Raw genomic sequence first — 57,671 nt, forward strand, 5'->3', positions numbered from 1 at the left:
ATAAAAAATAACTTAATGTGTTTTTTAGTTATCAAAGAAAAAAAGGACTGAGCGTCCTAAATGGTTCAAAAACCACTTAGTCGTTACAGCCCCTTTTTCTTTGTGACAATTGTCATATAAAGAGGTGAGATTTGACATAGTGATTTTATGACATTCGACAACTGGAATGAAAACGCTTTAATGATAGAATATGAGTGTCTTATAAAGGAGGGAGAAAAGTGAAATATGTTGTCTTAGTCAGTCATGGATTATTTGCTGAGGGATTATTTGATGCTTTAAAGATGTTGGCTGGAAAAAGAGATGATGTTATTGCTGTTGGGTTACATGATGGACAAAGTGCAGATGAATTTGCCCAAGTATTTAACCAGGCAATAAGTCAAGTAACAAGTGATGATGAGATTATTTTGTTGGGGGATTTAATTGGTGGTTCACCTTTAACGACGGCAATGAATGTGATTGCTGAACATCAAATGAGTCAAAAGACATTAGTCATTGGTGGTATGAATTTACCTTTAGCATTAACAACAGTGCTTATGAAAGATGCTTTTGATCAAGAGTATCTAAAGGAACAGATTTTAAATGAAGCACATGGTGCTTTAAAGGAATTTAAAGTTGTTAGTGATGATGAGGAAGATATTTAAAAGGAGGAGATAATAATGGCAGTAACTTTTATTCGTATTGATGATCGTATGATTCATGGACAAACTTGTACACGTTGGGCTAGAGAATATCCTTGTGATGGATTGATTGCTGTAAATGATAAAGCCGCAACAAATGATGTTTTAAAAGCTGCTTATAAAGCAGCAAGTGGTAAAAAAACATTTGTCTGGACATTGGATGATTTTAAGAAAAAATCAGCTAAAGTACTTGCAAGTGATACACGTTATTTCTTAATTGCTAAAAATCCTATAGACATGTGTAAGATTTTAGTTGAACAAGGATTTCAATGTGATATTGATACAGTGATTGTAGGACCTTGTAATGATCGAGAAGGGGCAATTAAATTAGGTAATAATCAATCGATTACTCAAGATGAAGCTGATGCTTTTGAGAAAATGGCAAAAGCTGGTTATAAGATTAAGTTCGCATTACTTCCTGATGTTTCTATTGGAACTTGGGATGATTTTAAAGGTAAATTTGGATACTAATAAGAGGGGAGAAAAAGTATGGAAATTAGTTGGTTACAAGCAGCATTGCTTGGATTATTTGCTTGTTTATCAAGTATGCCTGGACTTGGTGGAACTTCAGTTGGGAACTACACTTTAGGGAGACCATTAGTCGGAGGTTTAGTATGTGGAATTATTTTAGGTGATATTGCAACTGGCATTTTAGTTGGGGTAGCTATGCAAGTTGTTTATATTGCTTTAGTTACACCAGGGGGAACAGTTTCTGCTGATGTTCGTGCAGTCAGCTATATTGGGATTCCATTAGCAATGATTGCAATTAAGAGTTATGGTTTAGATGCAGCTTCAGCTGATGGGGCAGCTATGGCAACTTCATTTGGAACAATGGTTGGAACTTTAGGAACAGTTTTATTCTATGGAACAGCAACAATCAACTTGGCATGGCAACATGTTGGATGGAAAGCCGTAGAAAAAGGTGATTTTAAGAAGCTATATGTTGTTGATATGGTTTTACCTTGGATTTCTCACATTATTTGTTCATTTATTCCTACATTGATTATGTGTAAAATGGGTGCTCCTATGGTTGATATGATTAAAACATATTTACCAATGGATGGTGTTGCAATGATGACATTATTTACTGTAGGGTCTTTATTACCTTGTGTTGGGATTGCGATTTTATTAAAACAAATTGTTACAAAAGCAATTGATTTTATTCCATTTTTCTTTGGATTTACTTTAGCTGCTGCATTAGGAATCAATTTAGTGTCAGCAACAGTTATTGCTGGTATGTTTGCTTTAATTAACTATCGTATTAAAATGTTGACTGTACAAAAAAGTGCAACAGTTGATGTAGATGATGACGAGGAGGATATTTAAAATGGATAAAAAATTAAGTAAAAAGACTCTAACGAAATCATTTCATAATTGGTATTATGGAAACTTGACTTGTTTTTCACAGGAACATATGCAAACATTCGGTTATTTATGTTCAATGTTGCCAATTGTAGAGGAGTTATATCAAGATAAAGAAAGTCAATCAAAATCAATGAAAACTTATACAGCTTTCTTTAATACTGAACCACAAGTTGGATCAGTGATTGTTGGGATGACAGCAGGTTTAGAAGAAGCTAGAGCAAATGGTGCTCAAGATGTTGATGATGAAACAATTAATGGTTTACGTGCAGGGTTAATGGGACCTCTTGCAGGGATTGGAGATTCATTAGTTGTAGGAACTATTATTCCTATTTTACTTGGGGTGGCAATGGGAATGTCAACAGGTGGTTCACCACTTGGAGCAATATTCTACATTGTTGTTTGGAACTTGTTTGCTTATTTTGGAATGAAGTTCTTATATTTTAAAGGGTACGAATTAGGTGGAAAAGCTGTTGATTTCTTAGTTGGATCACAAGGTGAAGCTTTAAGAGAATCAATTACTATGTTAGGTGGTATTGTTATTGGGGCAGTTGCAGCCACATGGGTCAATGTCACAACATCATTTACTTTGATTGCTGAAGGGGCTAAAGAACCTTATTTGGAATTACAAAAAACATTAAACAGTGTTTATCCAGGATTTTTAACTGCTGCTTTTGTTATGTTATGTTGGTATTTACTAGCAAAAAAGAAAATGTCACCAATTAAAGTTATGTTATTATTAGTTGTTATTGCATTTGTTGGTGTCTTATTAGGATTCTTTAATCCAGGTTTAAAATATTAAAAAGGAGACTTATCATGGAAACTCAAATCAAACAATCATATATTAAAGAAATTCAATATCAAACACAAATGATGAATCATTTACAAAGATGGTTAAGAAATTCTATTATTTTTTCCTCAATATCCTTAGTTCTTGTTTTATTTGGACCATCTTTACATTTTGCATTAAGAATTATAGGTATCATAAGTATGATTATAAGTATTCTTGCTTGTTTTGTGATTGGACTTGGTTTGAAGAATGGTAAGGATAATATCCAAAAAATAATTGATTATATAAAATGATAAAAAATGCTTTATTTCAATTACTGGAATAAAGCGTTTTATTTATGGAGGGTAGAATATGTATCGTATTGTCTTTAGTGATATTGATGGAACATTATTAAATGAACAACATCAAATGACACCTTTAACACGTCAAGCAATTTTAGATTTACAACCAGATATTCCTTTTGTTATTGTATCAGCACGTAGTCCATCAGGAATATATCCAATTTTAAAAGAGTATCAATTTTATTGTCCAATTATTGCCTATAGTGGAGCTTTGATTTTAGATGATAAGCGAAATATCATTTATGAAAAAGCAATGAAATTAAATGATGTGAAAGCAATTATTGATTATATAGAGAAACAAAATTATGATTTAAGTTGGAACTTATATGCATATGATCAATGGTTTGTTAAAGATAAGAATGATCCTAGAATTATTCAAGAAGAACAAATTGTAAAAGCATCTTCTTTAGAAATAGATTTATTTACATGTGATATATCTTGCGTGCATAAAATCTTATGTATTTGTCATCCTCAATCATTAGAAATTATTGAAAGAGATTTAAAAGCTCAATTTCCTCATTGTACAATTATGAAATCATCTGACCATTTACTTGAAATAATGAGTGAAGGAATATCTAAAGGGAATGCAGTGGAAAGAATGTGTCAATTGTGGTCAATTGATTTAAAGGATGCTATAGCTTTTGGTGATCAATATAATGATTTGGATATGTTACAGAGAGTTGGTTATGGTTATGCAATGGGAAATGCACCTGATGAAATTAAAAAGGCAGTTGAAAGAGTGACTGATGATTGTAATCATGATGGAATTTATAAAATTTTAAAGCAACTAAAAATCAAATGATTTTCATTTGTAGATAGGTAAGCGTATAATAGGTGTAGGAGGTTTTTTAAAATGAAAAGATTATTAAATTGTACATCTAGTGAAATGGTTAATATGACCAAAGAAGAATTAAAACAATCTATTTTAGCATGTGAAGGAAGAACTGTTATGACAGAAACAGTTGTATCAATTCCACCTTTACTTGGAGATTTAACAAATGCTGAACTTGCAGTATCATTTGGTAGTGATATGGTTTTGTTAAATGTATTTGATTGTAACAATCCGCAAATTATGGGGTTACCTGAAACTGATGAACCTATTAAACTCTTAAAGAAATTAATTGGTAGACCAGTAGGATGTAATCTTGAACCAATCGATGTAGATGCAAAGATGATGGAAAGTCGTCAAGAAATAAGTAGTGGACGTCATGCAACAAAAGAAACATTTATCAAAGCAAAAGAACTTGGATTTGATTTTATTTGTTTAACAGGAAATCCTGGAACCGGAGTCAGCAATGCTTCTATTGAAAAAGCAATTCAATTAGCAAAAGAATATTTTGGTGGAATGATTATTGCTGGTAAGATGCATTCTTCTGGAATTGATGAAGAATTAGTAGATTTAGTCAGTATTGAAAGATTTATTGATGCTGGAGCAGATATTATCTTAATGCCTGCAGTTTATACTGTTCCTGGTTTATCTGAAGAAGAAGTGAGAAATGCTTGTAAGTTAATTAAATCTAAAGGGGCTTTATCATTAAGTTCAATTGGAACTTCTCAAGAAGGTAGTGATGAAGCAACCATCAGAGAAATAGCATTAGTCAATAAACGTTGTGGTATTGATATTCAACATATCGGTGATGCTGGATGGTGTGGTATTGCTTTACCAGAAAATATTATGGCATTATCTATTGCAATTAGAGGAAAACGTTGGACATATCATAAAATGGCTTCATCTATTAATCGATAATAGTTATTGTAGTTGGTAAGTGGCTACAAGTAAAAATAACTATCTCTAACTTTGTTAAATGAGATAGTTATTTTTATTTGGCTTATGACTAGTGAAATGTTAGAAGTAAGTAAAAAGAAACAGTTTTATCTGTTTCTTTTAAGGAATTGAATCAGTTATTTTTCTTCATATTTTAAGGCTTTTTGACCTTGAGCACCTGAGGAAATCCTAATAACATTTTCAACATCGTAAACAAATATTTTTCCATCCCCAGGATGTCCAGTATAAAGAACTTTTTTTGCAACATTGACAACCTTTTCAACAGGTATATCAGAGACAACAATTTCAATTTTTAATTTTGGTAATAATTGCATATTCACTTTGGCTCCACGATAATATGATGTTTGACCTCTTTGAATACCACATCCAGAGACATGGGTTGCAGTCATACCAGTAATACCAATGCCATCCATTGCACGTTTTAAGACCTCTAATTTTTCTGGTCTTGTAATAATAACAACTTTACTCAATAGTGAAGATGTTTTTTCATTTAATATAGGGGAATTTAATGGAATATCATGTGATGTTTCTAATTCATTTGATGGAAGCATATTATGACGTGGATCAAATGAAACATCCATAGCAAATCCTGCATAAGCACTTTCTAATCCATGTTCTAATTTATCCAAACCAACAATTTCTTCTTCCTCACTAACACGTAAACCAATAGTATATTTAATAATCAAAAAGACAATTGTCATTGTCACAGCTGTCCATAAGGCAACTGCACCAATACCAGTGAGTTGAGTGATGAGAAAATCAAATCCACCACCATAGAATAATCCAAGAGCTTTAGGCATTGTATCTGTTCCACAAGCAAATAACCCAACACAAATAGTTCCTAACAATCCACATCCACCATGAACAGCGACAGCACCAACGGGATCATCAATTTTTAATTTATAATCAAGTAACCATACAACAAATACAACAACCAATCCTGCTAAAATACCAATAATAGCAGCACCAAAGATATTAACAGCATCACAACCTGCTGTAATTGCAACCAAACCAGCTAATGAACCATTAAGCGTCATAGCAACATCTGGTTTTCCATATTTTATCCATGTAACTAACATAACAGTACAAGTCGCAAGTGCTGGAGCGACAGTCGTTGTAGAAAAAATGGTAGCTAATTGTAATCCATTTTTTGCTGCTGCTCCATTGAAACCATACCATCCAAACCAAAGAATGAAACAACCTAAAGCACCAATTGTTATATTGTGTCCAGGAATCCCATTTGGACTTCCATCTTTATTAAACTTTCCAATACGGGGACCTAATATTTTAGCACCAATTAAGGCAGTAATTCCACCAACCATATGAATGGCACATGATCCAGCAAAATCATGGAATCCCTTTTGTGCTAGCCAGCCACCACCCCAAATCCAATGGGCTTCAATAGGATAAACAATCAAACTAATGATAATACTGTAAATACAATAAGATACAAATTTTGTTCTTTCAGCCATTGCACCTGAAACAATTGTTGCAGCTGTTGCACAAAAGACTAAATTAAAAACAAAAGATGACCAATCTGTACCAGTAAAATTAAATAAAGGATTTTCACCCCAACCAAATAAACCTCCAACGTCAGTCCCACATAAAAATGTATAACCAACAATTAAAAATGCGACAGTCCCCAAACAAAAATCCATCAAGTTTTTCATGATGATGTTTCCCGCATTTTTAGCTCTGGTAAAACCTGCCTCTACCATTGCAAAACCAGCTTGCATAAAGAATACTAAGGCAGCACCCATCAAATACCAAATTCCAAAAACTTCATTCAAAATCTCTTGCATATTTTCTCCCTCCTAAAAACTTTATTCCTATATAAGAAAAAGGCGGATTTTAAAGTTTTCACTTTAAAAACACGCCTTTGTGCTTATATAAGTTATACATTTACAAAAAAAGCTTCTGATACAATCTGTATCAAAAGCGTCTTTGCTTATGTATGGGCATAATATAACAAAAACTTTTTAAAAAGTCAACAAAAAATTCTAAATAAAATAAACTTTTTTATTTTATTTGTAAAAAAGACAAATGGTTAATAAATAATTATTATACTAAAAAAATATTGACATCATTTGTTAAATCGCTTATGATAAAAAACATAGATATATGGGGCGCATAAAGATGAAATCAATTTCATTTCTTTATAGCGCCTTTTTATATATTTGAGGAGGGGAAAAATATGAATTATACGATTGAAGATATGAAGTTGTTTTTAAAAGAACATGATGTACAATTTATTCGTTTGGTTTTTTGTGACATTTTTGGAAATCAAAAAAATATATCTGTTAGACCATATCAAATAGAAGATATTATTGAAAATGGTTTAGTATTTCAAGGAGGATTGTCAAAAAATCAAAAGATATTATTAAAACCTGATTTGACATCACTTGATATTTTGCCTTGGCGACCACAAAGTGGTAGTGTTATACGTTTCTTTTGTCAGATTTGTGATGAGAAAGGAAATGTCTTAGAGAGTGATTTAAGAACATTACTACAAAATCAACAAGATAAAATAAAACAAAATGGTTTTGATATTAAACTACAATTAGGAACATCGTTTTATTTGTTAAAAAAAGATCAGTCACTTATTGTTCCACATGATGAAGCAGGCTATTTGGATGTTGCACCAATGGATCAAGGAGAAGATATTCGTCGTCAAATATGTTTGAATTTAGATGATATGGCAATTCAAACATCGTTATCATATCATGATTATGGACCTGGACAAAATAGTGTTGATTTAACATATCAAGATGTTTTAACAGCTTGTGATCAATTTATTACATTGAAGTGGGCTATTCAAACAAGTGCTGATTTGTATGATTTAATAGCTTCTTTTGGGGAATTTGAAGAATGGCACGAAAATGCTTTGCATATGTGCTTTTACATTCATGATGAAAAAACATGTCAAAGTTTTTATGAAGGAATCTGTAAATATAGCCAAGATATATGTAAGTTTTTAAATTTATCCAAAGAACCTTTAGATTGTGTGTTATCAAATCATTGTATTGAATTCATATCAATACGACCAACATGTCAACCTTATCTTGTGACTTATCTTTTCTTAATGGCGGGACTTTATGGTATAAAAAAAGTACAAACAAAGACTTTTATCCAAGATATTCTGTCACTAACTTTATTGGAAAGCTTAGCCAAGAAGGAGTAAGAATATGTTATCATGTCTTGTATGTACTTCAAAAAATGATCGATTTCAAGCCATAAAATCATTGATTTTCAATGTTTCTAAAAGTGAAGTGATGTGGGCTCAATATCAAGAAGATATTGCTAAAAACTTAGCCAATTCAGTAGTCGATGTTTTCATTATTGATTTACCCTATATAGGCGATCATCATGAAATGCGTTTTGTGATGTCTTTACATCAACGATATCCTGATATTTGTATGATAATACTAGTAGCACATCAATATATAGATAAAATTCAAGAACAGATTGAGGGATTAGGTATTTTGATAGTTGCCAAACCATTGCAAAGAGATATATTTAAACAATTCTTGACTTTTGTGTCTAACTACCAATGTCATATGAAAAATTATCAAATGCAACAAAAAAAGCTCCTGAAACAAATATCGGAGATGAAACAATTTTATTTAGCAAAATGTTTATTAATGGAAAATGAATATATGTCAGAGAGTATGGCTCATCATTATATTGAAAAAGAAGCAATGAATCAAAGAGTATCAAAAATAACAATAGTCAAAAATATTATCAATAAATATGGAAGGGATTGATTATCAATCCCTTTCAACTTCATTTTCATAAAGTGATGTTACATAATGACCATTAAAACATGCCATACATAAATCACATGTATGTTCTTTTTTAAAATGAATTGATTTTTTTATTCCTTCTTCAGAAATAAAATACAAAGAGTCAGCACCAATATATTGGCACAATTCATGAACATCCATTTTATGAGAGATAAGCTCGCTTTGTGTGGATGTATCTACACCATAGAAACAAGGATATTTAATTGCTGGTGAGGCAATTCTTACATGAACCTCTTTGGCACCAGCATCTTTAAGAAGTTTTACAATACGTTTAGAAGTTGTCCCTCTAACAATGGAATCATCAATCATAATAACACGCTTATTATTAACAATAGATGATACTGCTGAAAGTTTCATACGAACACCTTGACTACGTAATTCTTGAGTTGGTTGAATAAATGTACGGCCAACATATTTATTTTTAATTAATCCCATCTCATAAGGAATCCCAGCTGCTTCAGAATATCCGATGGCTGCAGAAATAGAAGAATCTGGCACTCCAATAACAATATCAGCATCTACATGAGATTCCTGATACAATTGTTTACCAGCAAGTTTTCGTGTCGTATGAACATTAATGCCATCAAGATCACTATCAGGACGAGAAAAGTAAATGTATTCCATTGCACATATTTTATCTTGAATAGGCTCATCAGTGTAAAGCATTGATAATAACTTTCCATCTTTGACTCTCACGATTTCTCCAGGTTCAATATCTCTTAAAAATTTTGCCCCAACTATATCTAATGCACATGTTTCAGAAGCAAAAACATAACCTCCATTAGGTAATTGTCCAATTGATAGAGGTCTTAAACCATATTTATCTCTCACTGCATAAAGACGATCTTCTAACATAATCAATAAAGCAAAAGCACCATCTAATCTTTGTAAAGCTTGACAAATTCTTTCAATCATTCGTCCATTTTGACGTTTAATCAAATGTCCAATCACTTCTGTATCAGAGGATGATGAAAAAATACTTCCTTGAATTTCTAATTCATATTTTAAAAGATTTGCATTGACAATATTTCCATTATGACAAATCCCTAAGTCACCTTGCATAGTTCTAAAGAGAAATGGCTGTACATTGGCAATTCCCCCACCACCAGCCGTTGAATAACGGACATGACCAATTGCCATATCCCCACTTAATGCTTGAATTTGAGAAGCGTTAAAAACTTCAGTAACAAGTCCTTCTCCCTTATGAACAGTTAATTTATGTTGATTGGAAACCAAAATTCCAGCTGCTTCTTGACCTCGATGTTGTAGGCTATGTAATCCATAATAACAAATTTGTGCAGCGTCTTTATGATTTGCAATACCAAAAACTCCACATTCTTCATGTAATTCTTTTAAATCATACATATGTTATTGTCCTCCTTATTTTTTGATTATACGTCTGGTCATCATAATAATCAATAAAAAATTATTGATATAATAATTTTTTAGCAAAAACTATTGACATTTTTCAAAAAACAGTGCATAATTCAAGGCAAGTAAGCGACAAGGGAGTCGAGACAGAAATGTTTTGACCCCTTTGTCGCTTATTTTAGTATAACAAGAAGGAGTGATTATATGAGTAAAAGTATTACAGAATTATTTGGTGAATTAGTTTTTGATGAAGATACAATGGAACAAAGATTACCAAAAGATACCTTTAGAGAATTACAAAAAACAATGAAAGAAGGGCGTTCTTTAAATATTAAAATTGCCAATGCAGTAGCGAATGCGATGAAAGATTGGGCACTTGAACATGGTGCAACTCATTATACGCATTGGTTTCAGCCAATGACTGGAGTCACTGCTGAAAAACATGATGGGTTCATTAATGTTAATGGTAAAGGAAAAGTAATTTTAGAATTTTCTGGAAAAGAATTAATTAAAGGCGAACCAGATGCTTCTTCTTTTCCAAATGGAGGCTTAAGAGCAACTTTTGAAGCACGTGGATATACAGCATGGGATCCAACATCATATGCTTTTATTAAAAATAATGTTTTATGCATTCCAACAGCTTTTTGTTCTTATTCAGGACATGCCTTAGATAAAAAAACACCATTATTAAGAAGTATGGAAGCAGTTAATAAACAAGCTTTAAGAATTTTAAAATTATTTGGAAATGAAACTGTAAAATCTGTAAAGACGACTGTTGGACCAGAGCAAGAATATTTCTTAGTTGATAAAAAATTCTATGAACAAAGAAAGGATTTAATTTATACTGGAAGAACGTTGTTTGGAGCACCTTCACCAAAAGGTCAAGAGATGGAAGATCATTATTTTGGTACTATTAAATCAAGGGTTCAAGAATTTATGAATGATTTAAATAATGAATTATGGAAATTAGGTATTTTAGCTAAAACTGAACATAATGAAGTTGCACCTGCCCAACATGAATTAGCACCTATTTTTACAACAACTAATATTGCAACTGATCATAATCAATTAACAATGGAATTAATTCAAAGAATTGCTAAGAAACATGATTTAGTAGCTTTATTACATGAAAAACCATTTGAAGGTATTAATGGAAGTGGAAAGCATAACAACTGGTCACTTTCAACAGATACAGGAATAAATCTATTAGAACCAGGTGAGACTCCACATGAAAATGCACAATTCCTATTATTTTTATGTGCAGTATTAAAAGCTGCTGATGAACATCAGGATTTATTAAGATTGTCAGTAGCAACAGCTGGAAATGATCACCGTTTGGGGGCCAATGAAGCTCCACCTGCTATTATTTCAGTGTTCTTAGGTGATGAGTTAACAGAAATCTTAGAAGCTATTGAAAATGATCAACCTTATGATGGTAAAGAAAAAGAAATTATGAAAGTTGGAGCACATGTTTTACCTAAATTTGCTAAGGATGCAACAGATCGTAATAGAACATCTCCTTTTGCTTTTACTGGAAATAAATTTGAATTCCGTATGTTGGGATCAAGTGCTTCTATTGCAGGATGTAATATTGTATTGAATACAGCCATTGCTGATGAATTAAAACAATTTGCAGATGTTTTAGAAAAAGCACCAGATTTTACTTCAGCATTACATGCTTTAATTCAAGGTACAATCAAAGAACATAAACAGATTATTTTCAATGGTAATGGATATGATGAGAGTTGGGTTGAAGAAGCCCAAAAGAGAGGATTATTGAATTTAAAGACAACACCTGATGCTTTACCTTATTTTATAAAAGAAAATAATATTGAATTGTTTAAAAGACATCATGTTTTGGATGAAGAAGAAGTGACTTCACGTTATGAAATTATGATGGAAGAATATGTCAAAGTATTAAACATTGAAGCATTAACAATGGTAGATATGGCAAAGAAAGAGATTCTACCAGCTGTGTCTCTTTATTCAAAAAGACTTGCAGAAACTTGTTTAATGAAAGAAAAATTAGTTTCTCAACAACAATGTTATGAAAAAGAGACATTAGAAAAAATGACACAATTATTAAATAAGGCATATCAAGCTTTAACTCATTTAGAAAGTATCTTAGAAACTTCAAAAACAATCAATGATTTTGAGCAATTAGCATTTTTCTACCGTGATAATCTTATTTTAGCAATGAATGATTTACGTGAACCATGTGATGAACTTGAAACAATGACTGCTCAAGATATATGGCCATTCCCTACATATGGGAAACTCTTGTTTGGAATTATCTAGAATATAAGGAGGGAATCAATGTGTGTTCTATCATGGGATATTGTGCCAAAGACGTACCGTTAGATTTATTTAATAAAGCTTTTAAAAAAACCTTATCACGAGGACCAGATGCAACAAGAGTGCTTGATATTGGGGAGGGAGTGTTAGGATTCCATAGATTATCAATTATGGGGATGAATAATCTAGGAATGCAACCATTTAAGTATCAAGAATGTTATGTTGTTTGTAATGGAGAAATTTATGGTTTTCGTAGATTAAAAAAACAATTAGAGGAAAAGGGATTTCAATTTATGGGGGATAGTGATTGTGAAATCCTCCTTCCTCTTTATTTAGAAATGGGAACAGATATGTTTTCTATTTTAGATGCTGAGTTTGCTTTAATTCTTTATGATGGAAGAACACATGAGTTTATTGCGGCTCGGGATCCTATTGGTATTCGACCATTGTTTTATGGTTATGATTGTCATCATCAAATTGTATTTGCTTCTGAGGCTAAAAACCTCGTTGACTTATGTGAGGAAGTTTTTCCGTTTCCTCCTGGTCATTATTATCAAAAAGGTGAATTTATTTGTTATAGAGATATAAGTCAAGTTGAATCTTATCATCAAGATGATTTAGAAACAACTTGTCAAAATATCCATGATTTATTGATAAAAGGAATTGAAAAAAGATTGGATGCAGATGCCCCAATTGGTTTTTTATTAAGTGGTGGATTAGATTCTTCCTTGGTTTGTGCTATAGCCAGTCGTTTTTGTAAGAAACCTATTTCAACATTTGCAATTGGAATGCAAGAAGATGCTATTGATTTAAAATATGCTAGAGAAGTCGCAGAATTTATTCATAGTCAACATACCGAAGTCATCATTACAAAAGATGATGTCATTGCCGCAATTGAGCCTGTTATTTTGACTTTAGAAACATATGATATTACGACGATTCGAGCATCTATAGGGATGTATTTGATTTGTCGTTATATTCATGAACATAGTGATGTTCGTGTTTTATTGACAGGTGAAGTTTCTGATGAATTGTTTGGTTATAAATATACTGATTTTGCGCCTAATGCTAAAGAATTTCAAAAAGAAGCACAAAAAAGAGTAAAAGAACTTTATATGTATGATGTTTTACGTGCTGATCGTTGTATAAGTGTTCATTCTATGGAAGCTAGAGTTCCTTTTGGAGATTTGGATTTTGTTGATTATGTGATGCATATTGATCCAACGTTAAAAATGAATACCTATGGAAAAGGAAAGTATTTATTGCGTCATGCTTTTGATAAAGGTTATTTGCCTCAATCTATTTTAATGCGTGAAAAGGCTGCTTTTTCAGATGCTGTTGGCCATTCTTTAAGTGATGAAATTAAAGCATATGCTGAAAAATTATATACAGATGAAGAATTTGAAAAGAAAAGAGAAAAATATTCTTTTGCGACTCCTTTTACAAAAGAGTCATTACTATATCGTGAAATATTTGAAAAATATTATCCAAATCAAGCACATATGGTTAAAGATTTTTGGATGCCAAATCCACATTGGAAAGGATGTCAAGTTAATGATCCATCAGCACGTATGCTTTCTAATTATGGGAAAAGTGGAGAATAGAAAGGATGAGAGAAATGCAAAATGGAAATCAATTAGATTATACACGAGAACATGATGCTTGTGGGATTGGTGCAGTTGTTCATATTGATGGGCATCAAGATTATAGTGTTGTTGATCAAGCATTAGCAATTGTTGAAAAACTTGAGCATCGTGCAGGTAAAGATGCCAGTGGCGAAGTTGGAGATGGGGTTGGGATTCTTTTACAAGTTTCACATCATTTCTTTTATAAAAAAGCAAAAGAGCTTGGCATTCAATTAAGCATAGCAGGTGATTATGGGGTTGGAATGTTTTTCTTCCCTCAGGATCCATTAAAACGTCATCATGCTATGAAATTATTTGAAAGAATTGCTAATAAAGAAGGGGGACAATTCTTAGGATGGCGTGAAGTTCCTTGTCAAAAAGAGATTTTAGGAAAGAAAGCAAACGAATGTATGCCATCTATTTACCAATGTTTTATTGAAAAACCAAAAACATGTCAACAAGGCTTGCCATTTGAAAGGTTATTGTATGTTATAAGACGTGAATTTGAAAAATCATGTCCTGAAACTTATATCTCATCATTATCTTCACAAACTATTGTTTATAAAGGGATGTTTTTAGTTGATCAATTACGTTTGTTCTATAATGATTTACAAGATCAAGATTATCATAGTGCTATTGCTTTAGTTCATTCACGTTTTTCAACCAATACAACTCCTAGTTGGCAAAGAGCTCATCCTAATCGTTTTATTGCTCATAATGGTGAAATCAATACAATCAAAGGGAATGTGGATCGTATGCTGGCTAGAGAAGAAACATTGCATTCAACATATTTTCAAAAAGATCTATCAAAAATTTTCCCTATTGTAGATACGCAAGGTTCAGATTCAGCAATGCTGGATAATACTCTAGAATTTTTGTATATGAATGGGATGGATATTGCAAAAGCCTTGTTAATGTTGATACCAGAACCTTGGAAAAATCAAGCAATGCCTCAAAATAAGAAAGATTTTTATCACTATTATGCAACAATGATGGAACCTTGGGATGGACCAGCTGCTATTCTTTTTTCTGATGGTATTAAAATGGGAGCATTACTTGATCGTAATGGTTTAAGACCAGCACGTTATTATCTCTTAGATGATCAAACTTTAATACTTTCTTCTGAAGTTGGTGTTTTGGATATAGATGAAACTCATATCATTAAAAAGGCAAGACTTGAACCAGGAAAAATATTACTTGTAGATACTCAAAAACAAGAGTTAATTGAGGATAATCAATGTAAAATGGACTTTGCCAATGAACATTCTTATGGAGAATGGTTAAATTATTATGTGATGCATCTTTCTGATTTACCTGCACCAGATAAAAAAATACGTATTCATAGCCAAAAACAAAGAGATGTGCTATATAAAACATTTGGTTATACATATGAAGATGTGAAAGATCAAATTTTACCAATGGCACAAAATAATGTTGAACCTATTGCATCTATGGGAACGGATATTCCTTTAGCATTAATGAGTCATACACATCCATCATTATTTCATTATTTTAAACAACAATTCGCCCAAGTCACAAATCCACCTATTGATTCATTAAGAGAAGAAGTGGTTGTTGATACAACTGTATATTTGGGTTCACATGGAAATCTTTTGGTTGATCAGCCACAGAATTGTAGAGTTATAGAGATAAATAACCCAATTTTAGATGGTCGTGATATTGAAAAATTAAAATCAATTGATAAACCTGGTTTTAAAAGTCATGTGATTTCTTTGTTGTTTTATAAAGGAACATCTTTAAAAGAAGCTATTGATCATTTATGTTTAGAGGTTGATAAGGCAATTTATCAAGGGGTTAATATTTTGATTTTATCTGATCGAGGAATTGATGAAAATCATTTAATTATTCCTTCTTTATTAGCTGTTTCAGCACTAGAGAGTCATTTGGTTAAAACCAAAAAGAGAACAGCTGTTTCTCTTGTTTTAGAGAGTGGAGAACCAAGAGATGTTCATCAATTTGCTTGTTTATTAGGTTTTGGAGCAAGTGCTATTTATCCTTATTTGGCTCATGAATGTATTATGGAAATGATTTCCTTAGATATGCTTGATAAAGAAGAAAACAGAGCAATTGAAAGTTATAACCATGCGATTTTAAAGGGGGTTGTAAAAATTGCTGCAAAGATGGGAATTTCAACTTTACAATCTTATCAATCAGCTCAAATTTTTGAAACCATTGGTTTGAGTAAAGAATTTATGAGTGAATATTTTCCACATACAACTTATCATATTGGAAAATTAGGAATTGAAGATATTGAAAAAGATGTCCGTTATCATCATGATCATGCATTTGATTTATTAGGATTAAAATTAGATACATCATTAGATAGTCTTGGATTTCATAAATTTAGACGAGGAGAGCAGAAAGAAAAACATTTATATACACCAGAAACAATCATTTTATTACAAAAAGCAACTCAAACAGGCAACTATGCATTATTTAAACAATATACAAAACAACTTATCAAAGAACAGACATTTTCTATTCGTCATCTGTTATCTTTTGATACAAGTCAGTGTACACCTATTTCTATAGATGAAGTGGAAAGTGTTGAAAGTATTGTTAAACGTTTTAAAACAGGGGCTATGTCTTATGGGTCTATTTCTAAAGAAGCACATGAATGTCTTGCTATTGCAATGAATAGATTAGGTGGAAAGTCAAATTCTGGTGAAGGTGGAGAAGATAGAGAACGTTTATATAGTGAGGCTAATAGTGCAATTAAACAAGTCGCAAGTGGGCGTTTTGGAGTGACAAGTGAATATTTGGTGAGTGCAAAAGAAATTCAAATTAAAATGGCTCAAGGTGCTAAACCTGGTGAAGGAGGTCATTTACCTGGTGGGAAAGTATATCCTTGGATTGCCAAGACACGTTATTCAACACCAGGAGTCACTTTGATTTCTCCACCACCACATCATGATATTTATTCAATTGAAGATTTAGCTCAATTAATATATGATCTTAAAAATGCTAATGATCAGGCTCGTATTAGCGTAAAACTTGTTTCTGAATCTGGAGTAGGAACAATAGCATCTGGTGTTGCGAAGGCTGGTGCCGATGTCATTTTGATTTCTGGTTATGATGGAGGAACAGGAGCAGCCCCTCAAAGCTCAATTCATCACGCTGGTTTGCCTTGGGAACTTGGTCTAATAGAAGCTCATCAGAATCTTATTGAAAATGGTTTACGTTCACAAGTTGTCTTGGAGACGGATGGAAAATTGATGAGTGGAAAAGATGTTGCTATTGCAGCTTTGTTAGGAGCTGAAGAATTTGGTTTTGCGACTGCACCACTTGTAAGTTTAGGCTGTATGATGATGCGAGTTTGTCATTTAGATACGTGTCCAGCAGGAATTGCAACACAAAATGAATGTTTAAGAAAACGTTTCAAAGGAAAGCCAGAGTATGTTATGAATTTTATGCGTTTTGTTGCGATGGAATTACGTGAAATTATGGCTGAATTAGGCTTTAAAACAGTGAATGAAATGGTTGGACAAAGACAATGTTTAAAAATCAATGAAAATTTACAAGACCATCAAATGATTGAGTTAGATAAACTCTTTTCTCCTTGTTCTTTAAATGTTTATCATCAATCAAATATTCATTCAATTCCACAAAATCAAACCCTTGATAAGAGTGTTTTATTGCCACATTTTTTACCTTACTTTAAGAAATATTTACCGCATCAAGAAACGATTTCTATTTCAAGTTTAAACCGTAGTGTAGGAACTTTATTAGGTAGTGAAATGACACGTATGTTTAAAGGACAAATTCAAGATGATATGTATCAAGTTCATTGTTATGGTGGAGCCGGGCAATCTTTTGGAGCATTTGTGCCTAAAGGACTGACTATGACTATAGAAGGTGATGCAAATGATTATTTTGGTAAAGGATTGTCAGGTGGGAAACTTGCGATTTTCCCTTGTAAACAGGCAAATTATACTGCCAAAGATAATGTCATTATAGGGAATGTTGCACTTTATGGTGCAACTTCTGGAGAAGCTTATATCTGTGGTCAAGCAGGTGAACGTTTTGCTGTACGTAATTCAGGGGTGATTGCTGTTGTTGAAGGTTGTGGAGATCATGGATTGGAATATATGACTGGTGGAAAAGTTTTAGTATTAGGAAAAACTGGAAAAAACTTTGCAGCTGGAATGAGTGGTGGAATTGCGTATGTTTTAGATGAAGATCATGATCTTTATTTACGCTTAAATGATGAACTTGTAATGATGAGTGAATTAAATGATATAAGTGATCAAGAAGATGTCAAAAATTTATTAAAAAAACATATAAAAGCAACATCATCAAAATTAGCAAGAGATATTTTAGATGATTTTGATAATAAAAAGAAACATTTTAAAAAGGTGATTCCAATTGACTATGCTCATATATTAGAACTTGTTGAGATGGAACAAAAACAAGGATATCAACAAGATGAAGCAGCTTTACGTGCATTTTTAAAGGTTCATAAAGGAGGATAAAAGAATGGGACAAAAAGATGGTTTTTTAAGATATCAAAGACAAGATAATGAAGTCATTGAACCAAAACAACGCATTAAGAATTTTCATGAATTTCATCATCCTTTAGATTCTCAACAAAGACGTATTCAAGGAGCACGTTGTATGAATTGTGGGGTTCCTTTTTGCCAGGCAGCAATTGAAATAGAAGGTAAAATAACCGGATGTCCTTTGCATAATTTAGTTCCTGAATGGAATGATGAGATATATCATGGACATGATGCTCATGCTCTTTCAAGATTATTAAAGACAAATCCTTTTCCCGAGTTGACAGGACGTGTGTGTCCTGCATTATGCGAAAAAGCATGTATCTGTGGATTGCATGACGAACCAGTAACGATTAAAGATAATGAACTATTCATTATTGAAAAAGCTTTTCAAGAGCAAATGATGAAACCTATCAAACCCACGGTTTTAACGGATAAGAAAGTTGCTGTAGTAGGAAGTGGTCCAGCAGGATTATGTGTAGCTTATAAATTGAATCAAAGGGGACATCAAGTAACTGTTTATGAAAAAGAAGATCGTGTAGGGGGATTACTGATGTATGGCATACCTTCGATGAAATTAGAAAAGTCAATTATCATGCGTCGAGTAAAGATGATGGAAGAAGAAGGAGTTGTTTTTAAAACAAATGTTGAAGTAGGCCGAGATATAACCAAAGAACAATTATTACAACAATATGATGCTGTTGTTCTATGCTGTGGAAGTCAAAAAGCACGAGATTTAAAAGTTAAAGGACGTCAAAGTCAAGGAATTTATTTTGCTGTTGACTTTTTAAAAGCTGTCACTAAAAATGAATTGGATCAAAAGCCATGTCCATCAGCTCAAGGGAAAAATGTTGTTATTGTTGGTGGTGGTGATACGGGTAATGATTGTGTTGCGACTTGTATTCGTCAAGGTTGTACTTCAGTAACACAAATTGAAATGATGAGTGCTCCACCAACTGTTAATCAAAAACCTTGGCCACAATGGCCTAATGTTTTAAAGGTAGACTATGGACAAGAAGAAAGCCTTGAAGTTTTTCATCAAGATCCTCGCGTTTACAATACCATTATTAAAGAGTGTTTGCACGATAATGGAAAATTAGTAGGAGTGAAAACATCTAAGGGAAGTTTTGTTAATGGAAAATGGCAAGAAAAACCAGCAAGTGAAAAGTATTTAAAAGCAGATTTGTTATTGATAGCTGTTGGATTTGAAGGTGTTTTAGATGGGATTCAAGAAGCATTTGATTTAGAACTTACATCACATCATACAGTTAAAACATTACCACATCATTATCAAATTAAAAATTCTCAATTCTTTACTGCTGGAGATATGCATAGAGGTCAATCGCTAGTTGTTTGGGCCATTCAGGAAGGTTTGGAATGTGCAAAAGAAGTTGATTATTATTTAATGGGATATAGTTATATGAATGAGTAGTGATAAAATTATATTGAAATAATAAAAAATTATTAATTTTATCTTGAAATAATGATAAAATTTGTTTATACTGATAAAAAAATAAAAGAAAGGATTGATGAATATGATAGTTGTGAATAAAACACATACAACAAGAATCTTATTTTCATATCTTTTCTATTCTCAAAAAACATATCATGATGATATGTTTTTTTCTAAATGAAAGGGGAAACTATGAAAGCTTATTTAATATTAGAAGATGGTCATATTTTTGAAGGAGAAAGTTTTGGTTCAACAAAGGAAGTTATTTGTGAATTTGTGTTTAATACTTCAATGACAGGCTATGTAGAAGTTTTAACAGATCCTTCTTATGCTGGACAGGGTGTTGTTATGACATATCCATTAATAGGAAATTATGGAGTTTGTTTAGATGATCAAGAATCTTCTCAACCACATGTTGAAGGCTTTGTTGTGAACGAATTGTCAAGAAAAGGAAGTCACTTTAGGAAACATATGGAATTAGAAGATTATCTTATTGAAAATGATATACCTGGTATTCAAGGAATTGATACGAGATATCTTACTAAATTGATAAGAGATAAAGGTTGTATGAATGGTATGATAACGACAACTTATTATGATGATAGAAATAAAGTTTTAGAAAAAATAAAAGATTATAGAGTTAAGGGTGTTGTAGAGGAAACAACTTGTCAAAAAGCTTATACTTTAGGGAATGGTAAAATAAGAGTTGCTTTATATGACTTTGGTGCTAAGAAAAATATTGTTATGGAATTGGTTAAAAGGGGATGTTGTGTGACAGTATATCCTGCTTGGACTTTGGCAGAGGATATATTAAAGGAAAACTATGATGGAGTTATGTTATCAAATGGTCCAGGTGACCCAAAAGAATGTCAAGCGATTATTCAACAGATAAGAATCTTAAAAGAGAGTCATATTCCTATATTTGCAATATGTTTAGGACATCAATTGATGGCTTTAGCTCATGGCTTTGAAACTGAAAAATTAAAATATGGACACCATGGAGCTAATCATCCTGTCAAAGATATGAATACAAAAAGAGTATATATATCTACTCAAAATCACAATTATGTTGTGAAAAACATAGATAAAAAGATTGCTAAAACATGGTTTTTAAATGTTAATGATAACACAATTGAAGGAATTGAATATTTAAAAGAGAATATCAAAACTGTACAGTTCCATCCGGAAGCATGTGCAGGACCTACAGACACTGGATATTTATTTGATGAATTTATAGAAATGATGGGAGGTAATCAAAATGCCTAAAAACAAAAATATTAAAAAAGTTTTAGTGATTGGTTCAGGTCCAATTATTATTGGACAGGCTGCCGAATTTGATTATGCTGGAACGCAAGCTTGTCGAGCTTTAAAGGAAGAAGGAGTTGAAGTCGTTTTAATCAACTCGAATCCTGCAACAATCATGACTGATAAAGATATTGCTGATAAAGTTTACATTGAGCCACTAACAGTTCCAGTTGTTAAACATTTAATTGAAGTGGAGAAACCAGATAGTTTACTGCCTACTTTAGGAGGTCAAAATGCCTTAAATATAGCAATGGCATTGACAGATGAAGGTTTTTTAGAAAAGCATCACGTTCAAACAATAGGAACATCTACAAAGTCAATAAAACTTGCTGAAGATCGCTTGGAATTTAAAAAAATATTGGAAAGTATTCATGAACCATGTGCTCCTTCCATTGTGGTTAATCATGTAGATGATGCTTTAGAATTTGCGCGAAATATTGGTTATCCAGTTGTAGTGAGACCGGCATATACATTAGGTGGAACAGGTGGAGGAATTGCGCATAATGAAACTGAACTTCATGATATTTGTTCAAATGGTTTAAGACTTTCACGTGTCAATCAATGTCTAATTGAAAAATGTATTGCGGGATGGAAGGAAATTGAATATGAAGTTATGCGTGATAGTGCTGGCAATTGTATTACGGTTTGTAATATGGAAAATGTTGACCCAGTAGGTGTTCATACAGGTGATAGTATTGTTGTTGCACCAAGTCAAACTTTAAGCGATAAAGAATATCAGATGTTAAGAAGTTCAGCATTCAATATTATTCAGGCATTAGATATCCAAGGTGGATGTAATGTACAGTATGCATTAAATCCAAATAGTTTTGAATATTGTGTTATTGAAGTAAATCCACGTGTATCTCGTTCTTCTGCTTTAGCTTCTAAAGCTACAGGTTATCCTATTGCTAAATTAGCTGCGAAAATTGCTTTAGGATATCATTTAGATGAAATTAAAAATGCCGTGACTGGAAAAACATTTGCATCTTATGAACCAACTTTAGATTACATTGTTTGTAAGATTCCTAAATGGCCTTTTGATAAGTTTGTTGGAGCTTCTCATGAATTAGGAACACAAATGAAAGCTACAGGAGAAGTCATGAGTATTTCCCAGTGCTTTGAGGGAGCTTTAATGAAAGCAATTCGTTCACTTGAACTAAAGATTCTTGATTTACATATTCCTGTATTGGAAAATATGTCAAAAGATGAATTAAAGAAAAGATTGGAAGTTATTGATGATCAAAGAATCTTTGTGATTTCTGAAAGTTTAAGGAAAGGAATCAGTGAGGAAGATATTCATCAATTGACAAAGATTGATATGTGGTTTATTGATAAAATTAAACATCTTATAGAAGTTGAACAACAGTTAAAATCAGAAGAATTAACAGTTGATTTATTAAAACAAGCAAAACGTTTAGAATTTCCTGATGAAGTGATTGCTAAATATAGTGGACAAAGTGAGGAAACAATCCAAAAAATGCGAAAAAGTCATCAAATTGTTGCTGTTTATAAAACTGTAGATACTTGTGCTGCAGAATTTGATGCTTCTACACCTTATTATTATTCTATCTATGGGGGTCATAATGAAGTTGATTTTCATTCTCAGCGAAAAAAGATTATGGTTTTAGGTTCAGGACCAATTCGTATTGGACAAGGAATTGAATTTGATTATTGTTCTGTTCATTGTGTTTGGGCCTTAAAAAAGGCTGGATATGAAACAATCATTGTGAATAATAATCCAGAAACTGTTTCTACAGATTTTGATATTGCTGATCGCCTTTATTTTGAACCATTGACTAAAGAAGATGTAGCAAGTATTGTGGAAAGAGAAAAGCCAGATGGAGCTATTGTTCAATTTGGTGGACAAACAGCGATTCAATTAACACAAGCTTTAATGAAAATGGGGGTTAAGATTTTAGGAACATCGGCAGATAATGTGGATGCGGCTGAAGATCGTGAAAGGTTTGATGATATTTTAGAAAAATGCCATATTGACAGACCAAAAGGTTCAACTGTCTTTACTGTAGAAGAAGCAATTGAGACTGCTCAAAAATTGGGCTATCCAGTTTTAATTAGACCTTCTTATGTTTTAGGAGGAGCTGGTATGGAAATTGCATTAAATGATGGAGATGTGAAAACATTTATGGATATTATAAATTGTCAATATCAAGAACATCCAATTTTAATAGATAAATATTTGGCCGGTAAAGAAGTAGAAGTTGATGCGATTTGTGATGAAAATGGTGTTTTGATTCCTGGAATTATGGAACATATTGAACGTGCTGGAGTTCATAGTGGAGATAGTATTTCTGTATATCCAACACAAAAAATTAAACCAGCAATCAAAGATGTAATCGTTGATTATACACAAAGATTAGCTAAAGCATTGCATGTAATCGGATTGATTAATATTCAATTTATTGTCTATGAAGAACATGTGTATGTTATTGAAGTAAATCCACGATCATCACGTACAGTTCCATATATTTCTAAGGTAACAGATATTCCGGTAGTAGATATTGCTACTAATGTTATTATGGGAAAATCAATTCAACAACAAGGTTATCATTATGGATTGGTACCAGAAAAGAATATAGTTGCAGTCAAAATGCCAGTTTTCTCTTTTGAAAAAATTAAAGGAGCAGAAATTAGTCTTGGACCTGAAATGAAATCAACAGGGGAAGTCTTAGGAATTGCAACTACTTTTGATGAAGCCATACATAAAGCCTTTATAGCAACTGGAATTCAATTACCAAAGAAAAAGAATATTATTTGTACAATTAAAGATAGTGCTAAAGAAGAATTCTTACCTATCGCAAAGCAATATGAGGCATTTGGATATACTTTGTATGCTACATTAGGAACATATGAATACTTAAAGGCACATAATATTGATGTTCATCTTATCAATAGAATTAATGAAAAGTCTAATACATTATTTGATTTGATGTTAAGTGACACTGTTGATCTGGTAATTGATATTCCTACTAGAAATAATAATTTAAAGGATGGCTTTTTAATACGTAGATTTGCTGTTGAAGCAGGAATTCCTATTTATACATCATTAGATACAGCTCAAGCATTAATTAATTGTTTAGAAAAAAGCCACCAAGAAAATTTATCTTTAATTGATGTGGCACAATTATAGTTTCATCTATGAATAGGTAAAAGATGTTTGCTTAAAGTATATTGACAATCGTTTTTTTATAACATATAATGTAACTGAAAAAAGGAACAGCCGATAAGCGGTTATGCCTTGGATTTGTTAAGTAGAAATAACTACCTTACTTTACCAGAGCAGGGGTAGTTATTTTTTTGCTTTCAATTCCTTATCTATGATGATAAGAAGCAATTTAACAATTAAACTTAATAGTGCTATGATAAATGTCAGCAATGCCAACATCATCATAACAGCTTCATAAGTATTCATGTTAATCACCTCCGTTTTTCATATTTCCAAATCATTGGATATCTATGTCAACGAAGGTTATGTACCTTCAATCTTACGACCTCACACTTTACCAGAGACAGAGGTCGTTATTTTTTTAGATTTATTTGCAGTGAAAAAGGATTGGTGGCATAATAATATCAATTGGAGGGATAATGATGGCAGTGATAGGTATTGATTTAGGAACAACAAATAGTTTAGCGGTTGTTTATAGAAATGGGAATGTGGAATTGATTCCTAATCAGTTTCATGAATATTTAACACCAAGTGTTGTGAGTTTGGATCATAATGAATTAGTTGTTGGTAAAATTGCAAAAGAACGTCTTGTGACTGATCCTGAACATACAACATATTTATTTAAACGTAAAATGGGGAAAAGTGAAAAGACTCAATTAGGTTCAAAAAGTTATTTGCCAGAAGAATTATCTGCTTGTGTAGTCAAACAATTAATTGAAGATGCACAAAATTATTTAGGTGAAAAGGTTGATGAAGTTGTTATTAGCGTACCAGCTTATTTTGATGCAACCCAAAGACGAGCAACGAAAGCAATTGGGGAAATATTGGGAGTAAAGGTTAATCGTTTGATTAATGAACCTTCTGCTGCAGCAATTGCTTGTCATCAAAGTGATGATTTTGAAACTTTTGTTGTTTTTGATTTTGGTGGAGGAACATTGGATGTTTCTGTTGTTGATTGTTTTGAAAATGTTGTTAGTATTAATGCGATTGCAGGAAATAATCAATTAGGTGGAAGTGACTTTGATAAAGCAATTGCTTATTATTTTTGTCAACAAAATGATATTGATTTTGTATCTTTATCAAAAGAAGAACAAAGAAGTTTATTATTATGTAGTGAACGAGCAAAACTATCACTTCGAGATTCATCGTCAACGACAATGAAATTAACATTATCCAAACATCAATATGTTTGTGAATTAGATAATGAGATTTTATTTTCAATTACAAAACATATCTTTACTGAAATTAAAAAAGTGATTGGTAAGGCTGTTAAAGATAGTGGTTTTAGTGCTGAAGAATTAGATAGTCTTATTTTAGTAGGTGGTTCTAGTTATATGCCAGTAGTGAGAGATTATTTAACTCAGCTACTTAATATACCAGTATCACAAAGTGAAGATATTGATTTATTGGTTGCTAGGGGACTTGGAAAATATATTGGTATTAAACAAAGGGAAGCAGATGTAAAAGATTTATTGGTGACTGATATTTGTCCATTTTCGCTAAGTACAGGTGTGCATAATCCAATTGATACAGCTAAGGATTTAGCAGAAGTTATTATTCCCCGTAATACCGTTCTACCAGCAAGTGAGAGCGTTACTTTGCAAACTGTCAAAAAGGGGCAGACACATGTCAATGTTACTGTTTATCAAGGGGGAAGAAATGTATGCCAAAGATAATTTGTTTTTAGGCAGTGTCGATATTCAAGTTCCTCGTAATTTTAAAGAACATGAACAATTTCAAGTCACTTATTCATATGATATTAATTCAATGTTATATGTAGAAATTGATATTTTATCAACTCAAGAACATTTTACGTATCAAATTGGACAAACTCAACGTTTAGAAAAAGTTACAAAGTATAATCATTTAAATGCTGTTAAAAATGTTTCTCTGCAATTAAATCAAAATCCAGAATATGATGCTTTAATGGAAAAAGCAAAACGTATTTTTACTGAATTAGATCCAGTTACAAAAGATTATTATCAAGCAACTTTACAACAATTTATTGTTCATTTTAAGCATTACCATAACAATATTAAAAAGAAACAAGAACTCTTAACAATTATGGAAGATTATATAGATAAATTTGAAAAAGATATGGATTATGAAAATTTAGATATTTTTTCATCCTTTGATGATGAAGGAGGACTTCCTTCATGAAAAGTATATGGGATATTTTAGGAATAGAACCAACTCATGATAAGAAAATCATAAAACAAGCCTATGCAAGTCAAAGTAAACTTTGTCATCCAGAAGATAACCCAGAAGCTTTTAAGATTTTACAACAAGCTTATAAATCAGCATTAGCTTATGCATCAAACGAGAATTATTCAAGGAGTTCTTTAAAAAGTACAATTGAAGTCAATACAAAAAAGACACATAAGGTTTATGTTGATAGTCAGGACGAGGAAGAAACAAAAGAGATTTATCCTTATTCTAAGGATGTTGATTTAGATGATTTAGAAATAGAATCTTGCTTATCAAAAACTCATAAGTTATTTAAAGATGAGAATATCTTAGAACAGTTTGATGATAATCAAGCATATCAGGATTATCTATTTGAAAGTTTTATCAAACAAATAGGAAAGCGATTAGATGAAGATAAATTACAATTACTTGTAGAAAATACGAATTTATTGATTCAATGTCATGATCGATATTTTTGTATAAAAGTAGATGATTATTTAAGTCAATGTCGTTTTCATTTGAAAAGATTCAGATATGCTTATTGGGTGAAAGTATTAGGTGATCTGCATTTTGAAAAAACAGCTGAGAAGTTAAGAAAAATTCAAATTAAAAAGAATCGTTTACCTATAAGTGCCTTTTTTCCTATTATTGTCGTTGTAGTTATGAGTATTCTTTTTGATAGTCCAACTCCAAAACAAAAAATACCTCAATATAAACCACATGTTAATATTGTTAAACAAGACACTGTTGATACAACAAATATTGATTATTATACAAATGTTCCTTATCTGAATGGAGTTAAATATACTAAGAATAAAGATGAATATATTCTTAAAAATAAAGAGGGAAAGATTATTGCTAGTGAAGTAAAGACAATACAATTTACGAATAGTCCAATAATTCTTTATCAAAAAAATAAATTTTATCTACTTGATACAAGAGATATGAAAACAATCCAAAGAACATATAAAGCAGCAATGGTAGTCAATGTTGTAAAAGATGGAGTAAGTCAAATAGAAAAGATGTATGTAGCAAGTTATGATGGTTATTATTGGAAGTTGTATGATTTAAAGGGGAATGCAGTTTATCAATTTGAAGAAAAAAGGGATCAAAAAGATATCCCTAAAACAATTTATCTGCATGATCAAAAGGCTACTTTTGAGCCTTAAGAGTATTTTTTTCATTAAATGAGTTGATATAAAAAAAGAGAATGAAGATAGTTTTATTTGATTAAAACATGTCTTGATTCTCTTTTATTTTGGAAATTACTTTCTAAAAAAATAGCAAATAAAATCAATTATGATAAAAAAATGAAAGTAATTTCTAAATCCCTTCCAAAGATTGCAGGAATTATGAAATAAAAGTATATTGGTGTTACAGGAGGGAAAAAAGATGGAAAAAATTCACAACAATTTAATTGTCTCATGTCAGGCATTAGAAGGTGAACCTTTGCATTCTTCATTCATTATGTCAAAGATGGCTTTAGCAGCTCAAATGGGTGGAGCAAAAGGAATAAGAGCCAATAGTGTGGAGGATATTCATGCGATTAAAAAAGAAGTCGATTTACCAATTATCGGGATTATCAAAAAAGACTATGTGGGAACTGATGTTTACATTACACCAACTATGAAAGAAGTCGACGCTTTGGTAGAAGAAGGGGTAGATATTATAGCAATGGATGCCACAATCCAATCACGTTTAAATGATTTAAGTCTTGATGATTTCTTTAAAGCTGTTAAAGAAAAATATCCTCATCAATTATTTATGGCAGATTGTTCAACCGTAGAAGAAGCGATTCATGCTGATGAATTGGGATTTGATTTTATTGGGACAACACTTGTGGGGTATACACCACAAAGTCAAAATTTGAAGATTGAAAACAATGATTTTGAGATCATTAAAGAAATCGTGAAACATGTTAAACATCCAGTTATTGGAGAAGGAAATATTGATACTCCTGAGAAAGTTAAAAGAGTTTTAGAGTTGGGTTGTTATAGTGTTGTCGTTGGTTCGATTATTACAAGACCCCAAATCATTACAAAAAGATTTGTTGATAAAATAAAAGATGAAAAGAGGGAAGAAAAATGATGGATAAAATATCTAATTTACTATTACCGATTGCTGAAAAACTTTCTAAAAATAAATATCTTTCAGCAATAAGAGATGGTTTTGTTTCAATTATGCCATTGGTTTTAACAGCATCATTATTTACATTAATTAATTGTGTTTTTGTTGGAAAAGGAAATTACTTAGATAAATGGTTTGGTATGCCATGTACTGGATTTGCACAAATTGGAGGTGTTATTGGTTCAGCTTCGATGTCAGTAATGGCTATCTTACTTGTATTTACAACTTCAAAAGCATTAGCTTCACAATATAAAATGGATACATCTATTACTGGAGCAGTAGCGGTTGTTAGTTTTCTATGTTTAACACCATTTGTTTCTGATGCAAAATTAGGAGAATATGTAACGACTTATTATTTAGGTGCGGCTGGTATGTTTACTGCATTTATATCAGTGATTGTTTCTGTAGAATTATTAAGATTTTTAATGAGTTTTAAAGCTTTGCTTATTAAAATGCCAGAAAGTGTTCCAACTGGAATTGCAAGATCATTTAATTCAATTATTCCAGTGGCTTTAACAGTTATTCTTTTTGCTTTATTAAGAATTGTAACTGATGCTATGGGAGCACCATTAAATGATTTAATCTTTACTTGGATTCAAACCCCATTTACAGCGATTGTTTCTTCACCAATTGGAATGATTATAATTTATATCTTGTATATGTTATTATGGGGATTTGGGATTCATTCAGCTTATATTTTTAATCCAATCCTTGAACCGATTTATCTTGTTAGTTTAACAGCTAATGCAACAGCTATTGCAGCGCATCAAAGTGCCACGGCAATTATCACAAAACCATTCCTTGATTCTGTTGCCTTTATGGGTGGAGCAGGAAATATGTTAGCTTTAGTTATTGCTATTTTCATTGTTTCAAAAAGACAAGATTATAAAGTCATAGCAAAATTAGGTTTTGCTCCAGCGTTATTTAATATTTCTGAACCTTTAATGTTTGGATTACCGGTTGTTATGAATCCGATTTTAATTATTCCAATGATTTTAACAACTCTGGCTGGACTTGGAATAGGTGCACTTGCCACTCAAATTGGGCTTATGGCACATACTTATGTTTTAATTCCATGGACAACACCACCAGTGATAAGTGCCTTTTTAGCAACCGGTGGAGATATTTTATCAGGTGTTGTTGGTTTAGTGATTTTGGTTATTTCGATACTTATTTATATCCCGTTTGTTAAAGTTATGGATAAAGAGGCGCAGGTACAAATTGAAGAATAATGTTATTGTCTTTGATTTAGATGGCACTTTATTAGATAGCAATAATCAAATGATTGGAGGTGCTAAGACATTGGCTTGTCTTAACACACTTCAACAAACGGGATGTACACTTGCTATTTGTACAGGACGTCTAGATCACGATATAGTAAAAATATGTCAAGAGTATGGTTTAGATATGAAACATCGAATTTCTCAAAATGGAGCTGTTTTGTATCAGGACAATCAACTCAAAGCTACCCTTCTTGATAAGCAGGAAGCTTTAGATATATACCATGAATTAAAAACAAAAGATATAAGAATAGAATTGAATACGATTTCTAATCGTTATTGGACAAGTGAAAGAGACCCACTATTTCCTAAAGAATTTTATGATTCACATATTATAAAAGAAGATTTTGAAGATATTCTTTTATATCAACCTGCAGTTTTATTTTTAATTGTTGCTCAAGAACAACAATTAAAACAAATTGAAGAAACAATAAATCAAAATTATCAATTCACAAAAGCAATCAGAACATCACAAACTTCTTTAGAAATTGTTCACAGTAGTGTTTCTAAAGGCGAAGCCTTAAAGATTTTATATCCAGATTGTCAGATTTATGCCATAGGGGATTCACCAAGTGACTTTGAAATGTTCCCCTTTTCAAAAATCGGGTATCTTGTTTCAAATCAAGAATGTCATTATCCTTGTCAAAGAAAAGAGACGATTTTAGAAGCTTTGCAAGATATCATAAGCCATATTAAATAGCTAGCGACTTTAAAAAGGAAACAATTTTGTTAATTAGATAGAGGAGAAAAAAGATGAAAACATTATTTATACCATTAGATGAAAGACCATGTAATTATATATTTCCACAGCTGCTTGTCACTCATAAAACAGATGTCCATATATGTATTCCCCCAATTGAGTTACTAGGCCATAAAAAAAGTCCAGCTGATACAAAGAAATTAAGTGAATTTCTTATAAGTCATGTAAAAGACTGTGATAATCTTGTTCTTTCAATAGATATGTTATTGTATGGTGGATTGATTCCTTCTCGTTTACATCATTTAAGTGAGAAAGAAGTGAATGAAAGATTAGATATTGTTCATCAAATCAAAAACATCAATCCCCATATAAAAATATATGCTTTTCATTGTATTATGCGTGCACCTAGTTATAATTCAAGTGAAGAAGAACCAGATTATTATGAAGATTTTGGATATGCTTTGTTTAGAAGAAAGTATTTATTAGATTATCAAAAAAGACATGGGCTTTCACAAGAAGAATTATTAGAATTAAAGAGTATCCATATTCCTCGTGATATTATTGATGATTATGAATGGCGTAGAGATTTTAATACACAAATGAATTTAAAGGTGATTGATTATTTAAAGAATGGAGATATTGACTTTTTAGTTATTCCACAAGATGATTCATCACCATATGGCTATACATCGCTATCTCAAAAGAAGGTTGTTGATGAAGTCAAAAAGTCTCATCTAGAACAACAAGTCATGATATACCCAGGTGCTGATGAAGTATCAATGTCATTATTTATAAGAGCTTATCATGAATATTATCATCTTGAACCAAAAGTTTATCCTTTTTATGCATCGGTTTTAGGTCCAACTATTGTTCCAAAATACGAAGATCGACCTATGTTTGAAAGTCTTAAATCACATATCCGTGTCTGTCGTGCTAAAATGGTTGATACTCCACAAGAAGCTGATCTTATTCTTGCGATTAACTCACCAGGAAAAATTATGCAAGAATCATTTGTTGATGAAGTTGAAAAGGATATTTCATATACAAGTTATCGTAATTTATTAGATTTTGCTTATAAAATTAAGGATTACCTTCAAGCAGGGTACCAAGTTGCTTTATGCGATAGTGCTTATAGTAATGGTGGTGATTATCAATTAATTGAATATTTAGATCATCTTAATATTTTAGATCAGCTGATAAGTTATGCGGGATGGAATACGAATTGTAATTCTTTAGGAACAACATTAGCCCAAGCTTTTTTGGGAAGAAATCAAAAGCATTTATGTTATCGTATTATTGAAGATGTATTCTATCAAACAATTGTAAGAAAACAAATAATTGATTGTGATTTAATAGAGTTAGGTTTATCGTATTATGATTTTAAAGATCAACAAGATATTGTTGAAAATCGAATTTTAAATCAATTACAAGCTTACTATGATTCATTGAATATGTCTCATCATTATCCTGTGCATATCCAACGTATTTGGATGCCTTGGAAACGTATGTTTGAAATTGGAATGGAGATAGAGGTATAAAATGCGAGAAACAATGACATATAATCCTTGTTTTTATCAATTAAGAGAAGGTCAATTACAACGTATGTTAGAGATTATTTCTCATAACAAAGAGGCTAAACCTCATGGTGTTGTCTTTTTTGGAGATTCATTAACACAGATGTATGATCTTGATAAATATTTTCCCCAAATCCCCTTGAAATATAATTGTGGAATTGGTGGAGCCACATCAGAGGAATTATTATGGTTTGTTGATGAAGCTGTGATTAAATATCAACCAAGTCTTGTTGTTATGATGATAGGAATTAATGATTTAGGACATACAGTCATGTTATCACCTAAAGATATTGCTAATTATGTAAAGAGTATTATTGATTTAATAAGAGGTAATTTACCAGATACTCAAATTCTGTTATTATCGACATTACCATGTGTTGAAAGTTTAAGAGATTATCATCATGTTTTAGGGATTCGATGTAATGACTTGGTGAAAATGATTTATATTCAATACCAAGAACTTATTTTAGATAACAAAACAACTCTTATTAATGTTTTTGATGAATTTATTGATGAAAATAATGAAGCAAAAACAAAATATTATCAAGATGGTTTACATTTAAATGAAAGAGGTTATCAAAAACTAACAAGCCTCATTGAAAAGAAAATACAGGATTATTTATAAAGGGAATATTGTTTTCCCTTTTTGTGATATAATAAATGGTAAGAAAAAAGGAGAGACAAGGATGCTATCATATAATAAAAGTATTATTCCAATTATTGAATCATCATATGAAGATTTAACAAATGTTGAAAAGATGATTGCTGATTATTTTTTAAATGGGGTAGAAAATGATGAGTTATCATCTAAAGATGTTTCAAAAAAGTTATTTGTTTCAGAGGCATCATTATCTCGTTTTGCCAAGAAACTAGGTTTTAGTGGTTATCGCGAGTTTCAATTTGCTTATAAACAAAAACTTCCATCTTCAAAAGAACTTGATTTTCTTACCAAGCAGGTTTTAAATTCTTATCAAAAAACATTAGAGAAAACATATTCATTAATTAATAATGATCAAATGATAAGAGTTGCTATGATGTTAGATGAATATGAACGTGTTTATGTTTATGGAATTGCTTCATCAGCAGTTGTAGCAAGAGAGTTTAAATTACGCTTTATGCGACTAGGATTAGATGTTGATTATTTAGCTGAAGCACATTCAATACGTATGAATGTTAGTAGAGTTAATGAAAAATCTTTGGTTATTGGGATAAGTGTTAGTGGTAGAACATGGGAAGTTGTTGAGGGATTAAGGGAGGCTAAGAAAAAAGGCGCAAAGACCATTATGATGTCAGCCGCTAAAATTTATGAATATCGCTCATATTATGATGAATTGGTACTGATAGGGGGATTAAAGAATTTAGCTATCTCAGATAAGATTTCTCCACAAATTCCAGCGTTGATTGTTGTTGATATTTTATATGCTCATTATTTGCATTATAATAAGGCAACAAAAGAAGAAAAATTAAAACTGACTTTAGAATATATTAATTATGAAATAGAGGAGTAATTTAAAGAAAATGCACCAGAAGTGCATTTAAAAATACTTTTCATTATGCATATTTAAAAAGGCTTGAAAACCACCTTCAACATAGTAAGCGCGATATCCTTTTTGTTGAAGTTCTCTGGAGAGCCTTTTTGTTCTTTCCCCACTATAACAAATCAAACATAGTGGTTTATCTTTAGGTAAATAATCAAGCTTATTTATGAGTATATCATAAGGAATGTTTTCAAAGTTATAGATGTGTAATTGATCATACTGATAGCTTTCTCTTATATCAATAAAATAAAATTGATTTTGATAAACTATTTTTTCAAGATTATAAATAGAAATTGCATTATTCATTATAAGTCACCTACCTTAAAGTATTCAAGAGGGCGAATAATGTTCTTATAGTGAGAAATTTTACGAAATTTGTGACTAACAAATAAAGTGAATTTGTGGTATAATAATAAAAACACAACGTGTTGTTACCGCAACGTAAGTTCAGTTGGTGCAATACGTTGTTTTGTTTTAGAAAGAGAGGTATTTAGATGTACCAAGTGAATGAAATCATTTTATATGGTAGTGAGGGAATTTGTAAAATTGACAATATGATGACACGTCATGTCAATGGTCAACCTATTGAATATTATGTATTAAAACCAATTAAGAGTGAGAGTTCAACAATTTATGTTCCAACTTTAAATGAAGAATTAACGAAGAAAATGAAAAGAGTTTTATCTTATCAAGAGATTATTGATCTTATTCATTTTATTCCTGATAGTGAGCTTTTATGGATTGATAATGATAATTTAAGAAAAGAACGATATAAAGGGATTTTAAGAGATGGGAATCGTCAAGAAATTATGCAGTTGATTAGAACTTTATATTTGCATCAACTGAAATTAAAAGAAGAAGGAAAGAAGTTTCATGCAAGTGATGATAAATTTTATAAAGATGCTGAAAGAATCTTGTATGAAGAATTTGCCTATGTATTAAATATTTCTGAGGAAGAAGTTGTTCCGTTTATTTGTCAGGAGATTGATGTTAAAGAAATAGCATAGATAGAAAGCAATATCTTTTATAAAGAGGATATTGCTTTTCTTGTGTTTTTTCGTCAAAATACGGGAATTGTTAAGAAAATGAATAATTTTTCATGTTTCATTAGGTGGCTTGCTAATTGCTTCACATAAGATACAAAATCAATTGAAAATCATGGATAAGAGTGTTATAATTCAGGCATGGAGGAATGTGAAAATGGATAAGAAAACAATCAAAGATATTGAAGTCGCTGGAAAAACTGTCTTAGTTCGTGTTGACTTCAACGTACCTAGAAACAAAGAAACAGGAGAAATTACTAATGACAACAGAATTGTTGCCGCTTTACCAACTTTAAAATATTTATTAGAACATGGGCCAAAAGCTATCGTATTGTTCTCTCACTTAGGTAAAGTGAAAACTGAAGAAGACAAAGCTAAAAATGATTTAGCTGTTGTTGCTCCTAGATTATCTGAATTATTAGGAGTAGATGTTAAATTTGTAAATTGTACAAGAGGAGAAGAACTTGAAAATGCTGTTAAAGAAGCAAATAATGGTCAAGTGATCTTAGTACAAAATACACGTTATGAAGCTGGAGAAAGCAAGAATGATCCAGAATTAGGTAAATATTGGGCATCATTAGGTGATGTATTTGTTGAAGATGCATTTGGTTCTGTACATAGAGCTCATGCTTCTACAGCTGGAATCCCTGCTCATTTACCATCTGCAGCTGGTTTCTTAGTTGAAAAAGAAATTGCTTATATCGGAAAAGCTGTAAGCAATCCAGAAAGACCAATGGTTGCTATCTTAGGTGGAGCTAAAGTTTCTGATAAAATCTTAGTTATTGAAAACTTATTAAAAATCGCTGACAAAGTTATTGTTGGTGGTGGTATGACTTATACATTCATGAAAGCTATGGGTCATGAAATTGGTAATTCTTTAGTTGAAGATGATCGTATTGAAGTAGCTAAAGAAATTATCGCTAAAGGTGGAGATAAATTAATCTTACCAGTAGACTCTGTTATCAATAATGCATTTGCTGAGTCAGGTGATATCAAAGTATGTGGTGAAGATGTACCTGAAGGATATATGGGATTAGACATTGGACCTAAATCTGTTGAAAACATCAAAAATGCATTAGCTGGTGCAAAAACAGTTATCTGGAATGGACCAATGGGTGTATTTGAAATGGAACCATTTGCTAAAGGAACAATTGCTGTATGTGAAGCATTAGCTAACTTATCAGATGCTAACACTATTATCGGTGGTGGAGATAGTGCTGCTGCTGTTATGCAATTAGGATATGCAGATAAAGTTTCTCACATTTCTACTGGTGGAGGAGCTTCATTAGAATACATGGAAGGTAAAGTATTACCTGGTATTGCTGCAATTGATGATAAATAATTAGGGAGAAATGAAAATGAGAAAACCAATTATCGTAGGAAACTGGAAAATGAATAAAACAATCGCTGAAACAAAAGCATTTGTTGAAGCTGTTGATCCAGCAGTGAAAGATACTGCTGATTGGGGTATTGCAACTCCATATTTAGCATTACAAACTGCTAAAGAAAACGCTAAAAACTTAATCGTAGCAGCTGAAAACTGTCATTTTAAAGATAGTGGAGCTTATACTGGTGAAGTGAGTGTTGGAATGTTAAAAGAAATCGGAATTGAATGGGTTATCTTAGGACATTCTGAAAGAAGACAATATTTTGGTGAAACTGATGAAACAGTAAATGCTAAAATGTTACAAGTTTTAAATAATGATATGACTCCAATCGTATGTGTTGGTGAAACATTAGAAGAATATGAAGCAGGAACAACAAAAGAAGTTGTTAAAACTCAAACAGTTGCTGCTTTCAAAGATGTATGTCCAAAATGTGCAAGCAGAGTTGTAATTGCATATGAACCAGTATGGGCTATTGGTACAGGTAAAACTGCAACTAATGAAATTGCTCAAGATGTTTGTGGATATATTAGAAGCGTTGTTGCTGAATTATATGGACAAGAAGTGGCTGATCAAGTGAGAATTCAATATGGTGGATCTGTAAAACCAGAAGGATTAAAAGCTTTATTAGAACAACCAGACATCGATGGTGCTTTAGTTGGTGGAGCTTCTTTAGTAGAAGATTCATATAAAGCAATGATTGCTGCATTAGATTAATAAATTAGAACTGCTTTGGCAGTTCTTTTCTTTTATTAAGAAATTCTTAAGAATTGTTTTGTTGACATTAATTTTTAAAATGTTTACTATATGTTTATACATGGAGGGATAAGGATGAAATATAAAGGAATAATTGGTTGTTTATGTTTATTGATGTTGGTTGGTTGTGGCACAACAAAAAAAGAAGAACCTACGCAAGGACAAAAAGGTCTTTATGTTGGTTTAGATGGAAAACAAACATATAGTGAAGCTGTAAAATATTTTAATTCACGTGTGAATTATTATTTTAGTGAAGCAACAGATGAAACAAGTGATACTTATAATGAATATTATAAGGGTCAAGATCATATTTCATTAGTGAGTAAAGCTTTATATAAGGATGCAGATGTAACGACATTAAATTATAGTATTGCTGATGGAAAAGATTTCCATACCCTCTTTATGGTTGATAGCCAGACATATGCTTATGATGTTGCACATGATTATAATGAGACAATTGATGCAATGTATCCTGATTTAACAAAAGATGAAAATAGTGAGTTATTAAGTGCTGAAAGAAAAGATCAGAATGGACAAATTGAATTAACTCTTAAAGTAAAAAGAAATCAACAATATCAAGAAAATGATTCAAGTGAAATTGTTTATTTTGTGAGTCAATTAAAGATTTCTAAAGATGGATATATTGTGGAAGATAAAGTAACTTATTATACTGATGATAAATTTGAAGAAGTGGCATATGAAGGTTTAACAACAACATATAAAGATTTTAATAAAAAGAAATCAGATGATTTACAAAAAGAAATTGATTTAATGAAATCATGTGATGGAATGAATGATGATGAAGTGAAAACAGAGCTTCATTTAGAGTCATAGATTTGTCTATGACTTTTTTTCTATCTTTTTTATATGAATTTTGTTATGATATAGAACTGGTGAGAATATGACAAAATTAAAAAGAAAAGATTTATTATTTTTAGGTTTAACATTATTTTCGATGTTCTTTGGAGCAGGGAATTTAATTTTTCCACCTTTTTTAGGTGAGCAAGCTGGCAATCAAGCGATTATTGCTGGTTTAGGGTTTATTGTTAGTGCTGTAGGTTTACCTGTTTTAGGGGTTATTGCGGTTGCTAAGGCTGATGGTTTAAATACTCTAGCAAGTCGTGTACATCCACGTTTTGCTGATTTATTTACCTTATTAATTTATTTATCTATTGGACCATGTTTAGCTATTCCTCGAACCGCAAGTACTTCTTATGAGATGGTGATTGCGCCATTTTTTACGCAACAATTCAAATTTGTACCAATTCTTTATTCATTTGCCTTTTTTGCATTAGCACTTTATTTGGCTTTGAATCCAGAAAAACTATCAGATCGTTTAGGAAAAGTTTTATGTCCATTATTATTAACTTTAATTACGATTATCTTTTTAGGCAGTTTCTTTGTTGAAATTCATTATGCGATGCCTAGTGGAAATTATGCACAACATCAATTTGTTCAAGGCTTTTTAGATGGTTATCAAACTATGGATACAATTGCAGCTTTAAACTTTGGAATTATTATTGCTTTGAATATTAAAAATAAAGGCTTGAAAGATGCAAAAACAGTTGTGAAATATACTATTAAAGCTGGAATGATTGCTGGTATTTGTTTAGCTATTGTTTATGGAGCTTTGATTCATATTGGAGCTTTATCTTCTTTTGTAACAGGACATCATAGTAATGGTGCGCAAACTTTAACGGCATTTATGCAATATTTATTTCAAAATATGGGGATTGTTATTTTAGGAGCCGTTTTCTTTATTGCTTGTTTAAATACTTGTGTTGGATTGATTTGTTGTTGTAGTGAGTATTTTGTTGAAAGATTTGCTTATTTAAGTTATAAACAATGGGCTTTTGTTTTTGCGGTTGTGAGTATGTTGATATCTAATATTGGATTAGATATGATTCTTCATATTTCCTTACCTATTTTAAACTTACTTTATCCTTTATCAATTGTCTTAATTTTCTTAGCATTTATTCATCGTTATATTCAAAAATATAGTTATGTTTATCAAATCACAATGTTATTGACGGGGATTGGAAGTTTATTAGGGATTGTTCCTAATCCAATTATTCATTCTATTCCCTTATCACAATATTCATTAGGGTGGATTCCTTTTGCAGTGATTGGATTGATATTAGGAATTGTTTTATCAAAGAAAAATATTGATAATTAAGCAATTTTTCTTGTTTTGTCGATTATCTTGAAATAAACCGGAAATGTGATATACTACGTATTATCCAAAGATTACTAACAAGTCATTATGTCGAGTAATGAACTTGTTTTCTTTCATTTAAGGAGGATTTATGATATTAAATATTATTTTATTGATTGTTGGATTTATTTTATTGATTAAAGGTGCTGATGTTTTTGTTGAAGGTGCAAGTAAGGTTGCAGCGATGTTACATATCCCACAGATTGTCATTGGCTTGACCATTGTAGCTTTTGGAACAAGTGCCCCAGAAGCGGCAGTTAGTATTGCTTCAGCTTATAAAGGCACTGCTGGAATAGCAATTGGAAATATTATTGGAAGTAATATTGCGAATGTTTTGTTGATTCTTGGGGTTGCTGGAATGATTGGTGAATTGGTTGTTAAGAAGAATACGTTCTTTATTGAATCACCATTTGTGATTGTAATTACTATTGTTTTGTTGTTTTTAGGAGTGAATGGAAAGAATATTAATCGTATTGATGGTGCAATTTTATGGATGTTCTTTTTAGTTTTTCTTTATTATCTTTATCGTTTGACTAAAAAAGGTGATGATAGTGCAATTGATGATGTGCCTGAATTGGATCAAAATGATCGTTTATGGAAATTAATTATTATGATTGTTTTAGGAATTATTTGTGTTGTAGTGGGAAGCCAGGTAACAGTTGATGCAGCGAGTTCTATTGCCAAAGAATTTGGAGTTAGTGATCGTATTATTGGTTTAACGATTGTTTCGATTGGAACGTCTTTACCTGAATTAGTGACTTCAGTGAATGCATCGCTCAAAGGGCGTAATGATATTGCGATTGGAAATATTATAGGAAGTAACATTTTTAATATTTTATTTGTACTTGGAACAGCAGCTTTGGTGGCTCCTAGAGGAATACCATTTGCTAGTGGATTTATGCTTGATGGCGTAATTGCGATAGCGGCTGTCGTGCTCTTTATGCTGTTTGTCGGCAAAGATATGAAGCTTAAAAAGTATGGTGCTTTTGTAATGTTAATCTCATATATTTGTTATGTGGTGTATATTTTGTAAAAAAATTCACGAGGGAAAGGGTTTACATAAAATGTAAGCCTTTTTATTTTGGCTTTTTGTATCATCTTGCTTGTTTTTTCACAAGGAATATAGTATATTAGCCATGTAAAGAAAATATAAATTTTGGAGGAAAGAAAATGGCAGAGAAAAAAGCTGTAAAACAAGAAGCCCCAAAGGCTGAATTGACTAATGAACAAGTAGATGCTCATATTGATGAATTAGTTCAAAAAGCATTAGGAGCCTTAGAAAAATTTGAATCTTTTGATCAAGATGCTGTTGACTACATCGTTGCTAAATGTTCTGTTGCTGGGTTAGACCAACATGGTGTATTAGCTGAAGCTGCAGTTAACGAAACAGGTAGAGGTGTTTTTGAAGATAAAGCTGTTAAAAACTTATTCGCTTGTGAATATGTAACAAGTAATCTTCGTCACTTAAAAACTGTTGGAATTATTAATGAAGATCCTTTAACTGGAATTACTGAAATCGCTGAACCAGTTGGTGTTATTTGTGGTATCGTTCCAACAACAAACCCAACTTCTACAGTTATCTTCAAATCTTTAATTTCATTAAAGACAAGAAACCCAATTATCTTCTCATTCCATCCATCAGCTTATGAAAGTTCAGTTATGGCTGCTAAAGTCATGAGAGATGCTGCAATTGCTGCAGGTGCTCCTGAAAACTGTATCCAATGGATTGAAATCAGAGGATCTATGTATGCAACAACTGCATTAATGAATCATCCAGGTGTAGCAACTATCTTAGCTACTGGTGGTAATGCAATGGTTAAAGCTGCTTACTCTTGTGGTAAACCTGCTTTAGGTGTTGGGGCTGGTAACGTTCCTGCATATGTAGAAAAATCATGTGTATTAAAAAGAGCAGTTAACGATATCGTATTATCAAAATCATTCGATAATGGTATGATTTGTGCTTCTGAACAAGCTGCTATCGTTGACCATGAAATTTATAAAGAATTTAAAGAAGAAATTTCTCGTTTCAAAGTTTATTGGGTAAATGAAGCAGAAAAAGCTAAACTTGAAAAATATATGTTTGGTGCTGAAGCTTATAGCGATAAAGTTAATGAAGTGGGAACTGTAAATGCTAATGTTGTAGGTAAAAATGCAACTTGGATTGCTGAACAAGCTGGATTCAAAGTACCAGAAGATACTCAAATCTTACTTGCTGAATGTAAGGAAGTTGGACCTAATGAACCATTAACAAGAGAAAAATTATCTCCAGTTTTAGCTGTTTTAAAAGCAACTTCTACTGAAGATGGTATTGCTAAATCAGCTGCAATGGTTGAATTTAATGGATTAGGACACTCAGCTGCTATCCATACTCAAAATCATGACATTTCAGTTGAATTCGGATTAAAATGTAAAGCAATTCGTGTTATCGAAAATGCTCCATCTACATTTGGTGGTATTGGTTCTGTTTATAATGCATTCATTCCTTCATTAACATTAGGATGTGGATCTTATGGACATAACTCAGTATCAAATAACGTAAGTGCTGTAAACTTATTAAATATTAAGAGAATAGGGAGACGTAACAACAATATGCAATGGGTTAAACTTCCTCCAAAAATCTACTTTGAAAGAAATTCAATTAGATATTTAAGAGACATGAAAGTCATGGAAAAAGCCATGATTGTTACTGATAGAGGTATGTACAATCTTGGTTATGTAGATAAGATTGAAGATGTTATCAAGAGAAGACGTAATAAAGTTGACTTAGAATTATACTTCGATGTAGAACCAGATCCAAGTATCGATACAGTTAACGAAGGTGTTGAATTAATGAGAAAATTCGAACCAGATGTTATTATCGCATTAGGTGGAGGTTCTTCAATGGATGCTGCTAAAGTTATGTGGTTAATGTATGAACATCCAGAAGTTAACTTCGATGATATCAAACAAAAATTCATGGATATCAGAAAACGTGCATTCAAATTCCCTGAATTAGGAAAGAAAGCAAGATTAATCTGTATCCCAACAACATCAGGAACTGGATCTGAAGTTACACCTTTCGCAGTTATCACTGATAAGAAAGCTAACAAGAAATATCCATTAACTGACTACTCATTAACTCCAACAGTTGCAATTGTTGACCCAGAATTCGTTATGAGTTTACCAGCTGCTATTGCTGCTGATACAGGAATTGACGTATTAACTCATGCAGTTGAAGCATATGTATCTATCTTAGCATCTGACTTCACTGATGGATGGGCTAAACAAGCTGTTAAGTTAGTATTTGAATACTTAGAAAGATCTGTTAAGAATGGTAAAAACGATCCAGAAGCAAGAGAAAAAATGCATAATGCTGCAACAATCGCAGGTATGGCATTCGCAAATGCTTTCTTAGGTATGAACCACTCATTAGCTCATAAGATCGGTGGAGAATGGCATATTCCTCATGGTAGAACAAATGGTATCTTATTACCACATGTTATTAGATACAATGGTACAGTACCAACTAAGTTAAATATCTGGCCTAAGATTGAAAACTATAAAGCTGATGTTAAATATATGGAATTAGCTCAATTAATTGGATTAAATCCTAAGACTCCAGCTGAAGGTGTTGCAATGTTCGCTGATGCATGTGAAGAATTATGTGCAAAAGTTGGTGTTGCTTGCAACGTACAATCTCAAGGTATCGATAAAGCTGCTTGGGAAGAATCAGTTCATAGAATGGCAATGAATGCTTATGAAGATCAATGTACTCCAGCTAACCCTAGAATGCCTATGGTTAAAGATATGGAAGCTATCTTAAGATTAATCTATGATTATGAATCAAAATTTGCTGATAAAGCATTAAAGAAATAATAAATAACCAAAATTTATTTGAAAGACGTTGCTTCGTTTGCAACGTCTTTTCTTTTATCGTAAAATAAAAGTAAGAAGATATAAAATGAAAGGGAATGACTATGAAACTAAGAAAAGGTAACTTAAAAACAAAATTATGTCAACTCGCATTGATACCAGTCATCTGTTTAGGCTTAGCAACATTAGTTATTGCCTCTGTGAGTGTTTATATATCAACGGCTAATGAAACAAAAGATGGTTTAAAGAATCTTGCTTATATGCTTCATCAAATGTGTGATATTGATGGTGAAGGAGATTATTGGGTAAAAGGTCAACATTTGATGAAAGGTAATGATGTTTTTGATAATAATTATAAGATTGTTGATAATATCAAAAGAACATCTAGTGTGGATGCAACTATTTTTTATGGTGATGTGAGAATGATTACAACCATCCATAATGATGGTAAACGTGCAATTGGAACCCATGCAAGTTTGGCTGTGGTTGAGAGTGTATTGAAAAAAGGAAATGATTATTTTTCTAGGCAGGTTTCTATAGGTGGGGTTTCTTATTTTGGTTATTATACACCTTTAACGAATCCTGATGGTAGTATTGTAGGAATGGTCTTTGTTGGAAAACCAAGAATTGCGGTTGTAGAAGCAGTGATGGCAACAGTCTTTTGGATTTTCTTATTAACTTTACTTGTCGCTGGTTTTACAGTTATGATGTCGATACATTATGCTCATAAAATTGTTTATTCATTGGATAAAACAAAAGAGTTTTTAGGTAATATAGCCAAAGGAAATGTAGAAGAAAAGATTGATCCAAATATTTTAAAACGTAATGATGAGATTGGTGAAATGGGGAATTTTGCAGTTAGTTTGAAGCAATCTATTAATCAGCTTGTAAGTACTGATTCATTGACAGGGTTATATAATCGAAGGAGCTGTGAAACGATTTTAACAAAGATTATTGAGGAAAATAAGAAATATAAAACCAAATCAGTGATTGTGATTGGAGATATTGATTTATTTAAACAGGTTAATGATACATATGGTCATCAAATTGGCGATCTTGTTTTAAAAGAATTAGCGATTGTTTTTAAGGAACATATGGAACATAAAGGAATTGTTGCTCGTTGGGGTGGAGAAGAATTTATGTTTATATATGAGCGTATGGATATGGAGCGAGTTTATGAGCATTTACAAGAACTTATGAAAGCTATTGAAAATATGCAGATACCTTATAATGATGAAATGATTTCAGTTGGAATGACATTTGGGGCAGCATTATGTGATCAGGATTGTGATATTGATCAGATTATTAAATTAGCTGATGATAATCTTTATTATGGTAAGAATCATGGCAGACATATGATTGTTATAAAATAGGTGGAAGTGATAATATGTATATTCGAACTCAAAATCAGTATTCTAAATTTACTACTGATGAATTAAGTGAGTTATTAGGACAAACAACATTTCAAATTAATAATTTTGGTCTATGGACAAGTGATCATGATAATCAAGCAAGTTATATTTCTAATGATATTGAGATTGTTTATTATCAAAAAGGTGGTTCACGTACTCTCGTTGGGAATCAATCTTATCAATGTCCACCAGGAAGTTTTCTTATTCTTGAACCTTTTCAATTAAATACATCAATTAATGAAGGATATGATGAATATGCTTACTATTATTTTCATTTTGATATAGAACCAGTTTCTTTAAAACATCAGTTTATGTCTTTACTTACAAAACATGGTCATTTGATTTATCCTCATGAAATGAAAAACTTTGAAGAAATGTTGTATCGTCTTTATATTGAATCACAAGAAAAAGAAATGGGATATTCAAGTATTATTACATCGGCTTTAATTAGAGTGGTTGTAGAAATTATGCGAGCTCAATTAAAACGTGGACAAGATGATCATATTGAAATGATACATTCACCTTATATTGAATTAGTTAATGAGGCTATCACTTATGTTCAAATTCATTTGTATGAACCAATACGTTTACAACAGATGGCACAAACATTAGGCGTATCTTCAGGCGTATTATATAAAGCTTTTATAAGTGTGTTATCCTTGTCACCAGCAAAATATATTCATCAACAAAAAATCCAATATGCTCAAAATAAATTGTTATTAGGAGAAAGTGTGACAGCTATTGCTCAAGAACTAGGTTATTCATCAGCTTATCATCTATCAAAAGACTTTAAGAAGATAGTAGGGATGAGTCCAAGAGATTATAAAAAACAACTCCAACGTTTGTGAAATATTAAACATATACGAATTTGTATATGTTTTTTAATATTTTAGATATGTTTTGTGTATGTGTAAGTGTTATCATAAGGTTATAGAAAAAATGAGGAGGTAGAATATGTTATTATTAGAACCGATAAAAGTAGGGAAAATCACATTAAAAAATCGTATTATGTTTCCACCAATGACAACGGGTTATGAAGAAAGAGATGGATCTATTGGACAACAAAGTTTTAACTTTTATAAAAGATTAGCTCAAGGTGGAGTTTCTTATATTGTTTTAGGAGATGTTGCGCCAGTGAATACAGTTTCTCCAACTCCAAAATTATTTCATGATGGTCAAATTGAAGCATTTGCTAAGTTGGCTAATGCTCTCCATAGTTATGACTGTAAATTAGGAATACAAATTTTTCATCCTGAATATGATGTTGATGCCTTGGCAGAAATGTTTAAAAAAGGAGATATGCAAGCAGCTCGTGCAAAACTTCATCATGATATGCTGCATTATATTGATGAAGTGACTGAAGAACAATTATCTGCAATCTTAGAAAAAATAGGTGCTTGCGTTAAACGTGCATATCAAGCAGGAGTTGATGTTGTTGAAGTGCATGGTGATCGTTTGGTAGGTGCTTTATGTTCACCAATCTTAAATCATCGTGAAGATCAATATGGTGGAAGTTTTGAAAATCGTACACGTTTTGCCTTAATGGTAGTCAAAACAATTAAAGCCAATGCGCCAGATATATGTATTGATTATAAACTTCCAATTATTACTGAAAATCCATTACGTGGTAAGGGTGGATTAAAGATTGATGAAGCTATCTCATTAGCAAAAATTCTTGAAGAAGCAGGAGTTGATATGATTCATGTTGGCCAAGCAAATCATACAGGGAATATGAATGATACGATTCCAGCAATGGGAACACAACCATATTGCTTTATGTCAAAGTATACAAAACAAATTAAAGAAGCTGTGCATATTCCTGTTTCATCAGTAGGTCGTATTTTAACTCCAGAAAATGGTGAAGCAATGATTGAAAATGGAGTATGTGATATCATTGGATTAGGACGTTCTTTATTAACTGATCCAGATTATGTGCGTAAACTTGAAAAAGGTGAAGCTCATCGTATTCGTCATTGTATGATGTGTAACAAGGGATGTACGGATGCTATTCAAAATAGAAAATTCTTAAGCTGTGTTTTAAATGCAGAAAACGGTTATGAATATGAAAGAGTAATCACTTCAGCAACAACGAAAAAGAAAGTTGTGATTGTTGGTGGCGGTCCAGCTGGAATGGAAGCAGCACGTGTAGCTAGATTAAAAGGTCATGATGTTGTTTTATTTGAAAAAGAAACAACTTTAGGTGGTCAATTAAATATTGCTAGTGTACCACCTAGAAAATCAGAAATGACAAGAGGTATTCATTATTTGACAAATGAAATGAAAGAGTTGAATGTTGATTTAAGACTAGGAAAAGAAGCTAGTCCAAATTGTATTATGGAAGAAAATCCTGATCATGTTATTATTGCAGTAGGGGCTTATAATATTGTGCCTCCGATTGATGGTAGTAAACAGCCTCATGTCTTAGATGCTTGGAAAGTCTTGAATCATGAACAATTACCAAGTGGCGAAGTTGTTGTTATTGGTGGTGGTTTAGTTGGTGCGGAGACAGCTGAATTATTAGCAGAAATGGGATGTCATGTCACAATTGTTGAAATGTTGGATGAGATAGCTAAAGAAGAATCTTCAACAGTTAGACCAACTATGTTTGAAACATTTGGAAAACATCATGTAACATTATTAACGCAAACAAAAGTTACCCAAATCAATCCTACGCATATCAAAGCACAAAAAGCCGATGAAGAAATAACGATTCCATGTGATTATGTTGTTTTAGCAGTAGGGGCAAAATCACAAACCTTTGATATAACACCACTTATTGAAAAAGGAATAGATGTTCATTTTATTGGTGATTGTCATGAAAAAGCTTCAGATATCAATCACGCTATTGAAGAAGGCTATTTAATTGCTAATTCATTATAATCCTCAGATACAATATAAAGACTTCAAATACGTTGCTTTTGACAACGTATTTTTTTATAATAAAGATATAAAGGAGGGGGAATATGGAATCGATATATGGAACTTTTATGACATCAGGTTTTGTTGTTTCATTAGTTACAATTATTTCATGGTGGATTCTTTTTAATAAAGCTGGATATAAGGGATGGTACGCGATTGTTCCAATTTATAATGTTTATATCTTTTGTCAAATGGTAACGGGAAGTGGTTGGTTTTTTCTAGCTATGTTGATACCATTTGTGAATGTCTTTGTTTTAATATATTTGTTATATAGGCTTTCACTTGTTTTTGGACATGGAATTTTATTCACGTTAGGACTTGTTTTTATGGAGCCATTGTTTATTTTGATTTTAGCATTAGGGGCTTCGTCTTATCATTCAAATACAACTTATTTCTAAAAGAAAAATAGAAGTGATGATTCACTTCTATTTTCATATAGGGGATTATTTATTTTTCCAATCTTCGTACATTTTTAAAGCTTGATCTAAAACTTTAGATCCATCCATCATACCATAAGTACGCATGTCGATGACTTCAACAGGAATTTCACCTTTTGTTTGCTCTTTGATAGAGTTTAAACGGAAACGAACTTGTGGCCCAATTAATAAAACATCACATGGATCAGCAGCGTATTCAGTTGTTAATGCAGTTTCACTTACAGCCCAAATTTTAGCTTCCAAACCTCTTTCACCAGCAGCTTTTTGCATTCTTGTTACTAGTAAACTTGTAGACATACCAGCACTACATGCTAACATGATTTTAATCATTTTATTTTTCCTCCTTATAAATCATATTCTTGCTATATTTATATTATACACCTCAAAGATTTAGAATGAAAGAATAACATTTACAAATTTATTGACATCTCAGCCTTCCTCATTTACCATAAGAATATGTAAAAATATTTGTTGATTGGTGAGTCTTATTTTAATTTATAAATGTGGATATTTTGTCTTATAAAGTTAATATATAGAAAGGAATTTATATGAAGAAAAAAGATATTATTGTGATTGTTGTATTATTAGTGGTTATTGGTGTAGGGTATTTGGTTTTTTCAATGATGCAAGGGAAAAAGGATGTTGTTGAAGTTTATTATAAAGATGAACTGATAGAGAAAATTGATATTTCAGTTGATAAAACATATACGTTTAAAGGAAGTTATGGAAAGTTTTCTTTAGAAGTGAAGAATCATGAATATCATGCTGTGAATGTTGAATGTCCAAATCATGATTGTGAAAAAATGGGATGGGTTAAAGAAGGAAGTTCTAAATCTATTATTTGTGTTCCAAATGAAATATATGTTATTCAAGCAGGAAATGAAGATCAGGTTCAATGAAAAATAAATATTACTTCTTTATGACCTTTTTACTAGGGTTGTTGTTTGTTTTTGTAGGAATTTTTGCTTTTTTAAATTCAGCTTATTTTATGTATATGATTGTTATGGTGTTGGGTATTTTGATTTTTATTGATACTTCATCTTTATTGAAGAATTTAAAAACCAATATATTAGGGATTTTGATTCATTTATTGTTTGCTTGTATATTTATCTTTACACCAAAATTACCTTTATCAATTGTTGTTATGGTTTTTGCTTTATATGTTTCAATAATGGGGATTTCGCATTTTGTTACATATTGTTATTATCGTAAAGAGAAAGTAAATGGGAGATTGTTGTTTTTGTTATCAGCAATTGTTTTGATTGTGGTTGGTATAAGTTTTATTTTATCTCCGAGTGTTCATGCAAAAGAGATGACTTATATTTTTGTTTTATATACTTTGTATTTGGGTATAAAGTATATGTTTGCTTCAATGAAAGAACTGTTATCAGAAAATCGTAAAAATTCTTTAAAACGACGAATACGTGTATCGTTACCAATATTTATGGTTGCTTTTATGCCGAGGGTAATGATTGAGTATATTAATGAAAAATTAGAAGTTGAAGATGAGATAATGAAACAGGATGATGATTTATCATCAGTAGAGGTTTTTGTTCATGTGAGTAAAGATGGTTTTGGGGCTATTGGACATGTTGATATTTGTTATCAAAATGAAGTGATTGCTTATGGGGCTTATGATGAAGCATCAACACATCTTTTTGGAGCTATTGGAGAAGGCGTTTTGTTTATTGTTGATAAAGAAAAATATATTTCTTTTTGTCATAAGGATGATATGACAAGTCATATTTTTGCTTATACATTGACTTTAAATGAAGTTCAAAAAGAACGTATTGAAGATACAATTGATGAATTTAAAAAAGGATTGGTGAAATGGGATCCACCTTGTATTAATAATCAAGAGTCACAAGATTATGCAAGTCGTCTTTATCAAGGAACACATGCTTCATTTTATAAGTTTAAATCAGGGATGTTTAAATATTATTTTGTCATGACAACAAATTGTGTTTTGCTAGCTGATCGTATTATTGGAAAATCTGGAATTGATATTGTAAATATGAATGGGATCATTACACCAGGAACTTATTTGAGTTATTTTGAAGAAGAATATAAAAAAGAAAATTCGAGAGTTATTGAAAAACATATTTATTAGCTATAACAGGTTTGTTATAGTTTTTTCTTTTGAATAAAAAATATTCTTTGTTTCAAATAAATTCGTTTTTTTCACACATTTATTTGATTGTTTTCTAACATTGATTTTTTAAAATGAAGATGTTAGGAGGGATTGAATATGATAAAAAATGCGATATTAAGCATAAAGAAGAATGTTGGTAAAACAATACTATTATTGGTCTTGATGTGTGTGATTGCAAATCTTGTTATTGCGGGGTTGTCAATAAAGAATGCAACATCAAAATCAATGGAGCAGGTACGTACATCTTTAGGTAGTGATGTAACTCTTACATACAATATGCAAAACATGATGAAGAATCGTGATAAAGGTGAAGCAATGGATGAGGTTATTAGCCCAGTTACAATAAAGATGGCTGATCAGCTAAAAAATTTAACATATGTTAAGAGCTATAATTATACTGTTAATGTAGGAGTGACAAGTGATGATATTGATCCTGTTGAAGTGAGTAAGAGTGAGGATTCATCAACCAATGCTGATCGTAAGAACTTTATGGGTGATATGCCTAAGATGATGGATCAAAATGATTTTACTGTTGTTGGGAATACAACGATGGAAAATATGAGTGAGTTTTTAAATGAAAATTATGTTTTAAAGAGTGGACGTTTACTTACTCAAAAGGATGCTGATAGTAAAAACTGTGTTATTGAAACAACATTAGCGAGTGATAATGATTTAAAAGTTGGCGATACTTTTAGTGTTACATCAACAAATGCGGATAATGAGGAAATAATAGTTAAACTGAAAATTGTTGGAATTTATACAATGCAGACAAATGATCAAATAGGTGGAATGATGAGTAATCGTCAAAATCCAATTAATCAAATTTATACTGGTTTAACAATTGCACAAAAATTAAATGATAGTACAACAAATATTTCTAAAGCTATTTATTATTTAGATGATCCTGAACATATTGAGGCATTTAAAGCAAAAGCAAAATCAGTAACGGATATTGACTTTGAGACTTATACTTTGGATGCTAATGATCAAGTTTATCAAAGAAGTATTGATTCGTTGGAAAATATGGAACAGTTTGCGACTATTTTCTTATGGGTTGTTATTGGTGCAGGAAGTGCTATTTTATGTTTGATTTTGATTTTAACAATGCGTAGTCGTTTTTATGAATTTGGGGTGTTTTTATCATTAGGACAATCTAAAATAAAAATCATGTTACAGCAATTGTTTGAGATATTGATGATTGCAGTTGTATCTTTTGGTATTTCTTTAGGGACAGGAAAGATGGTATCTAATGTTGTGAGTTCAATGTTAGAGTCGACTCAAAATAGTCAAAAACAAGTGATGATGGAAATGCCTAATGAAAAAACAACGGAAGCATCATCTGGTAATACAAAACAGGATTTGTTTGATAAAGCTATGAATGCTCCTACAAATAGTGAGTTAGATGTTTCTTTAACACCACAAACAGTTATTCAATTAGCTGAAATTACAGGATTGATTTGTTTGGTTTCTGTCGTCTTACCATCAATTTATATTTTACGATTATCACCAAGAGAAATTCTTGTGAAGAAGGAGGGGTAGGTATGGATGAAAATGTAATTTTAACGTTTGAACATGTTGATTATTATTATCAAGATGGTTCAAGACAAGTCAATATTTTAAAAGATGCCAACTATTCTTTTGAAAAAGGAAAGACTTACGCAATTGTTGGAGCGAGTGGTAGTGGTAAAACAACATCACTTGTTTTAGCTGGAGGATTGGATAAACCAAAAGAGGGACATATTTTATATAAGGGTGAAGATATTGCTAAAATTGGTTTTACAAAATATCGTTGTCTGGATGTATCGATTGTTTTTCAATCCTATAATTTAATTACTTATATGAATGCTGTTCAAAATGTTGTGAATGCAATGGATATCGCACATATTAAAGTACCACATAAAAATCAATATGCACTCAATATTTTAAAAGAACTAGGGTTAAGTGAAGAAGAATGTAAGAGAGATGTTCGTAAGTTATCAGGTGGTCAACAGCAACGTGTTGCGATTGCTAGAGCAATGGCCAAGGATGTAGATTTGATTTTGTGTGATGAACCAACAGGAAATTTAGATCCAGAAACATCACAAGGAATTATTCAAACATTTATTGATTTAGCACACCTAAAGAATAAGTGTGTTATTATAGTGACTCACTCTAAAGAGTTTGCTAATTGTATGGATATTCAATTACAGATTCACCAAGGAAAATTAGAAAAAATAAATGAATGTTCACAATAAATTCATATGTCAGAGTTATGATATAAGTGTCTTAAGAAAGACACATAATACAATCTATAGGCGACCCCTCTCCCTAAATATAAATCGTCTATAATAAAAAAGAACGTATTCCCCACGTTCTTTTTTTGTATATCAATATTTGCTTATTGCATATTTTTATAGGTGGATGTATAATATATTTGAAAAAGTTGTCCGAAAAAAAAGAAAAATGAGAATTTTTTGCGTATATAGTAGTAGGGGGATATTTTCTCCTTAGAAAGGATGACTTTTATGGATAGTATTGAAACATCGGCTGCAAAATTTTCTTCTGATTATTTTTTTCATTATCTTCTTCACCATTGTGACGAGGTGAGAAATCTGTTTGTTTCGCATTTGAGTGATCACCCCATCTTGAATACGGAGCTTACTGTTGCGGATTTCTATCAACGCAAAGAAAATGCTAAAAAGCGTATTTTGGATGTTGCGGTGGTTGATGACCAGGGATATTACTATGATTTAGAGATGCAAAATGGGGATATTAACAGATCTGAAATGATTAGATTTTTTAATTATGCATCACTTTTGTTAGATTCACAAATTAATAAAGGAAAAGACTATAATGTGAAAACAGTGAAAACGTTGATTATTTATACGGGTAAACCTATCCGTGATCTTGAGCATTTTGAACATCGTTTTGAGTTGATTGATTCTGATTATTTGATCAAGCTAAAAGACGGACCGATTGAAATTGAAATATTACAAATAGAAAGAATGGAGGAATTAGGAATGGAAGTTGTAAATAACGATCAATTTTATCGTATTGTACATATGTTTTCGAAGAATGAAGATTTTATTGATCATCATGATGATGAATTGTATACATTAGTGCTTGATCACTATAATAAGTATCTTAATTCAGATGAATATATTGCGAATCTACAAATAGAAAGAGATCGTCGTGCATATCATACTGGAATGATACAAAGTAGAAAAGAAGGAGTTGAGGAAGGAAAGATAATTGGAAAACAAGAGGGAATCGAAGAAGGAAAGATAATTGGAAAACAAGAGGGGATCGAAGAAGGAAAGATAATTGGGAAACAAGTGGGGATTGAAGAAGGAAAGATAATTGGTAAGCAAGAAGGAATTGAGGAAGGTATGTTAAAAGCAAAAAGGGATTATATCTTAATACTTTTTAGAAAAGAATTTCCTTATGAAGATACTCGCTTTCTTGAAAATTTATCTATTGAACAGTATGATGCGATTATGAAGTTATTGAGTGAAAATGGGAATCTAGAACAGATTTATGAAGTATGTCATATCTTCTTATAATTGAGTGTTTGAGCATAGTATATAAACTTAAAGGGTATTGATTAAAATCCAAAAAGTAAAGAAAACGGAGGAAATGAACAATGGGACAAAATGATAATCAGTTTTATCAGATGGAATCAAAGGATGACAATTTTGTTGATGATGATATTGCAATCCATTTGTTGGTGAGAGAATATTACAAGGAGCATCTTGATACTGGTGAATATATTGCTTATTTACAAAGGGAAAGAGATTGCCGAGCATATCATACTGGAATGATACAAAGTAGAAAAGAAGGAGTTGAGGAAGGAAAAATACTTGGAAAACAAGAGGGAATTGAAGAAGGGATAAGGATTGGAAAAGAAGAAGGGTATGAAGAAGGGATAAGGCTTGGGAGAGAAGAAGGAAGAAAAATTGTAAAACAGAAGGAGATTGAAGAAGGAAGAAGACTTGGAAAAGAAGAAGGAATATTAGAAGTTAAAAGAGATTGTGTCTTAATGATTTTTAAAAAAGAATTTCCTTATGAAGATACACATTTTCTTGAAAATTTATCTATTGAACAGTATGATGCAATTATGAAGTTATTGAGTGAAAATGGAAGTCTTGAACAAATCCATGAAGTTTTAAAAAAATAGGGTCAACTTCTCGTTGACCCTATAATTATATAATTTGAAAATGTTTTAACGCATTATAAATACCATTATCTTGAATGTCAGTTGTAATATAAGTGACTTCATCAAATAAAAGTGGATTACTATTCCCCATAGCAACAGCTTCTTTGGTGAATTTAAGCATTGGTAAGTCATTTGTAGAATCTCCAATACTTATTGTATCATCAATAGATATATGTAAATAATCAGCTATAAATTGTATACCAGTTGCTTTAGAATAAGGTAATGGGACAATTTCTAAGAAATCAACATCTCTTTGAATAATATCAAAATCATCAGCCAATAAAACTCTAAATGCTTCAATATCAGATTCCTTTGTATACCAAGAAGCAAACTTATCAAAAGGAACAACATCATTTTGATTATATTTATGAACAGGAAATTTTTCCTTAATATATCTTTGTTCAACTCCTTGAACAAAAGGATGATATGAAACTTCTGGGAAATAAACACCATAACGTCCTTCTAAAACTGTATCAACATGATATTCATGTGTTTTTTGAATGATTTTCTGTCTTAATTCATCAGAAATATCTACATGAAAAATAGGTTCGCCATGATATTCAATATATGTTCCACATCCACATATATATCCATCAAAAGGAATATCAGTAATCACTTGATCAATTGTAGAAATTGGTCTCCCAGTATTAATAAAACATTTATGTCCGTTTTGTTGAGCAAGTTGTATTGCTTTTTTAGTTGAATCAGGAACAGTAAAAGTTTGTTCATCTAGTAATGTTCCATCAATATCAAAAAATATTAATTTAGTATCCATAATTTCCTCCATTTCATTAATATCATAGCTATAATTAAAAAATAGGTCAAGATATAAAGAGGAAATAATCAAGTTGTATTGCGAAAAATTTTGCACTGTGATATAATTTCTATTAAATTTAAAGAGGGGATGATGCGGATGTATAAAATATTACGTAAAGAAAAACTAAATGATGTTGTTGAATTAATGGAAATCCATGCGCCAAACGTTTCTAGAAAATGTGAGCCAGGACAATTTATCATTTTAAGAGTCGGTGAAGATGGAGAAAGAATTCCTTTAACAATCGCTGATTTTGATAGAGAAAAAGAAACTATTACAATTATTTATCAAATTGTTGGATATTCTACTGAACAGTTAGCAAAATTAAATCAGGGGGATGAGTTAACTGATTTTGTAGGACCTTTAGGTGAACCAACTCAACTTCATCAATCAAAACATGTTGTTGGGGTTGCTGGGGGAGTAGGAAGTGCACCTTTATTTCCTCAATTACGTGCTTTAGCCAATATGGGTGTGGAATGTGATGTCATTATTGGTGGTAGAGAAGCTCAATATGTCTTATTAGCGGAAGAATTTAAAAAATTCTGTAAGAATGTATATATTACAACTGATGATGGATCACTTGGACAAAAAGGATTTGTTACTCAAGTATTAGCTGATTTAATTGAAAAAGGTGAAACAATTGATGAAGTTATTGCGATTGGACCTGTACCAATGATGAAAGCTGTTGTTGGTGTAACAAAACCTCATAACATTAAAACTTCTGTTTCATTAAATCCAATTATGATTGATGGAACAGGTATGTGTGGATGCTGTCGTGTTAGCGTTGATGGAAAAATTAAATTTGCTTGTGTAGATGGTCCTGATTTTGATGGATTATTGGTTGATTTTGATGAATTAATCGCAAGACAAAAGATGTTTAAGAGTGAAGAAGCACATATCTGTAATTTAACGGGGGTGAAAAGATAATGCCAAATATGTCATTAGAAAAGGTAAAAATGCCTGAACAAGATCCAAATGTAAGAAATAAAAACTTTGAAGAAGTTTCTTTAGGGTATACAAAAGAACAAGCAATGGAAGAAGCAACACGTTGTTTAAATTGTAAACATCAACCATGTAAAAAAGGATGTCCTGTAGGGGTACCTATTCCTGAATTTATTGCCGAAGTTGCTAAAGGGAACTTTGAAGAAGCTTATGAAATTATAACAAGAGAAAATGCCTTACCAGCAATTTGTGGACGTGTTTGTCCGCAAGAAAATCAATGTGAAGGAAAATGTGTCCGTGGAATTAAAGGTGAATCAGTAGGAATTGGTAGATTAGAAAGATTTGTTGCTGATTATCATAGAGAACATGGACAAAAGAAAGCTTTAAATATTGAAAAGAATGGTAAGAAAGTTGCAATTGTTGGAAGTGGGCCAGCAGGTATTACTTGTGCAGGTGAACTTGCTAAAAAAGGTTATGATGTAACTGTATTTGAAGCTTTGCATAAAACTGGGGGAGTTTTATCTTATGGTATTCCTGAATTCCGTTTACCTAAAGCTTTGGTTCAAAGTGAAGTTGATGGTGTTGCTCAATTAGGTGTTGATTTTGAAACAAATGTTGTAGTTGGAAGATCAATTACAATTGATGAATTACAAGAACAAGGATATGAAGCAATATTTGTTGGAAGTGGAGCAGGACTTCCACGTTTCCAAGGAATTCCAGGTGAAAACTTAAATGGTGTTTATGCAGCTAATGAATTCTTAACACGTGTTAACTTGATGAAGGGATATGAATTTCCTAAACATCCTACACCAGTAAAAATTACTGATACAGTATGTGTTATTGGAGCAGGAAATGTAGCAATGGATGCTGCAAGAACAGCAAAACGTTTAGGAGTTAAGGATGTTTATATTGTTTATCGTAGAGGAGCAGAGGAAGTTCCAGCCCGTGCAGAAGAAGTGCATCATGCTAAAGAAGAAGGTATCATCTTTAAATTATTAACAAATCCAGTTAAAATCAATGGTGAAGATGGATGGGTTAAATCTATGGAATGTGTTGAAATGGAACTTGGTGAACCTGATGAAAGTGGAAGAAGGAGACCAGTTGTTAAAGAAGGATCTAATTTTACAATTGAAACAGGAACAGTTATTGTTTCAATTGGACAAAGTCCTAACCCATTGATTAGACAAACAACACCAGGACTTGATACTCAAAAATGGGGTGGAATCATTGTTGATGAAGATACAATGAAAACAAGTAAAGATGGTGTTTATGCTGGTGGTGATGTTGTCACTGGTGCAGCAACTGTTATTCTAGCAATGGGTGCTGGTAAAAAAGCTGCTCAAGCTATTGATGAAGCACTAAAAAATAAATAATTTATTTGAGGAGATGTTATCTCCTCTTTTTTTGTAAAATGATATGGAAATTTTTGTATTTAAAGTGAATATTATAGCTAGTGTGTTTAAGGTGTTTGAAAAGATTGCTTAAAAGCAGATATTGTAACATCAATAACAAAATTATAATTTGTATATGAGTTTTAATGATAAGTTTATGTTAATTCTTTTATCTTTTCAATTTAATGATATAATTAAAATCAAGAGGACGTGGTAAAAATGAAAAACAAAGATTTGGCGTAT

50 protein-coding genes (1 of these 50 running past the window's edge) are annotated in these 57,671 nt (G+C 31.6%); 44 read left to right on the forward strand and 6 right to left on the reverse strand.

Features of this window, described 5'->3' with window-relative positions:
- The first annotated feature begins 218 nt into the window (after nucleotides 1-218).
- The 7 genes from EDD60_RS06505 to EDD60_RS06535 are packed head-to-tail and all read left to right on the forward strand — an operon-like array spanning nucleotide 219 to nucleotide 4,917.
- Nucleotides 219-641, forward strand: coding sequence for a PTS sugar transporter subunit IIA (locus tag EDD60_RS06505; protein ID WP_066448459.1), 423 nt, complete (start codon nucleotides 219-221; stop codon nucleotides 639-641).
- A 15-nt stretch (nucleotides 642-656) separates the two neighbouring features.
- Nucleotides 657-1,148: a PTS system mannose/fructose/N-acetylgalactosamine-transporter subunit IIB gene (locus EDD60_RS06510; protein ID WP_066448456.1), complete on the forward strand. Its 492-nt coding sequence runs from the start codon at nucleotides 657-659 to the stop codon at nucleotides 1,146-1,148.
- Between the two features lie 18 nt (nucleotides 1,149-1,166).
- On the forward strand, nucleotides 1,167-2,003 hold the full coding sequence (locus tag EDD60_RS06515; RefSeq protein WP_066448454.1) for a PTS mannose/fructose/sorbose/N-acetylgalactosamine transporter subunit IIC: 837 nt from the start codon (nucleotides 1,167-1,169) through the stop codon (nucleotides 2,001-2,003).
- A 1-nt stretch (nucleotide 2,004) separates the two neighbouring features.
- Nucleotides 2,005-2,841: a PTS system mannose/fructose/sorbose family transporter subunit IID gene (locus EDD60_RS06520; RefSeq protein ID WP_066448453.1), complete on the forward strand. Its 837-nt coding sequence runs from the start codon at nucleotides 2,005-2,007 to the stop codon at nucleotides 2,839-2,841.
- 14 nt (nucleotides 2,842-2,855) lie between these two features.
- Nucleotides 2,856-3,122, forward strand: coding sequence for a hypothetical protein (locus tag EDD60_RS06525; protein WP_066448444.1), 267 nt, complete (start codon nucleotides 2,856-2,858; stop codon nucleotides 3,120-3,122).
- Between the two features lie 58 nt (nucleotides 3,123-3,180).
- Nucleotides 3,181-3,972: a Cof-type HAD-IIB family hydrolase gene (locus EDD60_RS06530; protein ID WP_066448441.1), complete on the forward strand. Its 792-nt coding sequence runs from the start codon at nucleotides 3,181-3,183 to the stop codon at nucleotides 3,970-3,972.
- 51 nt (nucleotides 3,973-4,023) lie between these two features.
- A complete protein-coding gene (locus EDD60_RS06535) occupies nucleotides 4,024-4,917 on the forward strand; it encodes a DUF7916 family protein (RefSeq protein ID WP_066448438.1) in 894 nt (297 codons plus the stop codon).
- A 155-nt stretch (nucleotides 4,918-5,072) separates the two neighbouring features.
- On the opposite strand, the gene EDD60_RS16580 is transcribed toward EDD60_RS06535, so the two are convergent.
- On the reverse strand, nucleotides 5,073-6,758 hold the full coding sequence (locus EDD60_RS16580) for an ammonium transporter (protein ID WP_066448436.1): 1,686 nt from the start codon (nucleotides 6,756-6,758) through the stop codon (nucleotides 5,073-5,075).
- Nucleotides 6,759-7,150: 392 nt separating this feature from the next.
- Between EDD60_RS16580 and EDD60_RS06545 the strand changes: the two genes are divergently transcribed.
- Complete coding sequence (locus EDD60_RS06545) at nucleotides 7,151-8,137, forward strand: glutamine synthetase beta-grasp domain-containing protein (protein WP_066448434.1); 987 nt, start codon at nucleotides 7,151-7,153, stop codon at nucleotides 8,135-8,137.
- 4 nt (nucleotides 8,138-8,141) lie between these two features.
- On the forward strand, nucleotides 8,142-8,720 hold the full coding sequence (locus EDD60_RS06550) for an ANTAR domain-containing protein (protein WP_066448427.1): 579 nt from the start codon (nucleotides 8,142-8,144) through the stop codon (nucleotides 8,718-8,720).
- 3 nt (nucleotides 8,721-8,723) lie between these two features.
- Here EDD60_RS06550 and purF read toward each other — a convergent pair whose 3' ends face one another.
- Nucleotides 8,724-10,124 carry an amidophosphoribosyltransferase gene (purF, locus tag EDD60_RS06555; RefSeq protein WP_066448424.1) on the reverse strand — a complete coding sequence of 467 codons (1,401 nt, stop codon included), beginning with the start codon at nucleotides 10,122-10,124 and terminating at the stop codon, nucleotides 8,724-8,726.
- Nucleotides 10,125-10,334: 210 nt separating this feature from the next.
- Here purF and EDD60_RS06560 point away from each other — a divergent pair, with 210 nt between their 5' ends.
- The 6 genes from EDD60_RS06560 to carB all read left to right on the forward strand — a co-directional run bounded on the left by EDD60_RS06560 (nucleotide 10,335) and on the right by carB (nucleotide 24,473).
- Nucleotides 10,335-12,428 (forward strand): glutamine synthetase III family protein, encoded by a 2,094-nt coding sequence (locus EDD60_RS06560; RefSeq protein WP_066448421.1) that lies wholly within the window; start codon nucleotides 10,335-10,337, stop codon nucleotides 12,426-12,428.
- A 20-nt stretch (nucleotides 12,429-12,448) separates the two neighbouring features.
- Complete coding sequence (gene asnB, locus EDD60_RS06565; RefSeq protein WP_066448418.1) at nucleotides 12,449-14,029, forward strand: asparagine synthase B; 1,581 nt, start codon at nucleotides 12,449-12,451, stop codon at nucleotides 14,027-14,029.
- A gap of 5 nt (nucleotides 14,030-14,034) precedes the next feature.
- Nucleotides 14,035-18,543, forward strand: coding sequence for a glutamate synthase large subunit (gene gltB, locus EDD60_RS06570; protein ID WP_207905300.1), 4,509 nt, complete (start codon nucleotides 14,035-14,037; stop codon nucleotides 18,541-18,543).
- 4 nt (nucleotides 18,544-18,547) lie between these two features.
- Nucleotides 18,548-19,999, forward strand: coding sequence for a glutamate synthase subunit beta (locus EDD60_RS06575; RefSeq protein ID WP_066448416.1), 1,452 nt, complete (start codon nucleotides 18,548-18,550; stop codon nucleotides 19,997-19,999).
- Between the two features lie 213 nt (nucleotides 20,000-20,212).
- Nucleotides 20,213-21,286, forward strand: coding sequence for a carbamoyl phosphate synthase small subunit (locus EDD60_RS06580; RefSeq protein ID WP_066448414.1), 1,074 nt, complete (start codon nucleotides 20,213-20,215; stop codon nucleotides 21,284-21,286).
- Nucleotides 21,279-24,473 carry a carbamoyl-phosphate synthase large subunit gene (carB, locus tag EDD60_RS06585; protein ID WP_066448411.1) on the forward strand — a complete coding sequence of 1,065 codons (3,195 nt, stop codon included), beginning with the start codon at nucleotides 21,279-21,281 and terminating at the stop codon, nucleotides 24,471-24,473. Before EDD60_RS06580 ends, carB begins: the two co-directional genes overlap by 8 nt.
- 159 nt (nucleotides 24,474-24,632) lie before the next feature.
- On the opposite strand, the gene EDD60_RS16420 is transcribed toward carB, so the two are convergent.
- The gene (locus EDD60_RS16420) at nucleotides 24,633-24,755 is read right to left on the reverse strand and encodes a putative holin-like toxin (RefSeq protein WP_229105281.1); all 123 of its coding nucleotides are present in this window, start codon (nucleotides 24,753-24,755) and stop codon (nucleotides 24,633-24,635) included.
- Nucleotides 24,756-24,931: 176 nt separating this feature from the next.
- Between EDD60_RS16420 and EDD60_RS06590 the strand changes: the two genes are divergently transcribed.
- The 9 genes from EDD60_RS06590 (at nucleotide 24,932) to EDD60_RS06625 (ending at nucleotide 33,885) form a co-directional block, all read left to right on the forward strand.
- Nucleotides 24,932-26,185, forward strand: a complete 1,254-nt coding sequence (locus EDD60_RS06590; RefSeq protein ID WP_207905301.1) for an Hsp70 family protein — start codon at nucleotides 24,932-24,934, stop codon at nucleotides 26,183-26,185.
- The gene (locus EDD60_RS16200; protein WP_207905302.1) at nucleotides 26,169-26,669 is read left to right on the forward strand and encodes a hypothetical protein; all 501 of its coding nucleotides are present in this window, start codon (nucleotides 26,169-26,171) and stop codon (nucleotides 26,667-26,669) included. Before EDD60_RS06590 ends, EDD60_RS16200 begins: the two co-directional genes overlap by 17 nt.
- Nucleotides 26,666-27,865: a J domain-containing protein gene (locus EDD60_RS06595; RefSeq protein ID WP_066448410.1), complete on the forward strand. Its 1,200-nt coding sequence runs from the start codon at nucleotides 26,666-26,668 to the stop codon at nucleotides 27,863-27,865. Before EDD60_RS16200 ends, EDD60_RS06595 begins: the two co-directional genes overlap by 4 nt.
- A 223-nt stretch (nucleotides 27,866-28,088) precedes the next feature.
- A complete protein-coding gene (locus EDD60_RS06600; protein WP_066448408.1) occupies nucleotides 28,089-28,784 on the forward strand; it encodes an N-acetylmannosamine-6-phosphate 2-epimerase in 696 nt (231 codons plus the stop codon).
- Complete coding sequence (locus EDD60_RS06605) at nucleotides 28,781-30,055, forward strand: PTS sugar transporter subunit IIC (RefSeq protein WP_132226333.1); 1,275 nt, start codon at nucleotides 28,781-28,783, stop codon at nucleotides 30,053-30,055. The genes EDD60_RS06600 and EDD60_RS06605 overlap by 4 nt, the downstream gene beginning before the upstream one ends.
- On the forward strand, nucleotides 30,045-30,803 hold the full coding sequence (locus tag EDD60_RS06610; protein WP_066448404.1) for an HAD-IIB family hydrolase: 759 nt from the start codon (nucleotides 30,045-30,047) through the stop codon (nucleotides 30,801-30,803). The genes EDD60_RS06605 and EDD60_RS06610 overlap by 11 nt, the downstream gene beginning before the upstream one ends.
- Before the next feature lie 53 nt (nucleotides 30,804-30,856).
- Nucleotides 30,857-32,341 (forward strand): DUF4127 family protein, encoded by a 1,485-nt coding sequence (locus EDD60_RS06615; RefSeq protein ID WP_066448396.1) that lies wholly within the window; start codon nucleotides 30,857-30,859, stop codon nucleotides 32,339-32,341.
- Nucleotide 32,342: 1 nt separating this feature from the next.
- Nucleotides 32,343-33,002, forward strand: coding sequence for an SGNH/GDSL hydrolase family protein (locus EDD60_RS06620; RefSeq protein WP_066448393.1), 660 nt, complete (start codon nucleotides 32,343-32,345; stop codon nucleotides 33,000-33,002).
- 61 nt (nucleotides 33,003-33,063) lie between these two features.
- Nucleotides 33,064-33,885, forward strand: coding sequence for a MurR/RpiR family transcriptional regulator (locus EDD60_RS06625; protein WP_066448388.1), 822 nt, complete (start codon nucleotides 33,064-33,066; stop codon nucleotides 33,883-33,885).
- Nucleotides 33,886-33,912: 27 nt separating this feature from the next.
- Here the strand turns inward: EDD60_RS06625 and EDD60_RS06630 are convergent, their stop codons facing one another.
- Nucleotides 33,913-34,221 carry a rhodanese-like domain-containing protein gene (locus EDD60_RS06630; protein WP_066448385.1) on the reverse strand — a complete coding sequence of 103 codons (309 nt, stop codon included), beginning with the start codon at nucleotides 34,219-34,221 and terminating at the stop codon, nucleotides 33,913-33,915.
- 188 nt (nucleotides 34,222-34,409) lie between these two features.
- Here EDD60_RS06630 and EDD60_RS06635 point away from each other — a divergent pair, with 188 nt between their 5' ends.
- The 11 genes from EDD60_RS06635 to EDD60_RS06685 all read left to right on the forward strand — a co-directional run bounded on the left by EDD60_RS06635 (nucleotide 34,410) and on the right by EDD60_RS06685 (nucleotide 47,895).
- Nucleotides 34,410-34,922: a CarD family transcriptional regulator gene (locus tag EDD60_RS06635; protein WP_066448382.1), complete on the forward strand. Its 513-nt coding sequence runs from the start codon at nucleotides 34,410-34,412 to the stop codon at nucleotides 34,920-34,922.
- A 193-nt stretch (nucleotides 34,923-35,115) separates the two neighbouring features.
- Nucleotides 35,116-36,300, forward strand: coding sequence for a phosphoglycerate kinase (locus EDD60_RS06640; RefSeq protein ID WP_066448379.1), 1,185 nt, complete (start codon nucleotides 35,116-35,118; stop codon nucleotides 36,298-36,300).
- Between the two features lie 16 nt (nucleotides 36,301-36,316).
- The gene (gene tpiA / locus EDD60_RS06645; protein WP_066448375.1) at nucleotides 36,317-37,060 is read left to right on the forward strand and encodes a triose-phosphate isomerase; all 744 of its coding nucleotides are present in this window, start codon (nucleotides 36,317-36,319) and stop codon (nucleotides 37,058-37,060) included.
- 114 nt (nucleotides 37,061-37,174) lie between these two features.
- On the forward strand, nucleotides 37,175-37,933 hold the full coding sequence (locus EDD60_RS06650) for a hypothetical protein (RefSeq protein ID WP_132226334.1): 759 nt from the start codon (nucleotides 37,175-37,177) through the stop codon (nucleotides 37,931-37,933).
- 67 nt (nucleotides 37,934-38,000) lie between these two features.
- Nucleotides 38,001-39,275: a branched-chain amino acid transport system II carrier protein gene (gene brnQ, locus EDD60_RS06655; RefSeq protein ID WP_066448370.1), complete on the forward strand. Its 1,275-nt coding sequence runs from the start codon at nucleotides 38,001-38,003 to the stop codon at nucleotides 39,273-39,275.
- Between the two features lie 130 nt (nucleotides 39,276-39,405).
- Nucleotides 39,406-40,347 carry a calcium/sodium antiporter gene (locus EDD60_RS06660; RefSeq protein WP_066448363.1) on the forward strand — a complete coding sequence of 314 codons (942 nt, stop codon included), beginning with the start codon at nucleotides 39,406-39,408 and terminating at the stop codon, nucleotides 40,345-40,347.
- Between the two features lie 137 nt (nucleotides 40,348-40,484).
- Entirely contained in the window at nucleotides 40,485-43,169 is a 2,685-nt protein-coding gene (adhE, locus tag EDD60_RS06665) for a bifunctional acetaldehyde-CoA/alcohol dehydrogenase (RefSeq protein ID WP_066448360.1), read from the forward strand.
- A 101-nt stretch (nucleotides 43,170-43,270) separates the two neighbouring features.
- Nucleotides 43,271-44,539 carry a sensor domain-containing diguanylate cyclase gene (locus EDD60_RS06670; protein ID WP_066448356.1) on the forward strand — a complete coding sequence of 423 codons (1,269 nt, stop codon included), beginning with the start codon at nucleotides 43,271-43,273 and terminating at the stop codon, nucleotides 44,537-44,539.
- Nucleotides 44,540-44,553: 14 nt separating this feature from the next.
- A complete protein-coding gene (locus EDD60_RS06675; RefSeq protein ID WP_066448353.1) occupies nucleotides 44,554-45,426 on the forward strand; it encodes a helix-turn-helix domain-containing protein in 873 nt (290 codons plus the stop codon).
- 106 nt (nucleotides 45,427-45,532) lie between these two features.
- The gene (gene bilR / locus EDD60_RS06680; protein ID WP_066448351.1) at nucleotides 45,533-47,458 is read left to right on the forward strand and encodes a bilirubin reductase, long form; all 1,926 of its coding nucleotides are present in this window, start codon (nucleotides 45,533-45,535) and stop codon (nucleotides 47,456-47,458) included.
- An 83-nt stretch (nucleotides 47,459-47,541) separates the two neighbouring features.
- Entirely contained in the window at nucleotides 47,542-47,895 is a 354-nt protein-coding gene (locus EDD60_RS06685) for a DUF5684 domain-containing protein (RefSeq protein WP_066448349.1), read from the forward strand.
- Nucleotides 47,896-47,940: 45 nt separating this feature from the next.
- On the opposite strand, the gene EDD60_RS06690 is transcribed toward EDD60_RS06685, so the two are convergent.
- Nucleotides 47,941-48,264 (reverse strand): PTS sugar transporter subunit IIB, encoded by a 324-nt coding sequence (locus EDD60_RS06690; protein ID WP_066448346.1) that lies wholly within the window; start codon nucleotides 48,262-48,264, stop codon nucleotides 47,941-47,943.
- A gap of 218 nt (nucleotides 48,265-48,482) precedes the next feature.
- Here EDD60_RS06690 and EDD60_RS06695 point away from each other — a divergent pair, with 218 nt between their 5' ends.
- The 6 genes from EDD60_RS06695 to EDD60_RS06720 all read left to right on the forward strand — a co-directional run bounded on the left by EDD60_RS06695 (nucleotide 48,483) and on the right by EDD60_RS06720 (nucleotide 54,242).
- Complete coding sequence (locus EDD60_RS06695; protein ID WP_066448344.1) at nucleotides 48,483-48,833, forward strand: NusG domain II-containing protein; 351 nt, start codon at nucleotides 48,483-48,485, stop codon at nucleotides 48,831-48,833.
- Nucleotides 48,830-50,044, forward strand: coding sequence for an HdeD family acid-resistance protein (locus EDD60_RS06700; RefSeq protein ID WP_066448342.1), 1,215 nt, complete (start codon nucleotides 48,830-48,832; stop codon nucleotides 50,042-50,044). The genes EDD60_RS06695 and EDD60_RS06700 overlap by 4 nt, the downstream gene beginning before the upstream one ends.
- A gap of 138 nt (nucleotides 50,045-50,182) precedes the next feature.
- Nucleotides 50,183-51,625, forward strand: a complete 1,443-nt coding sequence (locus EDD60_RS06705; protein WP_132226335.1) for an ABC transporter permease — start codon at nucleotides 50,183-50,185, stop codon at nucleotides 51,623-51,625.
- A 2-nt stretch (nucleotides 51,626-51,627) separates the two neighbouring features.
- The gene (locus EDD60_RS06710) at nucleotides 51,628-52,320 is read left to right on the forward strand and encodes an ABC transporter ATP-binding protein (protein ID WP_066448336.1); all 693 of its coding nucleotides are present in this window, start codon (nucleotides 51,628-51,630) and stop codon (nucleotides 52,318-52,320) included.
- A 270-nt stretch (nucleotides 52,321-52,590) separates the two neighbouring features.
- A complete protein-coding gene (locus tag EDD60_RS06715) occupies nucleotides 52,591-53,628 on the forward strand; it encodes a PD-(D/E)XK nuclease family transposase (RefSeq protein ID WP_132226336.1) in 1,038 nt (345 codons plus the stop codon).
- An 80-nt stretch (nucleotides 53,629-53,708) separates the two neighbouring features.
- Nucleotides 53,709-54,242 carry a FliH/SctL family protein gene (locus tag EDD60_RS06720; RefSeq protein ID WP_132226337.1) on the forward strand — a complete coding sequence of 178 codons (534 nt, stop codon included), beginning with the start codon at nucleotides 53,709-53,711 and terminating at the stop codon, nucleotides 54,240-54,242.
- A gap of 25 nt (nucleotides 54,243-54,267) precedes the next feature.
- Here the strand turns inward: EDD60_RS06720 and EDD60_RS06725 are convergent, their stop codons facing one another.
- A complete protein-coding gene (locus EDD60_RS06725; RefSeq protein WP_066448330.1) occupies nucleotides 54,268-55,056 on the reverse strand; it encodes an HAD family hydrolase in 789 nt (262 codons plus the stop codon).
- Between the two features lie 138 nt (nucleotides 55,057-55,194).
- Here EDD60_RS06725 and EDD60_RS06730 point away from each other — a divergent pair, with 138 nt between their 5' ends.
- The 3 genes from EDD60_RS06730 to EDD60_RS06740 all read left to right on the forward strand — a co-directional run.
- Nucleotides 55,195-56,022 carry a sulfide/dihydroorotate dehydrogenase-like FAD/NAD-binding protein gene (locus EDD60_RS06730; protein ID WP_066448328.1) on the forward strand — a complete coding sequence of 276 codons (828 nt, stop codon included), beginning with the start codon at nucleotides 55,195-55,197 and terminating at the stop codon, nucleotides 56,020-56,022.
- Complete coding sequence (gene gltA, locus EDD60_RS06735; protein WP_066448325.1) at nucleotides 56,022-57,410, forward strand: NADPH-dependent glutamate synthase; 1,389 nt, start codon at nucleotides 56,022-56,024, stop codon at nucleotides 57,408-57,410. The genes EDD60_RS06730 and gltA overlap by 1 nt, the downstream gene beginning before the upstream one ends.
- Before the next feature lie 237 nt (nucleotides 57,411-57,647).
- Nucleotides 57,648-57,671, forward strand: the 5' end (the start) of a protein-coding gene (locus tag EDD60_RS06740; protein WP_066448324.1) for a GGDEF domain-containing protein. It continues 1,077 nt past the right edge of the window; the window shows 24 of its 1,101 coding nt (coding positions 1-24); it begins with the start codon at nucleotides 57,648-57,650; the stop codon falls past the right edge of the window.

Origin of the sequence: Longibaculum muris, from assembly GCF_004343035.1 — a bacterium.
Taxonomy (GTDB): Bacteria; Bacillota_I; Bacilli_A; order Erysipelotrichales; family Coprobacillaceae; genus Longibaculum; species Longibaculum muris.

Bases quoted from the DNA above. Each gene is read 5' to 3' on its own strand.
- EDD60_RS06660 (WP_066448363.1), top strand. From the start codon at position 39,406: ATGATATTAAATATTATTTTATTGATTGTTGGATTTATTTTATTGATT.
- EDD60_RS06725 (WP_066448330.1), bottom strand. From the start codon at position 55,056: ATGGATACTAAATTAATATTTTTTGATATTGATGGAACATTACTAGAT.
- EDD60_RS06675 (WP_066448353.1), top strand. From the start codon at position 44,554: ATGTATATTCGAACTCAAAATCAGTATTCTAAATTTACTACTGATGAA.
- gltA (WP_066448325.1), top strand. From the start codon at position 56,022: ATGCCAAATATGTCATTAGAAAAGGTAAAAATGCCTGAACAAGATCCA.
- EDD60_RS06560 (WP_066448421.1), top strand. From the start codon at position 10,335: ATGAGTAAAAGTATTACAGAATTATTTGGTGAATTAGTTTTTGATGAA.
- EDD60_RS06630 (WP_066448385.1), bottom strand. From the start codon at position 34,221: ATGAATAATGCAATTTCTATTTATAATCTTGAAAAAATAGTTTATCAA.
- purF (WP_066448424.1), bottom strand. From the start codon at position 10,124: ATGTATGATTTAAAAGAATTACATGAAGAATGTGGAGTTTTTGGTATT.
- EDD60_RS06685 (WP_066448349.1), top strand. From the start codon at position 47,542: ATGGAATCGATATATGGAACTTTTATGACATCAGGTTTTGTTGTTTCA.
- EDD60_RS06620 (WP_066448393.1), top strand. From the start codon at position 32,343: ATGCGAGAAACAATGACATATAATCCTTGTTTTTATCAATTAAGAGAA.
- EDD60_RS06650 (WP_132226334.1), top strand. From the start codon at position 37,175: ATGAAATATAAAGGAATAATTGGTTGTTTATGTTTATTGATGTTGGTT.
- brnQ (WP_066448370.1), top strand. From the start codon at position 38,001: ATGACAAAATTAAAAAGAAAAGATTTATTATTTTTAGGTTTAACATTA.
- bilR (WP_066448351.1), top strand. From the start codon at position 45,533: ATGTTATTATTAGAACCGATAAAAGTAGGGAAAATCACATTAAAAAAT.
- EDD60_RS06520 (WP_066448453.1), top strand. From the start codon at position 2,005: ATGGATAAAAAATTAAGTAAAAAGACTCTAACGAAATCATTTCATAAT.
- EDD60_RS16420 (WP_229105281.1), bottom strand. From the start codon at position 24,755: ATGAATACTTATGAAGCTGTTATGATGATGTTGGCATTGCTGACATTT.
- carB (WP_066448411.1), top strand. From the start codon at position 21,279: ATGCCTAAAAACAAAAATATTAAAAAAGTTTTAGTGATTGGTTCAGGT.
- EDD60_RS06605 (WP_132226333.1), top strand. From the start codon at position 28,781: ATGATGGATAAAATATCTAATTTACTATTACCGATTGCTGAAAAACTT.
- EDD60_RS06615 (WP_066448396.1), top strand. From the start codon at position 30,857: ATGAAAACATTATTTATACCATTAGATGAAAGACCATGTAATTATATA.
- EDD60_RS06715 (WP_132226336.1), top strand. From the start codon at position 52,591: ATGGATAGTATTGAAACATCGGCTGCAAAATTTTCTTCTGATTATTTT.
- EDD60_RS06530 (WP_066448441.1), top strand. From the start codon at position 3,181: ATGTATCGTATTGTCTTTAGTGATATTGATGGAACATTATTAAATGAA.
- EDD60_RS06640 (WP_066448379.1), top strand. From the start codon at position 35,116: ATGGATAAGAAAACAATCAAAGATATTGAAGTCGCTGGAAAAACTGTC.
- EDD60_RS06600 (WP_066448408.1), top strand. From the start codon at position 28,089: ATGGAAAAAATTCACAACAATTTAATTGTCTCATGTCAGGCATTAGAA.
- EDD60_RS06580 (WP_066448414.1), top strand. From the start codon at position 20,213: ATGAAAGCTTATTTAATATTAGAAGATGGTCATATTTTTGAAGGAGAA.
- EDD60_RS06670 (WP_066448356.1), top strand. From the start codon at position 43,271: ATGAAACTAAGAAAAGGTAACTTAAAAACAAAATTATGTCAACTCGCA.
- EDD60_RS06700 (WP_066448342.1), top strand. From the start codon at position 48,830: ATGAAAAATAAATATTACTTCTTTATGACCTTTTTACTAGGGTTGTTG.
- EDD60_RS06545 (WP_066448434.1), top strand. From the start codon at position 7,151: ATGAATTATACGATTGAAGATATGAAGTTGTTTTTAAAAGAACATGAT.
- EDD60_RS06550 (WP_066448427.1), top strand. From the start codon at position 8,142: ATGTTATCATGTCTTGTATGTACTTCAAAAAATGATCGATTTCAAGCC.
- EDD60_RS06535 (WP_066448438.1), top strand. From the start codon at position 4,024: ATGAAAAGATTATTAAATTGTACATCTAGTGAAATGGTTAATATGACC.
- EDD60_RS06590 (WP_207905301.1), top strand. From the start codon at position 24,932: ATGGCAGTGATAGGTATTGATTTAGGAACAACAAATAGTTTAGCGGTT.
- EDD60_RS06525 (WP_066448444.1), top strand. From the start codon at position 2,856: ATGGAAACTCAAATCAAACAATCATATATTAAAGAAATTCAATATCAA.
- EDD60_RS06690 (WP_066448346.1), bottom strand. From the start codon at position 48,264: ATGATTAAAATCATGTTAGCATGTAGTGCTGGTATGTCTACAAGTTTA.
- EDD60_RS16200 (WP_207905302.1), top strand. From the start codon at position 26,169: ATGTATGCCAAAGATAATTTGTTTTTAGGCAGTGTCGATATTCAAGTT.
- EDD60_RS06515 (WP_066448454.1), top strand. From the start codon at position 1,167: ATGGAAATTAGTTGGTTACAAGCAGCATTGCTTGGATTATTTGCTTGT.
- EDD60_RS06705 (WP_132226335.1), top strand. From the start codon at position 50,183: ATGATAAAAAATGCGATATTAAGCATAAAGAAGAATGTTGGTAAAACA.
- EDD60_RS06510 (WP_066448456.1), top strand. From the start codon at position 657: ATGGCAGTAACTTTTATTCGTATTGATGATCGTATGATTCATGGACAA.
- EDD60_RS06720 (WP_132226337.1), top strand. From the start codon at position 53,709: ATGGGACAAAATGATAATCAGTTTTATCAGATGGAATCAAAGGATGAC.
- EDD60_RS06695 (WP_066448344.1), top strand. From the start codon at position 48,483: ATGAAGAAAAAAGATATTATTGTGATTGTTGTATTATTAGTGGTTATT.
- EDD60_RS06710 (WP_066448336.1), top strand. From the start codon at position 51,628: ATGGATGAAAATGTAATTTTAACGTTTGAACATGTTGATTATTATTAT.
- EDD60_RS06595 (WP_066448410.1), top strand. From the start codon at position 26,666: ATGAAAAGTATATGGGATATTTTAGGAATAGAACCAACTCATGATAAG.
- EDD60_RS16580 (WP_066448436.1), bottom strand. From the start codon at position 6,758: ATGCAAGAGATTTTGAATGAAGTTTTTGGAATTTGGTATTTGATGGGT.
- EDD60_RS06575 (WP_066448416.1), top strand. From the start codon at position 18,548: ATGGGACAAAAAGATGGTTTTTTAAGATATCAAAGACAAGATAATGAA.
- tpiA (WP_066448375.1), top strand. From the start codon at position 36,317: ATGAGAAAACCAATTATCGTAGGAAACTGGAAAATGAATAAAACAATC.
- gltB (WP_207905300.1), top strand. From the start codon at position 14,035: ATGAGAGAAATGCAAAATGGAAATCAATTAGATTATACACGAGAACAT.
- EDD60_RS06625 (WP_066448388.1), top strand. From the start codon at position 33,064: ATGCTATCATATAATAAAAGTATTATTCCAATTATTGAATCATCATAT.
- EDD60_RS06635 (WP_066448382.1), top strand. From the start codon at position 34,410: ATGTACCAAGTGAATGAAATCATTTTATATGGTAGTGAGGGAATTTGT.
- EDD60_RS06730 (WP_066448328.1), top strand. From the start codon at position 55,195: ATGTATAAAATATTACGTAAAGAAAAACTAAATGATGTTGTTGAATTA.
- adhE (WP_066448360.1), top strand. From the start codon at position 40,485: ATGGCAGAGAAAAAAGCTGTAAAACAAGAAGCCCCAAAGGCTGAATTG.